Below are 57,671 nucleotides of genomic sequence, written 5' to 3'. Positions count from 1 at the left end.
AAAGCGGCATTGACTGAAATCTCTGCCATTAAAGTGGTTGCACCGACGGTACTGCAAGAAGTGGTCGATATGGCGATTCAGATTCACGGCGGTATGGGCGTTTGTCAAGATACGATGTTGCCTGCTTTCTTTGCCCAAGCTCGCGCGCTACGTTTAGCCGATGGTCCTGATGAAGTCCATAAAACCATGATTGCTAAGTTAGAATTAAAGCGTCAAGGATTTAGCCGCTCGTCTAAACCTGCTAAATCTTAAAAAGCCGGCTAAATCGTAATTTAGATTGGTTAAACATTTTAACTTAATAAAAAATTAGCTTAATCAAACCAAAACTAAAAATTCACTATTGATTATTTGATAGTGAATTTTTAAATCTTAACCGTAATAAAAACAATGACCACACGATAAGGAATGTCTTATGGCAACTGAACATCATGCCAACAGCAGCGCTACTGATAATCAAACACCAAATAAAGTTTTGGACAAAGGCGGCGAGGTGCGCGAGGGCGAAGAGCTTGATGCCCAAGCGGTCAGCGACTGGCTACGCGAGGAAGGCGTTGATATAAAAGGCGAACCAACGGTGACGCAATTTTCCGGTGGCGCTTCAAACTGGACCTATCGTTTGCAATATAACGGCGAGGGCACAGAGCAAGATTTGATTTTACGCCGTCCGCCAAAGGGTACCAAAGCCAAATCGGCACATGACATGGTTCGCGAGTATACCGTACAAGAAGCCTTAAAAGATGCTTACCCGTACGTGCCAAAAATGGTTGCGCTGTGTACTGACGAAGACGTTATCGGAGCCGACTTTTATGTCATGGAGCGTATGGAAGGCATCATTCCGCGGGCTAATTTGCCAAAAGGCGTCGATTTAAACAAAGCGCAAACACGCGAGTTATGTACCAATGTCATCGACGCCTTGATTGAATTGCATGAAGTGGATTATACCAAATATCCTGATTTGGTGAATTTAGGTCGCGGCGAGGGCTACTGCGAGCGCCAAGTGACGGGCTGGGATAAGCGTTATGTCAAAGCCAAAACGCCCAATGTGCCTAGCTTTGCCTTAGTAAGACAATGGCTTGGTAAACACACTCCTGCCGATAGTAAAACCTGCCTTATTCATAATGATTGGCGTTTTGATAATGTGATTTTAGATGCAGCCGATCCAACCAAAGTCATTGGGGTTCTCGATTGGGAAATGGCCACCTTAGGTGATCCTTTGATGGATTTAGGCAGCGCTTTAGCGTACTGGATTGAAAAAGATGACAACATTATCATGCAGCAATCACGCCGTCAGCCAACCCATCTAAAAGGTATGATGACTCGCGATGAAGTAGTGGCCTATTACCTTGAAAAGACGGGCCTTAAGATAGACAACTGGACCTTTTATGAAGTGTTTGGTCTGTTTCGCCTAGCCGGTATCGTGCAGCAGATTTATTATCGCTATTATAATAAACAAACCACCAATCCAGCCTTTAAAAATTTTTGGATTATTGTCCATGTCTTGCATGCTAAATGTCTAAAACTGATTGCTCAATATGAAGGCGAAGCGTTATTCACGAGCCACGTGCAACCGCACCTGCAAGACATGGGTGTCGATGCTGCCATGATTGAGCAACTGCCAAGCCCGATTCAGACGGTTATTAAAGGCATTTTGCCAAAGAGCTATTTTGGAAAAAATACCTCTAAAGCTGAAGAATAAATGTTCTAAATGCATAAGTTATTAAGTTTAAAAAATTAGAAAAATACGATTAATAAGGCAATGTTTTATGACAACCATACTTTTAGCCCGTCATGGCCAAGCGTCATTTGGGCAAGAGAATTATGATCAGCTCTCAGAGCTAGGCAGTATTCAAGCGCAAATGCTGGGTCAGCACTATGCCACGACCCAACGCCGAATCGATGCGATTTTTACCGGTAGTTTAGTCAGGCAGCAAGACTCTGCACGGCATTTTTGGAAAAGTTATCAGTCATCTGTTGGCACCGATAGCGATAAGGCGAGCGTGACTGCTATCAATCTAAATGACCCTGATAGCTATGTACTGCCACAATTTGATGAGTTTAATCATAAAGATGTTCTCATAAAATCGAACCCTGCTTTTGGTAGCCGTGTGGGAATTGCCGCTGAGATTGCTAAAGCAGAAGTGCCAGTAGTGCGTTTGGCAGAATTGTTCGACACTGCAATGCAGCGCTGGCATGCGGGTGAAAATGACAGCGACTATATCGAGAGCTGGCTGCAATTTAATGAACGAGCAAAACAAGCGCTTGAGCAAGTACGTCTACAGATTTCTAAGTTACAGTTGGGCCGTGAGAGTACGGTGCTTGTTTTCACCTCAGGGGGTATCATCGCTGCTATTACCGCTCAGTTATTACAACAAGGCAGCTCTACTGCCTATCAAATTAATAAAAGCTTGGTTAATACAGGCGTTACGTCCCTGACGCTTAAAAATGAACGTAGTCGCCTGTTGTCTTTAAACGAATACAGTCATTTATTTGCTGATGGCAAACGCTTTGTGACATGGCGATAAAAGAGTCGCTAGCAAAATATTAAAGCTGTAATTAAGACGACGATTAAAATTATGACAAAGCGGTTACTGTAAACAGGTAACCGCTTTTTATGGCTTTAAAATCAGCAATCATCATCGTTAAGAGCTTTAATACTATGGCGCTTTAAATGGATTGAGTGTTTAGTTTACGGTATAACTGCTAAACTCACTCTATAGATTTGCGATATGATAGACAATCGACGTTATCTCATACTATTACTAAACATGGATACCAACAGGAAGGTTTATGAAAAATGCATTGATAGGTTTAGTCACCAACAGCGCTAAACAACGTAAAAATCAGCTAGTTAGCGCCATTCAGCCAGCGCGTTATCTCAAAGGTTTGGATAAGCAGCAGGTGGGTCGTGGTAAAACCATTTTAATCACTGGAGCCAGCTCAGGATTGGGCGAGGGCATGGCACGATTGTTTGCAAAACTTGGCTATAACTTGGCTATTTGTGCCCGCCGAGCCGAACGCTTAGAGGCCCTACAAGCAGAGCTGGCAGCACAGTATCCTGATATCCGCATTGAATACCGCGTCTTAGATGTCAGCGATTATGATGCGATATTTGAAGTATTTGATGCCTTCGTGGCGGATTTTGGCCATATTGATCGCGTGGTGGTTAATGCAGGTATTGGTGATAGTCGCCGTATCGGTAAAGGGCGCTTTGATACGAATCGAAAAACGGTTGAGATTAATTTTATCTCAGCGCTCGCTCAATGTGAAGCGGCGATGACTATCTTCCGTGCACAAAATGATGGTCATCTGGTCGTGATATCAAGTATGTCAGCGATGCGCGGTTTACCTAAGCATTTGACCGCTTACGGCGCAAGTAAGGCGGGCTTGGCGCACTTAGCAGAGGGCATTCGTGCGGATATGCTATTAACCAAACTGCCAATTCAGGTATCTACTATTTATCCAGGTTATGTGCGTACTGAAATCAATGAAAATGCTAAACCTTTACCGTTCGAGGTAGATGCCGAAACAGGTACAAAGGCCATTGTAGCGGCAATTGAGGCAGGGGTAGACGAAGCTTGTGTACCAAGCCTGCCTTGGTCAATTGTTGGGCAAGCAATGAAGCATTTGCCATTACAAGTGGTGAATAGAGTCAGCTGATATCAGTTGTTTTGCTGTTTATGTCAGAAATAGTAAAAGCAACATAACAAAAAGCCCGCTACATTTTACATAGCGGGCTTTTATCACTTTTTGAGCTTTAAAGTTATAGAAGCTATAACGTTTGTGGATTGTCTGACATATGTTTTTCACGCAATTTTTGGCGTAGAATTTTACCAACATTGGTTTTTGGTAGCTCGCTTACGAACTCAATATGACGTGGGCATTTATAGCCGGTCAAATTGTCGATAGCAAAGTCTTTGATGTCTTCTTTAGTGACATTATTGTCGGCAGGGACGATATAAATCTTCACCGCTTCACCTTGACGGTCGTCAGGAATACCGATCACCGCACACTCAACGATCCCTTTATAATCAAGCATGACTGACTCGATTTCATTCGGGAAGACATTAAACCCTGAGACCAAAATCATATCTTTTTTACGGTCCAATAATCTAAAGTAGCCTTTTTCATCCATGCTGACGATATCGCCGGTACGGAAATAACCATCTTCGGTAAAGTCACTGTTACTGTCTTTATTAAAATATCCCGTCATGACGTTCGGACCTTTAATACACATCTCGCCTGCCTGATTAACGCCTACCTCTTTACCATCTTCATCGACCACGATGATATCGACGCTTGGACCAGGAGTGCCAATCGTACCATTAAATTTGCGATCAGTGACGATATTATTGGTACCGACTGCTACACATTCGGTCATACCCCAACCTTCAACCATCGGACAGCCAGTCACTTCTAACCAGCGCGCTGCCGTCTGTTCGGTAGCTGCCATACCGCCAGCTTGCGAAAGACGTAAAGAGCTAAAGTCTAAGTCTTTAAAATTTGGCTGATCAAGCAAGCCTTTAAATAAAGTGTTGACTGCTGGGAAAATATGGAACGGTTGCTTAGATAAGGTTTTGATAAATCCAGGCATATCACGCGGGTTTGGTACCAAAATAAAAGTGTAACCAGAACGCATGCCAAGTAGGGTTAGCATAAAGGCAAAAATATGATATAGCGGCAGTGCCATGACCATATTGATATATACCTCATTAATTTCTGAGGTAACAGGGCGAAACCACGCTTCTGACTGCATGGCAGCCGCGACGACATTACGCTGAGTTAATACCGAACCTTTAGATAGGCCAGTGGTACCACCCGTGTATTGTAGAATAGCGGTTTGTTGCAATGACGTTTTTAGTGCTTGGAAAGGTAAGCTTTTACCTTTTTTGAGCACATCTGGAAATTTAGTAACATGATATTTAGGATCATTTAGATTGTACTTAGGTACTAAGCGTTTGACCTGACGGATAACGGTATTGACCAAAATACCTTTTAGACCCATCATATCGCCCATTTTTGAGAGGACAATACGTTTGATGTCTGTCTCTTCGATTACTTGCTCGAGCGCTTGGGCAAAATTATCAACCACAAAGATAACCTGAGCACCTGAATCATTTAACTGATGGCGCAGCTCGCGACCAGTATAAAGAGGATTGATAGGAGTACAAACGTAGCCTGCACGTAAAATACCAATCATCGTCGGCAAATATTGCGGTACGTTTGGCATCATAAGCGCAACCACGCTACCTTTAGGAATGCCCTGAGCTTGTAACCATGCTGCCACAGCAAGAGAGGCTTTATCCACATCGCCATAAGTATGAGTCACGCCCATACAAATAGTCATAGGATGCATACGGAAGCGATCGAAGCACTCTTCATAGAGGTCTATGAGGTTCTCATACTGATCAGGATTGATGGTTTTAGGTACGTTTGCTGGGTATTGAGCAAGCCAAGGTTTATCAGTGGTCATACTTAGCGTCCTTAAATTTGCGATAAGTTAAGGTTCTATAAAAAAGTAGTCACATCCTTGTCAACAATACACCATCGCCCTATAAGCGACAAGTTGTCGAGTGTTATCCTATCCATTCACAGACTGCTAAAATACGGTGGCCTTTATCTAAATGTGTATAGTTACAAGATTATTTGGCTAAAAAATATTTAACTACCAAAAATACATCTCTTAGTAGATTAAACGACTAGCTATCGAGAGGACTATCGATACCGCCTAACGATATAAAATAATAAACAATAGCGTAACAAATTCTGGCAGTACATTAACATAAGAGCAATTGAACGCGTTATTCTAATACAAGAACTTGTCAGTTTATAGATAAATTTGCTAAAAAGAAAAAATCATGTTGCAAGTTAAATCCGATAAGTGGTTGAAGATATAAGATAAAAGGTTTTTTGCGGTAAAAGTAGTTAATAATACAAGTAAGTACAGCTAATATAAGTAATTATACTAATCTGAATCCCATTGAAAAGAAGTGGGCACAGGCAAAATTTCTACGCCAAGGTTGGATAGAGAATAATCTACCTAAACTGTTCCATGATATGAGCTGTTCCAGTTTTATTGTGGATTGACTGTATACAGTTTTATGAATTTTTCTTAAAAATAATTATATAAATAATACCGCTGTCATTAAAAGGTGAAATTTACCAAAATCAAACTATGAGCTGTTAAAAAAGCGCTCTACTATTTATGCAGAGCGCTTTTTGCGGGTAGATATTTACGCTGGTTATAGTTGTGAGTTGATCATAGCTGTGGATTGTCTGCGATATGTTTTTCACGCAGTTTTTGGCGCAGAACTTTACCCACGTTACTTTTTGGTAGCTCAGTGACAAACTCGATATGACGTGGACATTTATAGCCGGTTAAATTGTCTAGAGCAAATTCTTTGATTGAGTTTTTGGTGACGTTATTATCAGCAGGAATGACATAGATTTTAACCGCTTCACCTTGACGTTCATCAGGAATACCGATTACAGCACAATCAATAATCCCTTCGCAATCAAGCATGACTGACTCTATCTCATTCGGGAAGACATTAAAGCCTGAGACCAAAATCATGTCTTTTTTACGATCCAACAGTCTAAAGTAGCCTTTTTCATCCATGCTGACGATATCGCCAGTGCGAAAGTAGCCATCTTCAGTAAAGTCGTCGCTACTGTCTCTATTAAGATAGCCTGAGGTCACATTAGGACCTTTAACGCACATTTCACCCGCTTCATTGACACCGACGCGATTGCCGTCTTCATCTATGATGATGACATCAACGCTAGGGACTGGAACGCCAATCGTGCCGTTAAACTTACGGTCGGTAACAACGTTGGCAGTGCCGACAGCCACGCCTTCTGTCATACCCCAACCTTCAATCATCGCGCAACCAGTGGTTTCAAGCCAGCGAGCTGCCGTTTGTTCGGTTGCCGCCATACCGCCTGCTTGTGAGATACGCAGTGAGCTGAAATCTAGATTCTTAAATTCTGGATTATCGAGCAATCCTTTAAATAGGGTATTCACCGCTGGGAAAATATGAAACGGCTGCTTTGATAAGGTTTTGATAAATCCTGGGATATCACGTGGATTGGGTATCAAGATAAAGGTATAGCCTGAGCGCATACCGAGTGAGCTTAGCATAAAGGCAAAAATATGATACAGCGGTAGGGCCATGACCATATTGATATAAACTTCATTAATCTCTGACGTAATAGGGCGCGTCCAAGCTTCTGATTGCATGGCTCCTGCGACGATATTACGCTGAGATAAAATCGCGCCTTTAGACAGTCCTGTCGTACCACCCGTGTATTGCAAAAACGCCTTTTGATCCAAGGACATTTTTGGCTTTTGGAAGGGGAGGCTCCTGCCTTTTTTAAGCACATCTGGAAACTTCGTGACTTCGTGCTTCGGGTCATTAAGCTTGTATTTGGGCACCAAGCGTTTGACTTGACGGATAATGGTATTTACTAAAATACCTTTTAGACCCATCATGTCACCCATCTTTGATAAAACGATACGTTTGATATCTGTCTCATCAATGACCTGCTCAAGCGCTTGAGCAAAATTATCAACCACAAAGATAACCTTGGCACCCGAGTCATTTAGCTGATGACGTAGCTCGCGGCCAGTATAGAGAGGATTGACTGGCGTGCAGACGTAACCTGCCCGCAAAATACCAATCATCGTTGGCAGATATTGCGGCACGTTTGGCATCATGAGCGCAACCACGCTGCCTTGAGGCAATCCTTGCGCTTGCAGCCAAGCGGCGACAGCAAGAGAGGCTTTATCAATGTCATCGTAAGTATGAGTCACGCCCATACAGATACTCATTGGATGCAGACGAAAGCGATCAAAACTCTCTTCGTACATTTCCATGATGCTGCCATATCTATCAGGATTGATGGTTTTAGGCACACCGTTGGGATAATTTGCAAGCCAAGGTTTATTCGGCATCATAGTCAGCGTCCTTAAAATTTCATATAGGTTAAATTTCTGTTATTAAGCAGCCATATCCGTGTCAATAAAAAAATCAGCGCTGACGTAAAACAATTGCCGCTGAGTTCGATAACGTCCTTATCTATTGACGGACTGCTAAATAGTGTTGCTTTAGTTTAGTGTTGGTGAATGATAAAAGCGTCAGAATTGAATGCATACTTTACTGCAATATTAAAAAGTGTCGCTCGAATGTAAGGGTTTTTGACCATTTTACTGCAACTAAAAAATAATGTATTAACAATATAATGATACATTTAAGCAATACATTAGCATGAATCCAAGTAAAGGCAATATTAGCATGCGCGTACTGACCAGTACATATAAAACGCTGCTAAATAAAGTTATCTATAAGAAAAAAAAGAGTATCAATCATAGTAAGGTAGGATGAACTGCTGTTTGTGGTTAAAAAAACGACGATGAATGAGTAGGGCGCTTATCGTACACCCAAGGGTGCTGCTTACACAGATGAGAAACATGGTGACAATTTGATAGTGTACGGCTTTGGTAGGGTCAGCGCCAGCAAGTATTTGCCCCGTCATCATTCCTGGTAAGCTGACGATGCCGACCACCAGCATAGAGTTGAGCGTGGGTGTCATACCATTGATAATAGCAGCACGTATCTGTTCATGGACAGCTTCAAATGGTCTGGCAGATAGGCTCAACATCATCTCGATTTGTCCTTGCTGCGCATGAAAGCTTTCAATCAGCTGATTGCTGGTCAATGAGATGGCGGTTAAAGAGTTACCGAGTATTAAACCTAATATAGGAATGATGAATTGCGGCGTATACCAAGGTTGTACTTGTAAAATAAGACTGATGGCGATGATGGTAACTAGCACCGCTGAGGTACCGACAGCGATCAGCGTATCAACCAATAAGCCTTTATAGGTACGCTTGACGCGATTTTTGGCAGCACTACCCGCAATCAAGGTCATGATGGTCAAAATAACAAGAACTTCGTACCATTGTTCGCGAGCGAAAATCCATGCCAAGATGAGACCAATGAAACTTAGCTGTACGACGGTACGAATAGACGCGATGATAAGGGTTTTGGTCAGTTTTAAACGCAAATACCATGATACGATTAGCACAATAACAATCAAACTACTGGCAAGCGCAATATCACTATAAGTGAGTATGATTTGCATATTTTCTGTACTCATTACGTTAGCTCGTTATAAAGGCAAAGTTAATCTACTTTGATTAAGACGCCAGCTTGCATATGCCAATGTTTATCCGCTAACGGCATAATGTCTTTTGTGTCGTGAGTCACCCATAATACTGTCCGCTTTGACTCACAACGTAACCAATTAATCAGCAACTGCACAAGCTTCGTTGAGGTATCGACATCTAAGGCTGCGGTCGGTTCATCCAACAATAAGACTTGGGGGTTCAATTGTAATAAACGCAGTGTATTGACCAGTTGTCTTTCGCCGCCCGAGAGAGTATGAGCGTCTTGTTGTAAAAAGCCAGATGAGCGCTCTAAATACTCAAGCTGCTCAATATGCCAATTAATATCAAACTGCTTTTGCTGATGGGCGGCCAAACGATAAGGCTGTTGCAAGTTATCAAGAACACTGCCTTCTAATAATTGTGGCTGCTGAGCGAGCAAGGCAACCTGCGAGCGCCAGTGCGTGGATGGTATGTGATGAATGCTAGAGCAAGCATGACTATTTTGCTCACTGCTTTGTAGCCAAATATTGCCTGTAGTGATGGGCGATAGCCCTGCTAATGCGCGCAATAAAACGGACTTTCCGCTACCAGAAGCCCCTGTCAAAACCGTGACTTGCCCAGCCCGTAGTTCACCACTGATACCACTTATCAAGGCGCGTTTATTAATAGGTAAAGCATCATCGGCCGCTGAGTATTTCTGTATTTTTGTGCGCTGTTTTCGGTACGTAGGAAACCGAGTAGAGATTCGATATAAAAGACTTTCACGATTAGGATTTGCTAGCGTAGCGTGCTTGCTATGTAGCCAAATATCTTCAAATGCGAGCATAACAGTCTTCTTATGGCCTTATCACCATTTTTAAAATAAGGACCTGGCCTAGTCGAACGATAGTCAACCAATCATTTTATTCATCAGCGTGTTGTGTTATCGCTCTCTGGATGGTGTCACGTAACTTTTGCGGTACACGAATAGGACGCATGGGCGCATTGCGATTAACAGTCGCATCAGAGTCCTCAGCAGGTGTAGGCTCCGGCTTGATCTGATTTTGCACACAAGCGATGACAATTTTAGTGCTGCTTAATAAAGTACTGTTTAAAGGAGCAGAACTCGCCTTAGGGTTGTCATTATTATCTGAATTTGGCGTGCTACGATGGATACTTTGATAAAATACAATGCTGGCAGGTTTTAGCTCAACCTTATCGATACGTACGTTGATCACTTCATCTAAAAGAATGGCTTTTTTGTATTGCAGGTCTGCTTGACTGACAACAAAATGCTGAATCTCACCGTCATCGGTTTGTAAAAAATACCCATTTAAATCAAGTTTTGTAAACCAGTCACGGCGGCAGTTTTCAAAGAAGACTAAATGATTGGCATGATAAACTATACCACCTGCGTCAGTATGGTTGATATACACGTTATAATTGGTGGCAAATAGCGGTGAAGTGGCGCCACTGGATTTGATATCAGTATTGTTATTCATCGTTGTTGTCACTTTTTTCGTAGTTATTGTCATAAGTTTGCTTCATCGATAGCGTTTAAAAGTTAATATATAAAAAATAGAAAGTAATAATGCATAGGTTATCGCTCATAACCGCTACTCTATCGTAAGAAATAAGGGCGCGCAACAGATAGCCTTGTCGATGTCTGTTATCATCGTCCTTTATACAACGCCGATTTTTGTATTTTTATTTAGCAGCGCTTTGCTTTTATTCATCAGTATAGGATAATTTATGACCCGTTTTGTCAGTTTTAATATCAATGGTATCCGCGCTCGCCAACATCAGTTAGAAGCGGTGCGAGAGGTAATCGATCCTGATGTGATCGGATTGCAAGAAACTAAGGTGCATGATGAACAGTTTCCCCTCGAAAATGTGGAAAGCTTGGGCTATCACGTCGAATACTTTGGTCAAAAAGCGCATTACGGTGTCGCTTTATTATCTAAAGTCGCGCCTATTTTTGTGCAAAAAGGCTTTCCGGGTGAAGATGAAGAGTCACAAAAGCGCTTTATTCATGCGCGCTATGTGTTTGATGGAAGGGAAGTGGATGTGCTTAACGGCTATTTTCCACAAGGAGAGAGCCAAGAGCACCCAATCAAATTTCCTATGAAGCGTGCCTATTATGCGGATTTGATAGCGTATATCGATACTTTAAAAGCAGAAGGGCGCTCGCTGGTTATTATGGGTGATATGAATATTGCGCCAGAAGATATCGATATTGGTATCGGTGAGGCCAATGCGAAGCGCTGGCTCAAAAATGGAAAAACCTCGTTTTTACCTGAAGAGCGTGAATGGTATAGCGATTTGATGGCGCGTGAGCTAACCGATACCTATCGTCTGCATTATCCAGACAGCACCGAATTATATAGCTGGTTTGATTATCGCAGTCGGGGCTTTAACGATGATCCTAAGCGCGGGCTGCGTATTGATCACATTTTATGCACTACAGACTTGATAGATCATTGCGTCGATGCAGGCATTAGTTATGAACTGCGCGGCATGGAAAAACCGTCTGACCATGCTCCAATCTGGGCCGCGTTTGATTTGAACAAAGTATCATAGTTTGCTTTAAACAATAGACCTTTAACAGCAGTTTTTCTGCCCCAGTTTTTAATAAGCTTTTAACAACCAAAAATGAATAACACAGTTTCTGTAAAGACAATGATTTTATCAAGACAATTTATAACCAATAAATAATGCATCAGCATTGATGAATAAGGATTGAATGATGGCCGTCGGCAACATTGCAGTACCTAAGACGATTTATCCAATTGATGGAATTAAGCTAAGCGCTACCGCTGCAGGCGTACGTTATAAAGACCGCGATGACTTGGTGGTGATAGAAATTGCTGATCGCGCAACGACTGCGGTTGTGACCACAAAAAATACTTTTTGTGCCGCGCCTGTACGAGTCTTGCGGGAACACTTTGCTAAAGCCCGTCCGCGTTATTTAATCACCAATACAGGTAACGCCAATGCCGGAACAGGCGTCGATGGTAAACGCCGCGCGGTTGATATCTGTGCCGCCTTAGCCGCCAAAGCTGGTGTGGACACCAATGCTGTCTTGCCATTTTCGACGGGCGTGATAGGTGAGCCGTTAAACAGTGATGCTGTCATTGCAGGTTTAGACAAAGCGCTAGCCAATTTAGCCGCTGATAATTGGCTGGCAGCAGCAAACGGAATTCGTACGACTGATACGATTCCAAAGCTTGCTAGTGAAAAGATCGATGTCGATGCTGGCAGCTATCACATTACTGGTATGTCAAAAGGCTCGGGCATGATACGTCCTAATATGGCGACCATGCTTGGCTATGTAGCAACCGACGCCAATATCGCTGCTGATTTATTACAAGAAATGCTAAGTAGAATTAATGAGCAATCCTTTAACCGCATTACCGTTGATGGAGATACCTCAACCAACGATTGCTGCGTACTGATTGCCACGGGAACGGCGAGCCCAGAGGTTATTGATAGCCCAGAGCATCCGCATTATCAGCCGATATTTGAGGCTTTGACAGCGGTATTTGTACGTTTGGCGCAGTTGATCGTGCGAGATGGGGAAGGCGCCACCAAGTTTATGACGATCAAAGTCACAGGCGGCAAAAACACGCAAGAATGCTGTGATGTGGCGTATGCTGTTGCGCATTCGCCCTTGGTCAAAACCGCTTTTTTTGCTAGTGATGCCAACTGGGGTCGTATCTTAGCAGCGGTTGGTTACGCTGGTATCGATGACCTTGATACCGAGCAAGTCGATGTCTACTTAGATGAGGTGATGATTTGCCAAAGTGGCGGCGTGGCTCCGAGTTATACGGAAGCGGCAGGTAAAGAAGTCATGAGCCGTCCTGAGATTACCATTCATATCGATCTGGCACGCGGTGATGCTCAAGATACCGTTTATACCTGCGACTTATCTTACGATTACGTCAAGATAAATGCAGATTATCGCAGCTAAAAATTGTTAATCGTTTTTATAAAGACGCTCAAAGCTAGCATTGTTATGTATAGTTTTGAGTGTTTTTTTATTCTCAAAACGGCTTTATTCAATATGGTCGAATTTAAACCGTTTATTAACATCGTTTGCAAAAGCTGACGTTACTTTACAAAGCAGTTATAGAGGCTAGGCAGCCGTGCAAACTATACTGATTGCAGTAAACAATAGACGGTACTATTTATATTTCAGCGATTTTATTTAAATCTTATTTTTATTCGTTTCGATTTTATAATTGGCTTGAAGTTAACAGTATCTTCATAACTGCTTGCTACCTTTTGAATAGTGATAATTGATTAAAATGAGTTTAAAGGGTAATGACTAATACTAATAAACTGAGGATTTAATAATGAAAAAATTAGCAATTGCTGCATTGATGACCACTTTTGTTCTATCAGGTTGCTCTACCATGGGAATGAACGACGAGCGCACCATGGTCGTTGAAGGCGAACCTATGAATGTGAAAGTGGTTAATATTCCAAGTTTCAAAATTGAAATAGCACCTCTCAAAGCAGTCTGTGAATTGCCAACCGCTAGTGGCAATATGGTTGAGTCAGAGTGCCTTCAGTACCGTCAGACTTATCAGAAAAACTACACGCCTTTAAACGGCAATATCCAAGGTTTTACTTATGAGCCAAATTATCGTTATGTTCTAGATGTGCGCCAAGAAGCAGTTATGAACGAAGCGACAAAAGTGGTTAAACCCGTTTGGATTCTAAACGAAGTAATCTCAAAAACTGCTGAATAATTTTAGATACTGTTAGCAGCTATGATGGTTAGCAGCTATGAATAGCATTTAACGAGAATTTTATTATAAAAAAGCCTCTAGTCATTAGAGGCTTTTTTTAGTTTTGAAAAAAGAGAAATGTGTTTTATATTAACATTGACTGTAATTCACACTAACGCCGCGGGTAGCAGTAGGAATTCGGTTATCAGCATAAATAGCAAGACCACCGCGCGCAGTTTCTTTATATTTATCAGACATATCGGCGCCCGTTTGTTTCATGGTTTCAATCGCTTTATCGAGTGAAACAAAATGCTGACCATTGCCGCGACAAGCAAGACGAGCGGCGTTAATGGCTTTTACCGCGCCCATCGCGTTGCGTTCAATACAAGGGACTTGCACCAAACCGCCAATAGGGTCACAAGTCAGACCTAAATTGTGCTCAATACCAATCTCCGCTGCATTTAAACATTGGGCGGGCGAGCCGCTCATAATTTCTGCCAATGCCGAACCTGCCATGGCACAGGCTGAACCTACTTCACCTTGGCAGCCAACTTCCGCTCCAGAGATAGAGGCATTTTGTTTAATTAAGCTACCGATGGCAGTGGCATTTAATAAAAACTTACGAACGCCGTCTTGGTTATAATTGGGCAAGAAATCACGATAATAATGCAGAACGGCAGGAATAATGCCCGCGGCACCATTGGTCGGCGCCGTAACCACTTTACCGCCATTGGCATTTTCTTCGTTAACGGCAAGCGCATACAAATCGACCCAGTCCATGGCTGCCAATTTATCGGTTTTGGTAATAGACGTATCTTTTTCAGCGCGTAGTTGCATATGTAGGTCTTGAGCGCGGCGTTTGACATCAAGCCCGCCTGGCAAAATACCGCTGTTTTTGCAGCCCTGAATGACACAGTCTTGCATCACTTCCCAAATAGTATCTAAGTAGCTAAAGACATCTGCTTGGTTGCGGTAATGGCATTCGTTAGCAAGGACCAACTCGCTAATACTCAATCCATGCTTATCACACTGCTCAAGCAATTCTGCAGCGCTATTGAAGGGGTAGGGAACGATGTCGATCGTTGGGCTGGCGTGATCCTCATCAGGATTATTGGCGTCGTCTTCATTAATAACAAAACCACCACCGACTGAATAATAAGTTTGTTGGAATTTACTGTCATCAGTCAAAATCGCACGGATGGTTAAGGCGTTAGGATGATAAGGCAGTACCGTATCATCGTACCAATACATATCGCGCTCGGTGTCAAATTCGATCACGTGTTTGCCAGATAGGTTAAGCTGCTTATCAGCAAAAATAGGCGCTAGATATTCGTTAGTTAAGCGTGTGTCAATGGTGCTTGGTGTATGTCCAAGCAAGCCTAAATATATTGCAGTATCGGTTGCGTGCCCTTTACCTGTGGCCGCTAAAGAGCCATAAAGCTCTATTTCAATACTCTTAATCGACGTTAATGCAGTTTGTTTAAGCAATGACGTCAAAAATAAGTTGGCCGCCACCATAGGTCCAACGGTGTGAGAGCTTGATGGTCCAATACCAATTTTAAATAAGTCGAAAACACTAATCATAATCAATTACCAAGAAATCGTCAGTGCATCAGCCTCTGTTATAGATAGGCTTTAGTACTAATATTAAAGATATAATAGATAGCTGCCCTAAATAAGCACTCATAACTGCTGCGCAATCACTCTTTAAATACTCGCTTTCACGTTTATCGCGCTTTCACGTTTGTATAGATAAACGGGGTCGGCGCTTAAATAAAGAATCTCGGACATTATCTATAAATGCCTCTCAGTATAGGCGTACAGGAGGCGGCTGAATAATAACTTTTATTTATTAGAAAACTCCGTTATCATGCTCGCAACCAATACCTGTGTAACATCCTGTAAGTTAGTCATTATTTTAGCGTAAGTAATGGCGAAGGCAGTCGTCTGTCGTTTTTAATACGGCTTATCTGATGACCTATATTTGGTCGAAGAAAATATTTTTTTCTGCTGCCATCTATGTTCTCCTCTATTGTTTTTAATGGTTAGTAGTATTTATCTGTTATCGTTTTGACTCAATGCATAGTTGTATTTCTCACAATTTTTAGCTGGCTAGTACTCTCTTAGCTTAAATAGGACAGCGCATGACATCTCCTGAATCTCACTCTTCAAAATCTCATTCTTCAAAACCGGAAAATAATCATACAGCTCCTCATAATGCACTAGAAGCAGCTGGTATTGATTCGGCTGCGATCAGCTATCCGCACAATCCAGACTTTGATAATGGTCGTTGGTTTCCAACGTGGCGTCCGTATAGCGGAAATTTGGATCGTGATCCGGTGGGGATTAACGAATACGTACCGCCTGCTAAGAGTGTTTTATTAGGTGTTCAGCATACTTTTGCCATGTTTGGGTCGACAGTGCTTGCGCCATTATTAATGGGATTCGACCCCAATTTAGCTATTTTAATGTCCGGTATTTGTACGGTCATGTTTTTTATCATTACTGGCGGGCGCATGCCCAGTTATTTGGGTTCGAGTTTTGCCTTTATCGGTCCTGTCATTGCGGTTACTGCTTATGCTGGCGTTGGGTTTAATGATAATTTGAATGTCGCTTTAGGCGGTATCATGGCATGCGGTATCATTTATGCTTTGGTAGGCTTGTTGGTGATGAAGACAGGCACAGGTTGGATTGAGCGCTTAATACCACCCATCGTCACCGGGGCGATTGTGATGATTATTGGTCTTAATTTAGCGCCAGTCACCATTCGAGGGGTATCCGCCAACCAGTTTGACGCATGGATGGCTACATTAACGGTACTGCTTATCAGTGGTGTAGCGGTATTTACCCGCGGTATGCTACGCCGACTGTTATTGCTTGTTGGTTTGATTTTGTCTTATATCGCTTATTTTGTCATGACCAATCTAATGGGTTATGGTGTTCCGATTGATTTTAGTAATGTGTCGGCGGCCTCATGGTTTGGACTGCCAAGTATTCATACGCCGCATTTCGAGATGAGTGCGATTATATTAATTGTGCCTGTCGCCTTTATTTTAATTGCCGAAAACTTAGGACATTTTAAAGCAGTGGAAGGTATGACAAAATCTCGCGTGACGCCTTATATGGGACGAGCCTTTTTTGCTGATGGTTTGGCAACGACTTTCTCAGCAGGATTTGGCGGCACAGGCGTTACCACTTATGCAGAAAACATCGGTGTCATGGCAGTGACCAAGGTTTATAGCACGACGATTTTTGTAATAGCAGGTTTTGTGGCTATCTTGCTGGGATTGTCACCAAAATTTGGGGCTATTATTCAGACGATACCACCTGCTTTATTAGGCGGCGCATCCATTGTCGTGTTCGGTTTGATTGCGATTGCTGGCGCTAAGATTTGGATTGACAGTCATATCGATTTTAGTAAAAACAGCAATTTAATCATTGCGGCGGTCACAGTGATTATGGGGACGGGTAATTTTAGCTTACACCTGGGCGGCTTTGATTTGGGCGGAATTGGCACGGCTACTTTAACTGCGATTGTGCTTAATGCCTTATTTAATCGCCAAAAAGATTGATTTTTTAATCATACAATTAAAGAACTTAATACAGCGATAAGCAAAAGCCACAATAATTATCGTGGCTTTTGTTTATTATGGGTTTATTTATAGTGTCGTTTATAAAACCTAGCAAAAAAACGATAACGGCGTAGTGCGCGTGGTTTGGGTTTTAGTGAACCCAAATAAATGGCAAACATGGTCAGCAGAGCGCCGCTCCATTGCAGAGTATTAATTGGTTTGTCAAGCCAGCTATAGTCAATGACTAAGGCTGCAATAGGCTCGGTTAATAGTAACAGTCCAGTCAATGCCAAAGACAGCTTCGGAATAGAGTAGGCGATAAGACCCCATGCCAAGCATTGCATCACTGTACCGTAAATCAATATCCAACCGATCTCAGACCACGTATTGGGCAAAATATTACCCATATCAAGCACCAACATCGGGAGAACCATCGCTATTACGCCGCCGATGCTCACCAATTGCATGAGTACAAATATCGGTGTCGGCTCAGTATCATGGGTTTTACGAATAAAGGTCATCGACGCAGCAAGCATAGCACCTGAGACGATGCCAGTAACAAACCCCCAAGTCGCAGCAGTATTTTGCGCAAACTCAGGACTGCCTATCATCGCCACACCTAACATGGCTAAAAATAAACTGATCAGCTGCAAGATAGATTGACGCTCATTAAAATATAAAAAACCAATGGCCGCTAAAAAGAAAATCTGCAAGCTGTTGAGTAAGGTTGAAATACCAGGACCAACTGCATAAATACTCTCATGCCACAGTGCCAAATCTAATCCTAAAAATGCACCTGATAATAAACCATAAAAAATAGCACGCTTTGAGTGCGGCAGTCGTTGTCCTGTGACTTTAGCCAATATCGCAAACACCCCGCCTGAAATAGCCAGCCGCCAAAAGGACATCGCCCAGCCACCGATATCGACATGAGCGACAATCAAACTGCCCAGACCAAAAATAACACAACCAATGACTAAGCCAGTAGCGGCGGAGCGTGAAGAGGCAGTAGCCATGCAAGATCCTTATCTTATTACTATGATACTTTTTTAATGTGTTGCATCGTTGTTTGCTAGGGCGTTTCCTCAATTCAACCGATAGTCATCTAAATGGGTTAAAAATGGCTAAATCTTGCCAAACGGTGCCAGATAGCTCGATATTATCTGCGCTATTTTCCTGGTTTGACGGCAATTTATCTCATTTTTATCACCATTTTTAAAACGAAGACACGCCCTAAAGAAATCACTTAAACAAATCATATTGTCAGTGTTTTGTGCTTAAATTGGAATGGTTTGGCATTATTTATTTTATAATGACCTATTGCGCACTATGACTGAATAAACCAGTCAGCTTCTTACAAGAATGCCATTGGCGCGAACGTGGTCATTTGTTACTCTTCATTCATAGTTATCTCGAATTGCTGAAACTTTTAAAATGGCAATTTTTTCAAATACTTAAATAGCTTGTATGACTTTTTATTCTAGGTTTACTTATGCTGCAATGTTTTTTATCAAAACAACAGGTATATTCATTATTGGTATTGTCGCCACAACGGTCGCGCGGCAGTTTCGTTGTAGGCGTTTTAACGGTTGGTTTGCTTTTGATACCAAGCGCACAAGCAGCCAGCTGTAAAATCCCCAAAAGTTATTATAAAAATGTATCGTGTACGGCAAGTAGTGGCTATTTTTTAGCGATAAAAGATTTTGGCGCCCCAGTTGCTTTGATTAATAAACAAGGTAAAAGCGTGGTTGATTTATCACGCTATCAAAAAGTAGATGCGGATAAAATATCGGGCGGTCTGCTGCCCGTACTACGCAATGGACGTGTCGGTTATGTCAATATGCAGGGTCGCGAAGTGATTCCTGCGATGTACGATATGCTAAAGGAGAGCCAAGGTTGGGCGCGTCCCATCTCTGAGGGTCGTATCGTGGTCAAACAAAACGGTCATTATGGCGTTATCGATACTGCCAACAAGACAGTCGTACCATTTGCCGCCGCCATTAATGATATTGATGATTTCCGTGGCGGCATGGCTCGAGTGCGTAAAAATAAGGCTGTAAGCTGGGTAGATAAAAACGGCAAACCTACGTCTGATTCAAATAATAATACTGATAGTCAAAATTCGAAAATTACATCAGTTAGCAGCCCTAAAGATGCGCAGAAGCAAGCACAGTCTCGTGGCTTTACTACCTTGCAGCCGCGGCAACAAGACGGCAGATGGGGTTTTGTTGACGATAATAACGTCTCTATGATTACCTATTCATTCGATGAGGTACGTCCATTCTCAGAAGGGCTGGCGGGCGTGCGCATCGATAGCGAATGGGGATTTGTCAATTTAGGTGGCGAGCTGGTGATTCCTTTTCGATTTGAAAATGACAGTGTGAATGCTAACGATAATTATAAAAACCAACCTGCATTTGTATTTACAGATGGCAAAGCGTGGATTGGTAATTTAAAAAATGGTGATAAAATGTGTATTGATAAAGAGGCTAGCAGTGTTGGTTGTGATTAACATTTATTATTTGCTAGTAGAGTAGGCTAAAGCCGGAACGGATACGGTGCGACTGGGATGAATTTTTCGTAGCCTCTGTGATAACAGCAAGCAAGAAAAATTTATACCAGTCACACCTATCTATTAACGTAGCGATTTTAATTTGAACAGGCTTTATGTTTAAATTTGCAGTAAAAAAAGAGTGGCAGAACGATGATAATTGATCGCTCTGTCACTCTTTTTTATTGTTCAATGATTAACAATACTGAGCCGAAACACTTATTTTTCTAACAAATGATTGCTAATCAGATCGACTATATAGGGCTGGTAATATTCGGGAATATCGTGCGCCATGCCTTCGATTAAATGGAAGCTTGCATTAGGAATGGTCTTAGCAACCACCCGTCCTTGTGAGGGAGGTAATAGTCCATCGGCGCTACCGTGTAGCACAATGGTTGGCGCTTTAACTTGCTTGCTGTATTTGCTAATAGAGCCAGAAGCTAAAATAGCATTGAGCTGCTGTACGGTGCCGAGGGGATGAAAATTGCGCTGATAACGTATCTTGGCGATGTCACGCACCATACGTACATTGACGTGCCCTGGTGTACCAACGGTTTTCATAAACCAGACGCTATGACGCACGATATCGCGCTCAGAGTGGCTCTCAGGACGATTGATAAGGGTATATAACTGCTTAGGTTTCGGCGGTTTTAAAAAAGCACGATTGGTGGTGGTAAACATTAACGCCATACGCTGCACCAAACTTGGATAACGCGCGGCGACGATTTGAGCAATCATACCGCCCATCGAAGCACCAAGCAGATGCGTTTTGCCAAGTTTTAAGGCTTTGATTAAACGCGCTGTATCCTCTGCCATGTCGGTCAAATTATATGCGACCGGCGCGCCTTTATTCGACAGCCCCGTTTGCAGACGCATCATCATTTTTAATTGGCTGATACGCGGCAAACCATCAATCTGTACTTTTGAGGACAAGCCGATATCACGATTGTCAAATCGTATTACAAAAAAACCAGCATCGATAAAGCGCTTAATAAAACTGTTTGGCCAAAACACCATTTGTGAGCCAAGCCCCATTACCATTAACAATGGCGGGTTATTAGGATTACCGCCAGCCTCAACGCACAGCTCGATACCATCACCGATATCTATCATCGCTTGATAAAGATGCTCGCTCAAGTCAGATGGATACCAAGCATGATCGCCAAATTTTTGCCATTCAGGCGTTGGGTAATTGATTAGGGGAGCGTCAAGCTTTGAAGCGCTAAGTGCTGCATCATTAAGCATTTCGGCATCAAGCGTTGACGTATTACCAGTTTCTTCTGAAGTTTCAGTCGCTTTTGAGATTTTAGACACAGTATTAATGGGGGTTGATTCTGTCATGAAGTATCCTATTTAGATGGTCGTTGGCTTAAAATTCGAGCATCTCAAAATCAAGCTTGCCAACGCCGCATTCTGGACAAGTCCAATCGTCAGGGATGTCTTCCCATTTGGTACCAGGCGCAATGCCTTCTTCAGGACAGCCGAGCTCTTCGTCATATATCCAACCGCAGACAATACATTCATAACGTTTCATAAATAGTCCTATCGATTATTCTTAGTATTACGATTACTAGTGTTTCTATTACCAGTTCTACTAACTACGTTAATAAGTGTTTTAAGGTATTTATTAACCACTCTAGCTAACATTTAATGCATAAAAACGCCCGTAGTTTAGCATATAGCGGTTATTTTCATAGTTAAGTTTACACTTGTATATTGAGATTCACCAGCTTTTATCAAGTCATGGCACGTCACTTTTATCGCTTTAGGCGTGCTGTGTTTGCCAATCTTGCCGCCACTATAAAGCCGATTATGCTATAATTCTCGCCGCTATTTTTACCGATTGATACCTCATTTATCACGGTTGTATCATTATTTAAGTTCTACAAGCTAAGGGTTATTATGAGCGCGAATGCCGCCGTTACATCAGCTAAAGTCAATTTTACAACCGATTCAATCAATACGCTCAATACTGATCATCCATTTTGGCAAATCATTCGCACAGTACCAGACTTCCCGAAAGTTGGCATTGATTTTTATGATATTACCCCGTTACTACGCAGTCATGTTAATGCGGTGATTGACGAGATGTTGGCAGCATTGCCGATGGGCTTGCTCGATAAAATAGACTGTTTAGGTGCAGTTGAAGCGCGCGGGTTTATTTTTGCCAGTTTGCTGGCGGGTCGATTGGGTAAAGGCATGATCTTGCTGCGTAAACCCGGTAAATTGCCGCCACCGGTTGCCAATAAAGCCTATGCTTTAGAGTATGGTAAAGACACGCTTGAGATGCAAAATAACTTGCCGCCAGAGCGGGTTTTATTGGTTGATGATATCTTGGCGACCGGAGGTACACTCATGACTGCTTATGAGCTCTGCAGGTCTGCCGAGCATACGGTCGTCGGCGCATTGGTATTATTAGATCTTGTTGATCTGCATGGCGAATTTCCTGTTCCTATCTATACGGTTTTGAAGGCTTAGATAATTGATTATTTCGTATAAAAAAGCGCGCTGAGCGAGTTCAGCGCGCTTTTTTTAATGGCATTTATTTGTTCGTCTTAACTTATTTTACTTATCTTGCTGATAATTTTTACAGGCTTGTTCTATTAACAGGCGACTAATCGTTTTTGGCTTAGTAATTTTAAAGTCTTTGGTTGTCAGTATCGGCTTATCTGATTGCCAAGATTTCAACACTTTATCATCAGATGCGTAGTTAACGTATGCGCGCCGATAGTAACTAGAGTCCTTGCAAGCGATAAGCCATTGCTGATCGCTATGATGAATGCTGGTTTCTTTCATCGTTTTGTTAGCTGCTGTATCTGTACTTTCCTTATCTTTTATTTCTTTTTCCTTACTGTCTTTGGCCATATCTTTTGGTGCAGGGTAGGTTCTACGAATAGAGACGGTAATATTTTCGACCGCTTTTTCGTCAATAATATGAATGTCTGAGCGTTCGATAGAATCTAAATCTAAGCTAAAAACAGAGCCAGTTTGACTTTTTGATATCTCTAACCAGTTTACCGCATGGGCACTCATTGCAAGCGTACTACCTGCTAATATCACTGCTAGCCGTTTCATAATCGAGCCTTGCTTTTTGTTATATAAAGTTGCTTATCATAGCCAACTTAATATAGGCAGGCAAATTTCTTTTATGACAAGAGGTTCACACTGAGACAATCTCAGACCTTGTGATTAGCAAGCAAACGCATAAAAGGTAAAAATATGGCAGTTAATTTCGCATGGCTGCTAGCATTTGCGCAAGCTCATCACGCGCACCGATAAAGCCATCGATTCCTTTGGGTAATAAGTCTTGCGTAACAGTGTCTTGCTGATAGGCCGCACTAAATTCGTCATGTGTTAAGCTGACTTTCGCCATGTCGGCCAATTCCATGGACATGCTTGGCGACAATTGACGCGTCACTTCGACATCCATTGCCGCTAGCTCATCAATCAGATTGGGCGCAATGGTTAATAAATCACAGCCTGCTAATGCTAATATTTGCTCGGTCGAGCGAAAACTTGCGCCCATTACTTGCGTTTTATAGCCATGTTGCTTGTAATATTGGTAAATGAGCTTGACCGATTGGACGCCCATATCATCTGAGGCTGGGACGTTTTGGCGGTTTTGTTGGCGTTTTTGCCAATCTAAAATACGTCCAACAAATGGCGAAATTAAAGTAACGCCAGCATCGGCACAAGCAATCGCTTGATGCTGACCAAACAGTAAAGTCAGATTACAGTGGATGCCCTGCGTTTCAAGATAACGTGCCGCTTCAATCCCTTGCCACGTTGCAGCCATTTTAATTAAGACACGCTCTGAATCAATACCAGCTTTTTGATAGGCTTCCATAAAGCGTAAGGCTTTATCAATGGTCGCTTGGGTGTCATAAGACAAGCGTGCATCGACTTCGGTCGAAACGCGACCTTCAATCAACGCCAGAATATTGCAGCCAATTTGAACGGTTAATTCATCAATTACCGCATCAACGTCGCCGCGATGGCGACTCATAGTTTCTGACATCATCGCTTCATTATCAGGATGAATGAGGGCTTTGGTAATCAGGCTAGGATTGGTCGTGGCATCGATGGGTTTTAGACGCGCAATGGCGGCAAGGTCGCCCGTATCAGCGACAATAGTGGTCATGGTGCGAAGCTGTTGTAATGCGCTCATCAGATATCCTTGGTGTGGTCAATTAACGTGGTAATGTTCTTCTTAAAGTTTGTTATTTCATTTTATTGTTCATGATGTTTTTTCAAAAAGCTGTTTATCATGGTAGTGTTTCTAGAGGTTTTTTAAAATCCAAACCTACTAAGCGTCAATGTTATTAAAAATATGCCATGTTAAAGCTTAAGGGTGGTTAAAACTAGCTACCTTTAATAAGAGCCTTTAAACTGTATCATAGATTTGAGCGGTTGTAGCCTTTATAGTTTTACAAGGCTTGTCCGCTGTAGAGTATAACTGTGCTAATATTTACGGCAAATTGCGCATTTCCGCGTATTTACGCACATTTACGAATGGGCACTGTCGATAGTTTTTGCTATAGTAGAGCCGATCAGCGGTTTGGCTTGCGCGAAACATAAGAAAGACATCAGCATTTATGATTAAAATAATTCTATCGAACAAACAGTCATCTCTAGCAGTTATAAGTTATAAAACAACAGTTGTAAAACTCAGAAACAATTTTAGCAACAACATTAGAAAAGGATGGGCGGTAATGAGTGAGCAGTCACCAGAGCAAAATGTAAATAACCTAAACCAAACCTCTGCAAGCGTTGATGGGACTGCAACTGATAAAGCGCTTTTAAATACGTTGCGCCAAAGTATCGATGCGGTAGACTGCGAAATTCAGACGCTGATTAACAACCGTGCCAAACTGGCTCAGCAAGTGGCGACGGCAAAAAAAGACCATGTTGCCAATAGTCCTGAAGCAGAAAAAACCAACCCTATTTTTTATCGTCCTGAGCGTGAAGCGCAAGTGTTAAAAGCGGTAATGGAACGAAATACTGGACCAATCGCTGATGAAAAAATGGCACGATTGTTCCGTGAGATTATGTCAGTCTGCTTGGATTTAGAAGCACCTCAACGCATTGCGTTCTTAGGTCCTATTGGTACCTTTACTCATGCTGCAGCGCTTAAGCACTTCGGGAAAGCTGCCGATACTGTACCGCTAAACACCATCACTGATGTCTTCCGCGAAGTCGAAGCGGGTACGGCGATGTATGGCGTGGTGCCAGTCGAAAACTCATCCGAGGGCGTGGTGAACCATACGTTAGATGGCTTCCTATCTTCCACCTTAAAAATAATTGGTGAAGTTGAGTTGCCTATTCATCAAAACTTCTTGGTCGCTGAACATACTAAGCTTGATGGCTTAAGCCGTATCTACTCACATCAGCAGTCATTGGCACAGTGTCGTCATTGGCTCGATGTCAATTATCCCAATGTCGAGCGCGTGGCAGTATCAAGCAATGGTGAGGCTGCTCGCCGATTAAAAAATGAATGGCATTCAGCAGCGATTGCCGGTGATGTGGCGGCGGCAGAGTACGATTTACATAAGCTGTATTCGAACATCGAAGACAATCCTAGCAATACCACACGTTTCCTGATCATTGGTCACGAGGCGATTGCGCCATCTGGTCAAGATAAAACCTCAATCATGGTTTCAGCGCATGATAAAGCAGGCGCTTTGATCGAAATTTTAAAGCCATTGTCCTATCATGGCGTGTCGATGACCAGTATCGAAACGCGTCCTGAACGCCCGAATAAATGGGCTTATGTATTTTTTATTGACATGGATGGGCACATTGAAGATGCAAATGTGAGCGCTGCGATCGCTGATATTCGTCCATTGGTCAAAGATTTACGCATTCTAGGCTCTTACCCAAAAGCCGTCCTATAAATTGGCTTAACCAAGTTGTTTGTCAAATCGATAGCAAAAATTAGGATGCGTCTTCATCTAGATGTCTATTGATTGTAGATATCTATTGATTGCCCTAAGGACACGCTCTTACTAATAGCAGATACGTTATCACTCTTAAGGATAAATCATGCAGTCATCTCAGTCGACAAAGTCAAATTTATCACCGCTTGTACCTGCCTATGACAGTATTTTAGAGCTGGTACCTTATCAGACGGGGAAGCCAGTTGAAGAGTTGACGCGCGAGTTTGGCGTCTCAGATGTGGTCAAACTTGCCAGTAATGAAAATCCAAGAGGCTGCTCACCACACGTTACGCTTGCGATTACCGAGCAGTTGGGTCAGCTGGCACGTTATCCTGATGGCAATGGTTATTATCTAAAACAAGCGCTTGCTGACTTTAATGACGTTAGTGTTGAGCAAATCACTTTAGGTAATGGCTCAGATGATTTGCTTGATATCTTAGCGCGTAGTTTTGCTGGCGCTGATGATGCCATCGTTTATAGTCAATATGCTTTTATCGTTTATCCGATGCTGGCTAAAATGCAAGGCGCAAAAGGCGTGGAAGTGCCTGCCAATCGTTTTGGTCATAATTTAAAAGCGATGAGTCAGGCGGTAAATGACAACTTAAATACTAAGATAGTGTTCATCGCTAATCCAAACAATCCAACTGGTACCCAGCTTACGCAGCAAGAGTTACATGAGTTTGTCGCTAGTGTGCCAAGCTCGGTGTTGGTCGTGTTAGATGAAGCTTACATCGAATATAGTCCTGAGAGTAATAATCGGGTACTCTTGGATGAATTTAATAATATGGTTATTGTACGTACCTTTTCAAAAGCTTATGGATTGGCAGGTTTACGTGTCGGTTATGCGTTAAGCTCAGTAGCCATTGCGGATTTACTCAATCGTATTCGTCAACCATTTAACGTCAGTAGAGTCGCTTTAGCGGCGGCGGCAGCGGCGCTTGCTGATCAAGAATTTATTGAAAGAACGCGGCTCACTAACCAAGAGCAAATGCGCTGGCTAGAAAAGCAGTTTGACGCATTAGGGTTGGGATTTATTAAGTCGCATGCCAATTTTATTATGGTAGAAATAGAAGTTGAAATGGAAGACATAAACGCGGCCTCTATTCATCAAGCATTGCTCGAGCAAGGCGTTATTGTGCGTCCATTAAACAGCTATGGCTTGCCTAATTGGCTGCGCATTACCGTAGGGGTTGCAGAAGACAATATGCGCCTCATTGATACTTTGCGCTCTATCTTGACTGATGATTAATGGAACACCCTATAAGTGATATGATAATTAAAATAATATGCAAAAAGTAAACCATCGCATCTATACGCCCACGGTAAATATAGCAACCTCATTCTCTACGCAGCCGCTATTTAAGCAAGTTTGTGTCATTGGTCTAGGGCTGATTGGTGCAAGCCTTGCCCAAGCCATTAAAGACAATGGCTTAAGTGAGCGCTTAGTGGCGGTTGATAGACATGCGCCAAGCATCGACGAAGCCATGCAACATGGCTTACTAGATGCGGGTAGTGGTATTTTAAGTGAAGCAGTATCGGGTAGTGACCTGATTGTTATCGCTGTGCCAGTACAAGCGGTAGAGGCTGTATTTGTCGATATTAAAGCTGCCATGGGTAAGGGTCAGCTTGCGGCTGATTGTCTCATTACCGATGTTTGTAGTACCAAGGTTAATATCATTGAGGCGGCAGAAGCGGTATTTAACCCGCTACCGACTGGCTTTGTTCCCGCGCATCCGATTGCTGGTGCTGAAAATTCAGGGTATCATGCCAGGCGCGCCAATTTATTTGTCAATCATAGCGTCATTATCTGCGAGCTGCCAACGACTTGTGATAATGCCATTGCTAAGCTGCGGCAGTTATGGGAAGCGGTGGGCGCAACCGTCATGCCGATGGCCGCTGATCGTCATGATGCTATCTTGGCGCATACCAGTCATCTGCCACATCTGCTGGCGTTTAATCTGGTCGAGCAGTTGGCAAGCCACGATGACAATTTAGATATGTTTCGCTATGCGGCAGGCGGTTTTCGCGACTTTAGCCGCATCGCTGCCAGTGATCCTAAAATGTGGCACGATATATTTTTTGCCAACCAAAGCGCGATTGTAAGCGCCCTTGATGAGTACAGCGTTTATTTACAGACCATGCGTCAGCTTATCATTGATAAAGATTCAACCGCCCTAATGGGACTTTTGGGCCGCGCGCAAGCCGCACGGCGACATTTTGGCCATATGTTAGCCAGCACCCCTTATACGGATACCTCTGCCATGTCAGTTTCTTACCTTATTTCTCCAAGCAATACCGTCTCTGGCACCATTACCATTCCTGGTGATAAGTCTATCTCGCATCGCAGTATTATGCTCGGCAGCCTTGCAACAGGCGTGACTAATGTCACAGGATTTTTGGAAGGGGAAGATGCGCTTGCTACCTTGCAAGCGTTTCGTGATATGGGCGTGAGTATTGAAGGACCTGATAATGGTAAATTAACCATCCATGGCGTTGGTATGAATGGTCTTAAGCCAAGCAAAACACCACTATATATGGGCAACTCGGGTACCAGTATGCGCCTGTTAGCTGGTATATTAGCCGCGCAATCTTTTGACAGTGTGTTGACGGGTGATACCAGTCTTAATAAAAGGCCGATGGAGCGTGTCGCCGCGCCATTACGTGAGATGGGTGCCATCATTCAAAGTACTGGTCATCATGGTACGGCGCCGCTTAGTATTACGGGTCGCGACACTGTCGGTGAGCCGCTGCAAGGTATCGATTATGAGATGCCGGTCGCTTCTGCGCAGATTAAATCTTGCTTATTATTAGCGGGACTTTGGGCAGAAGGTACCACGACCGTTATTCAACCTGAAGTCAGCCGTGACCATACCGAGCGTATGCTGTCAGCATTTGGTTATCCAGTAAAAGTTGACGGCAATCGCATCAGCGTGAAAGGAGGTGGTACGCTCACTGGCGGTGATATCGCTGTTCCTGCCGATATTTCATCTGCTGCGTTTTTTATGGTCGCTGCTGCTATTAGCCAAGATAGCGAGCTGACGCTAACGCAAGTTGGCATCAATCCGACACGTACTGGTATTATTGATATTCTTAAATTGATGAATGCTGATATTAGCCTAAGTAATGAAACCCATGTCGGCGGCGAGCCTGTGGCTGATATCACGATACGCAGCTCAAACCTACAAGGTATCGATATTCCAGAATATCTGGTACCACTTGCGATTGATGAATTTCCAGTGTTGTTTATTGCGGCCAGCTGCGCACAAGGCCGTACGGTGCTAACTGGTGCAAAAGAATTACGTGTGAAAGAATCTGATCGTATTGCAGTGATGGCAGAAGGGCTACAAACTCTCGGTGTTGATTGTACCGTCACTGAGGATGGTTTGATTATTCAAGGTAAAGGTATTGAAGGTAAGGGCATTGAAAGCAAAGGCGGTGAAGGTCAAAATGACGCTGTAAATAATAGCCAACCTGTCTTTGGCGGCGGATATATCACCTCGCATCATGATCACCGCATTGCCATGAGCTTTGCGGTTGCCAGCTTACGCGCATCGAAGCAGATTACCATTGAAGGCGTTGAAACCGTCAATACCAGCTTCCCAGGATTTGCAGAGCTTGCCAATCAAATTGGCATGTCCATTCAAGTTAATGATAGTGCGGCGTAATACGGAAGTTAGTATTAACCTGATAAGAAACATTCTTAACTTTTAAAGTTTTATTTTCTGAAGTTCAAAAGCGTATTTTTTAATTTGTTGTAAAATTTATTTTAAAATAGCAGTTGTCGTGAGCAATGTGTTGGTGCCGTATTGGCATTAACCCATTGCTTTTTACCTTTTATCCTATCTGTAGTAACCCTGCGTCCTTACTTTTATGACTTTATGATGGTTTAAAAGTAAGTGAGGGCGCGCTTTGCTCTAAAAAGTTGTATTGTCTTATGACTACTCAAAACGTCGTCAAAAAAACCGTTGCTCCTATTCAAACATCCAGACGCGGTATTGCTACCGCGCTGACAGCGTTCTTTATTTGGGGGGCTTTTCCGTTATACTTTAAGCAGCTCGCCGCTTATGATGCCACCGAGATTATCGGTCACCGCATAATATGGACGTTTGCTTGCCTGCTTATCGTGTTGGTGGTGACCAAGCGCTGGCAGTGGATTGATACACTAAAGAAAAACCCGAGATGGATAGCATTCTCCTTTATATCGGGACTGATTATTGCCACCAACTGGCTAACTTATGTTTGGGCGGTCAACCACGACCACATTCTTGAGGCCAGTTTGGGATACTTTATCGGACCCCTGGTCGGCGTCGCGCTATCAATGATTTTATTTAAAGAACGCTTGCGTCCTTTACAGTGGGTTGCTATTGGTTTTGCCTTATTATCGGTGTTGATCCAAGTGGTTATGATTGGAAGCTTGCCATGGATATCGCTGATTTTAGCCTTTAGTTTTAGTACTTATGGCACTATCCAGCGCCAAACACCGCTTACGGCTGTTGACGCTATGTTTGTAGAAACTACCATGCTAGTGCCGATTTGTTTATGGTGGTTTTGGCAAGCCGATGTGGTAAGTAGTCAGTTAAGTTTTTGGTTTACCTCAAACATCTGGCTTTTGATGCTGGCAGGCCCGATTACGCTGATACCATTATTGTTATTTAATAAATCGACTAAGATGGTCGCCTTTAGTATTCTAAGTTTTATGAATTATCTGACGCCGACCTTTATTTTCTTCTTGGCGGTATTTTATTATAACGAGCCTTTTGACTTGCATCGCCTCGCGGTATTTGGCTTGATTTGGTTCGGGCTGTTATTATTTAGTATTGACTTGTGGCGCCATCGTCCGAGTAAAGCATTAAAAGCCGAACGCCTGCGCGAAGAGGCGTTATCGTAAAGTTGTCTTAAAATAAAACTATAATAAATAAGGATAAGCGCATGTTTCATACCGAATTTGATGTGGTATTTGTCAAAGGCTTAACCGTAGAAGCGGTCATTGGTGTTTATGCGTGGGAACGCGCCATCACGCAACCTTTGCTGATTGATATTGCGCTTGAAACCGACATCAGCCGTGCGGCCATCTCAGATGATGTTAATGATGCGCTGAACTATAAAGCAGTCTGTGATGATGTCAGCGCATGGTGCCAAGCCATTCAAGCGCAGCTGCTTGAGCATTTGGCTGGTCAAATTGCAGATAAGTTACTGGAAAAATACAACTGTCATAAAATAACGTTAAGCGTTGCCAAGCCAACAGCTATTCAACAAGCGGATGCGGTTGGGGTGCAAATCACCCGTTATCCCAAAGGCTTAATAGCCGAATCCAATATAAACCAAGATAGTTAATCTGATGACACATAAAGCATTGGCTGATTTGGGTCTTGAAGAGTTAAAACAGTACGCGCCTGAACAGCTGCAAACGCATTCTGTATCGGCAGTACTGCTCGCCTTAGGGAGTAATTATCAAGCCGAAAAATACTTACCGTACGCCCGTGAACAGCTTGCGGCTTTAGGTGAAATACAGCTCTCAACGGCATTTCAAAATCCTGATTTTACCTCTACGCCTGAGCTACCAAAACCCGATTATACCAATCAGTGTGTTTATCTTGTACTCGATACACCCATCAGTTTACAACAGTTACAGCAGATATTTAAACAAATTGAAAGTGACTGTCATAGACAACGTCTAACGGAAGCACAAACACCAATAAAAGAAGTCACCATGGATATCGATATTCTACTGATACAAACTGTATTTGATAAAAATAGCCTAAGCAATAAACGAATATCTAAAAAAATCGCTAAAAGCTCTAACAAATGGATAATCATGGCAGATCGTTATCCATTCAAAGCTCATGAAACAGCAGGGATTGAAGAGTTAGCAAAGGAAGGCAGTTTGAAAGGCTGAATTGAATAGCTAAGAAGGCTATTCGAGCAATATACCAATGTCGATACGATAGAAGCGAGCTCAAGTATAAAGTGATTATCGTTTTTTAAAGCGGCCTGACTCGTCATTTTTATAAATATTGTCTATTGAATAGCTAGTCAATAAAGCGCTATTTCTTCATTGGTTAAAGTGAAAAAGAGGCTACCTGGCCTCTTTTTTTACTCACTACAAATACTACTGAGCTTTAAATTAACAATAATCCTATTAGCTAGCAATTATTTCTGCTCAGTGCCCGCTGCATCCATATCAGTACGGCCAATAACATCTAAATCTTCTAAGCACAGTTTATCGTATTCCTTTTTACAAAAGTTTGGGTCTATCTTGCACATCGCCGCCTGCAATTGATCAAGACGGTTTTCTGATTGTTGAATATGTTCGAGCATTTTAGCAAAGGCTTCAGCAACTGGATCTTGCGAAGAAGGGTCAATCCCATAAGCCTGAAACGCCGTTGCTCGTGCAGTGTTAGAAGTAGCGTCTTTTTCCTGCTGGTCAGCAGTTGTACCTGCTTGCGCGACTTTTTCTTGCTGTTTGGCGTCTTGTACCTTGGTAACAATAGGATTGCCTTTTTCATCATGATGGTCTGAAATCATACGAGCGGCACTACCAACCATCGTTGCACCCGCAGGAACGGGTTTGACGACCACGGCATTTGAGCCAATCTTGGCATTTTTACCTACGGTAAATGGCCCTAACACTTTAGCGCCAGCACCGACGATGACACCGTCCTCTAAGGTTGGGTGGCGTTTGCCATTATTCCATGAGACGCCGCCAAGCGTCACGCCATGATAAAGGGTAACGTCATTGCCAATCTCAGCCGTCTCACCAATGACTACACCAACGCCATGGTCAATAAAAAAACGCTTGCCGATTTTGGCCGCAGGATGGATCTCAATGCCAGTGATGATACGCGAGCCGTAAGAGATGGCACGCGCTGCCAGTTTTTGCTCATTTTGCCAAAGGCAATGCGCGCCGCGATGCAAAATCAGGGCGTGGATGCCAGGGTAGGTCAAAAGGACTTCTAGGCTGTTACGCGCCGCAGGGTCGCGATTGAACACCGCTTCGATATCTTCTTTTAAGTCTTTTTTGATACGGGTAAGTGACTTGAACAAGGAGGTTGGCAATGACATAAAGCGTCCTATCTATTGTCAGGAAAATACTGTCAGGAAAACATTGTCAAAAAAATCACAATGACATCTCTTAAGGTTATAACAGCTTTGGGTCGTAAAATACAGCGTTGACTGATAAGCGATACGCAAACTCATATCCATCTATTTCAGCGTATAAGCGTATTTCAGTATATAAGTATCGACGACACTACCTTTAGCTTTTTGCAAGCTTGGCAATCACCGCACTTAATAGCTGGTATTCTTTTTGATCTAACTGAACGCGTGAACCGAGGCGCGACAGCCGCACTGGTAATGATTTTAAATGTTCGCTGTCTGCAAGTCCGCGTTGGACCATCAAATCAGTGGTGCGCTGAACAAGCTGTTGCAGCTGCTGTTGGGTAATGGCAGGCTCATCCCACTGTTGACGCAAATGCACATTTAACATCGGTTGAGCGTTTGTACTTGAAATATTATCGCTGCTTGTCGTTTGAGTATGCGTCTGCGCATAAGCAAAGATAAAGCTGGCAATCACTTGTACAGCTGACGCAACGTTAAGCACGGGATAAGCAGGATTGGCATCGATTTGAATATGATAATCGGCGAACGCCAGCTCTTCATTGGTCAAGCCGCGATCTTCACGGCCAAATAAAATGGCGATATGAGGCTTACTGATAGATTGCGTACTTCCACTGTCATTGGCTAAATTAAGAGCAGTTTGCTTATCGATAAAGTCAAACATGATTTTGGCAGCTTGCGTTGGAGTCACTACCGGGCGCGGCATATGACGATTACGGCTGCTAGCAGCAAACACGAGCTGACAGTCCGCTATTGCTGATTCGAGCGTCGGAGTTATGGTCGCTAAAGAAAGCAATTCACTACCGCCTGCTGCGTGCGAAATGCTGGTTTCATCAATGGGCAGCTTTGGATCGACAACCGTCAGACGCGATAACCCCATCGTATGCATGGCGCGAGCGGCTGAGCCAATATTGGCAGGTAAGGTGGTATTGACCATGACAATTTGTAAGCAAGTTAGGTAATCGCTTACCGTATGACTAACGGTTGAAGTTGAAGGCACTAAGGTTGAGGCAGAATCGTTATGCATTATAGCCCCAGTCTTTGTTTGATTTCTTGTTCAGCCCGGTGCAAGGCCGCTGAGACTTCTTCAATCAGTTCAGCTTGTTCGCCAATGAGGCGCTCACGGCAAGCTTCTTGTAATTGGCTACTAAGACGGGTCAATTGAGTCGCGCCTAAATTGGCACTGGCACCCTTTAGCGCATGAGCTATCTCATAGCCATTGGCGTTATCCTCATCTTGTTGTGTGTGTCTTAGTTTGGCAATGCGCTCGTGGCTGTCGGTAAAATAAACTTGAATCAAATCAACAAAATCTTCTTCTAGTAAATCGCGCATATCTTCAAACTGCTCGGTATCGATAATTTCATCGTCAATGTTGGCAGGGGTATTATTCGAATTTTCAGCCATAGTAAAGTGTCCAATATATGAAAAGTTAAAGCAGTTGAGTCAAAAATAATAAGATTTTTAATACAACTAAAGGGGTTAACGGTAAAATAAGTTTATTAACCTGTAACGACTATTCTAGTAACGATCGTGCTAACTATAATGAAAATGCAAATTGTCTTCACTCACCATACTCTTTAATTGCTGTAAATTATCATCGTTAGGGTAGACGCGCCAATGCTCAGATAGCCCGACATTGGCAATGCCGTATTCTTCATAAATGCTTAGCCCAAGTGGTAAGCAGTTATCGTTAATAGAGTCGTCTGTATTACTAAAGGCATTATTAGCGTAGCTGTCATTTTGACGAAACGCATCTTGATGCATATCATTTTCTAGCGCCAATAAATCATTGCCGTTTTCGTCATATAAGCTGCCGCCCATAGATGGGTCGTAAGCGCCGCTACCACTTCCATTGTTACCCTGTTCGTCCTGCTCATCGTGGTAAGACAAGCGCGGTGCAGGAATGATATCTGCTTGGGCAGATTTGAGTAGTGGCTGCATTCGTGTGAGTAGGTTAATGTCGCTGCCATGGACTTTGATACTAATTTTCTTCAACCAACGTAGACGCGCATCAACCATGCTTATGGCATTATCAAGACGGGCAAATAAGCGTCCATCACGTTCACGAATACTGCCTTTAATAACGACAACTTCGTCAATTTTTAAGTGCTCTTTCACTCGATTAAAGCGCTCAGCATAACAGCTAACCTCCAATCTTGAGGTGCCATCGTCCAAGGTAATGACGTTACGCGTTCCAAAATTGGCGATATCGATAATCAAGCCTGCAAAGTAACAGCTACCGTTATAACCAGTGTCCGTCAGCTTATCGAGACGAGCGCCTGAGGTATAACGTTTGAGCTCTTCACGATATTCATCGATAGGGTGCCCGGTTAAGTATAACCCTAAGGTGTTTTTTTCCGCTTTTAGACGATGTTTATCACCCCAAATCAGCTCTGGCGTCATGACGAGTGGCGGCGCAGCAACTACACCGTCCATTTCACCAAATAAATCCATCATACCGATTTCACGGTTTTGGCGGTCTTGCTCGGCCGCTTGAACGGCGCTTGGCAACTGGCTCATTAGCGCACCGCGAATCTCGTACGCTTCATCGGCTGGCAAGTCAGGTCGTAAAGTTGCAGCAAAATCATCAAAACAGCCCGCACTGACCAAGGCTTCAAGGGTACGTTTATTGACCTTTTTAATATCAACGCGGCGGCAAAAATCGTATAAATCTTTAAATGGCCCATCCGTGCGGCGCGCCTCAACGATAGACTCAACCGCACCTTCACCTACGCCTTTAATTGCACCCAAGCCATAAATGATATTGGTCGGCGTATCAGCAACAAAATGCCATTCACTGCGATTGACTGACGGATTAACAACGGTTAAACTGAAGTTTTCACGGCAATCATTGATAAAGAACACCACGTTATCAGTGTTGTTCATATCAGACGTTAATACCGCTGCCATAAATTCGGCAGGGTAGTATTGCTTTAGATAAGCGGTCTGATAAGCAAGCACGCCATAAGCGGCAGAATGCGAGCGGTTAAAACCATAGCCAGCAAATTTTTCCATTAAGTCAAAGACGCCGCCCGATGTCGTTTCATCAATACCTTGCGAGGTGGCACCCGTGACGAAAATATCGCGCTGTTTGGCCATTTCTTCAGGTTTTTTCTTCCCCATCGCTCGACGTAGCATGTCCGCACCACCCAAGCTATAACCAGCCATAACCTGTGAAATCTGCATCACTTGTTCTTGATAAACAATAACGCCGTTGGTGTTTTCTAAAATTGGCTCAAGGTTTGGATGGTCATAGATAACTTCCTCGCGGCCATGCTTTCGGTCGATATACATCTCGACCATGCCCGCATCGAGCGGACCGGGACGATAGAGCGCACACATGGCGATGACGTCTTCGATATTTGTCGGTTGTAATTTCGCCAAATACTTTTTCATTCCCATACTTTCTAACTGAAAGACGGCCGTGGTTTTGGCTTCTTGCAACAGCTTATAGGCTTTTTTGTCATCTAGCGGTAAGTCTTCTAATATTAACGCCTCTTTGCCTTCTTTAGCTCGGCGCAGGTTGATATTTTCCACCGCGGCGTTAATGACCGTTAGGTTACGCAGACCTAAAAAGTCAAATTTTACCAAACCAACGGCTTCGACGTCGTCTTTATCAAATTGACTGACGCGGTGACCTTCGTCATCACAGTAAATGGCACTGAAATCGGTGATTTTATGCGGCGCAATCAGCACGCCACCAGCATGTTTTCCGACGTTTCGACAGACACCTTCCAGCTTAATCGCCATCTCCCAAATCTCAATGGCATCTTCATAATCCATGTTGTCAGGATTGGAGATTAAGTCTTTAAGCTGTGGCTCTTGCTCAAGTGCTTGGCTAAGCGTAATCCCCGGCGTTTTTGGAATCAGTTTGGATATTTTATTGGCTAAAAAGTATGATTTGCTTTGTACCCGCGCCACGTCTCGTACCACCGCTTTTGCTGCCATGGTACCAAAGGTGATGATTTGCGAGACTGCTTCACGGCCATAAGTTTGCGCGACATAATCAATCACGCGGTCACGACCTTCAATACAAAAGTCAATATCGAAATCGGGCATTGAAACACGTTCAGGATTTAAGAAGCGCTCAAATAACAAGTCGTAATGAATTGGGTCGAGGTCAGTAATATTTAGCGCATAAGCAACGAGCGAGCCTGCACCTGAACCACGACCGGGTCCAACGGGTACGCCATTAGCTTTTGCCCAGCGGATAAAGTCCATGACGATTAAGAAATAACCGGGGAAGCCCATAGATAAGATAACTTCAAGCTCATACTCTAGGCGCTCATCGTACTTTTGGCGAAACTCATGCCAATTATCTGAGCGTTCGGCAACAGGAAACAGTCTGTCAAGCCGCCTATCAAGGCCGTGCTTTGATTCTGCACGGAAAAACGATTCAATCGTTTCGCCTTCGGGCACGGGAAATTCAGGAAGTACATTAATACCAAGGGTCAAAGTCACATTACAGCGAGTGGCTAAACGTAAGGTATTGTCAATTACCTGCGGAATATCAGCAAACAGCGCCTCCATTTCCTGTTGTGTTTTTAGATACTGTTCATCTGAATACAGCCGTGGACGATTAGGGTCGGCAAGGACGTAAGAGCCTGCGATACAAACGCGCGCTTCGTGAGCGTCAAAATCGTCTTGCTCTAAAAAGCGCACATCGTTGTGAGCAACAATAGGAATGCGATGCTTGGCACCGGCATGAATAGCCGCTTTAATAAAAGCATCTTCGCCTGAGCGATTGGTGCGTTTGATAGCAAAATACAAGCGATCATCGAACTGGGATTTCCATTCAGTCAGCAACTCTTCGGCTTTTTCTGGCATAGAACTAACGAGTGCCTGACCAACATCGGATTTTTCAGTAAATAATACAATGACACCTGCCGCATGCTCCAGAACATGGCGACGCTGAACCACTGGCACCCCATGATTAGCAGCATCGGCGCGCCCTTCGGTAAATCCAAGCGACACGATTCGGGTGATATTTTGATAGCCTTCATTGTCCATCGCCAGCAGCACCAATCGCGTGTCCTCATTATCCATAATAATTTCACTACCGATAATAGGCTTGATGCCCGCACCCAAGCAAGCACGGTAAAACTTCACCGTCGCATACAGGTTAGATAAATCGGTCAATGCCAGCGCGCTTTGATTGTCTGCCGCTGCCGCTTTGATCAGCGGTTTAATACGCACGATAGAATCGGTAATGGAATATTCGCTGTGTATACCAAGATGTACAAATGCCATAGAAGACTCTTACTGGTGCAATCAAAAGGGAATAAGTTGTATGATGATAAAATTTTTATTATCAATATGTTATGTTTCTTGAGAAGGAGTAGGACGCAAAAATTGATGTTTTGAGCCTTTAAAGTTGGTCGTCAATAATAGCATTATTTGCGTATTTCAGCCATAGTTTAAGAGCGTCAAACCTATAATGACATTCATAAGATAATAATAAACTTGTGTTTTATAGATTAATATTTTTAAACTTACAATTAAAAATTGTTCAAACACAAGTATGTTTTGAGGAGAAGAATATGGTACGGGTTTGTAAAGCGAAACAAAAAGATTATATAGACATTGCTAACATTCATTTTTCTAGCTCGAACTTTGCTTATTCAACACTGTTACCTAAATCTTATATTGCTGATAAAAACATCTTATCTCATAAAAAGGAAATGTGGAAAGAAGTGATCGCCCATCCTAATGTCAGTGTTTGGATAGCTTACGATTGTAGAGAAGGAAATAATCATATAGCTTTAGGCTTCATCGGATGCTTTAATGAAGGTAATAGCTATGAAATCACTACTTTATATATTTTGCCTGAATATCAAAGATTAGGGATTGGTAGTCAACTAATGAATGTAGCATTAAACCATATTCGGGAGAGTCACCTTGATTTTAGTTTAAGTTTATGGGTGCTAAAGAATAATATATCTGCTATTAAATTTTATAGTCAGCATGGATTTATACAGAGTAAGGAAATTCGTGAAGAATGGTTTGAAGATACCAAAATAGTGGATATTAAAATGATAGAAAGCGCTCTACATTAAAAACGTGGAGCGCTTTTTATAATAATTGTTTGAAAAATAAGAATTTATATCAATATCCCACCACCGCCGCATCAACAATACGCGGATCAGAAGAGCCATAAACGCCATTTGGCGTCATCATAATCGACTGCGTTGAACCCATTGCTTCCTGCGGGCTGACTTTATGTCCCATAGACTCCAATTTTTTAATCGTATCGACATTTAGTGCTTTCTCGATACGAATCTCATCGGGAAGCCATTGGTCATGAATACGCGGTGCATGGGTAGCCTCAGCGATATTCATATCGTGGTCAATGACGTTTGAGATGACTTGCGTGACAGTCGTGATAATGCGGCTGCCCCCCGGGCTTCCAGTAACGATATAAGGCTTGCTGTCTTTAAATACAAAAGTTGGACTCATTGAAGATAACGGTCGCTTATTAGCTTCGACCGCATTCGCATCGCCGCCGATTAAGCCATAAGCATTAGCAACTCCAGGTTTCGCAGAAAAATCATCCATTTCATTGTTTAATAAAATCCCCGTACCTTCAGCGACAAGCCCAGTTCCATAAGAGAAGTTCAGCGTATAGGTATTGGCCACCGCATTGCCGTCTTTATCAACAATAGAAAAGTGCGTGGTTTGATCACTCTCATACGGTAATGGATTGTTGGCCTTGACGGTAGAAGCAGGTGTGGCTTTGTTTGGATTAATTAAACTGCGCAGTTTATCGGCATAAGCTTGTGAGGTTAATCCGCTGGCAGGAACATCAATAAAGTCAGAATCCCCTAAATACTCGGCGCGATCGGCGTAAGCAAGCTGCATGGCCTCTGCCATTAAATGAATGGTCTGCGCGCTATTTTGACCATAGTCTTTTAACGGATAACCTTCCAAGATATTTAAGATTTGCACGATATGAATACCGCCTGAAGATGGGGGCGGCATCGAGACAATCTCATAACCGCGATACTCGCCTCTGACTGGCTTACGAGCGATAGCCTCATAATTGACTAAGTCTTGCAAGCTCATATTGCCGCCAGCCTCATTGACGGCTTTAACCAATTTACGTGCTGTTTCTCCTTTATAAAAACCGTCAGACCCTTTTGCGGCAATCAATTTAAGGGATTTTGCCAGATCCGGCTGACGTAGTAGTTCACCTGGCTGATAGGCACTGCCGTCTGGCTTAAAAAATATCTTTTTGGTACTTGGCCATTTTTGCAAACGATCACTCAAGGCTTCTAGCGATTCGGACAAGCCAGCGGTAACTTCAATACCATTTTCAGCTAACGCAATCGCTGGCGCCATGACTTGCCCGCGGTTCATGGTGCCGTGATCGTCTAACGCTTTGAGTAATCCTGCTACCGTCCCCGGAACGCCAACGGCTAGGCCATGATAACGGGATAAATCACTAACCGCATTGCCGTCTTTATCAAGATACATATCACGAGAAGCGCTACTTGGAGCTTTTTCGCGATAATCAAGCGCCACCGTTTTACCTTGCTTGGCATCATAAATCATCATAAAACCACCACCGCCGATATTACCTGCACGCGGTAACGTGACGGCTAACGCAAAGCCAACAGCAACGGCAGCATCAACAGCGTTGCCACCATCTTTTAAAATCTTTAAGCCAACATCAGAGGCGATGGCTTCTTGGCTTGCAACCATACCGTTTTTTGCCCAAACAGGGTGATGAATGGCGTCAGCTGAGTAAATAGCTTGATCGGTTTTGGCGGCATTGGTTGTTGGCTTAACCGTATTGTTTTTTGCTATTGTCACACGCTGCGTTTCAGACAATACGATCGGATTGTCGGTCATAATCGCTAGATTAATGGCACTGGTGTTAATCGAGGTTGGATTAATGGTGTTTTTTGCTTTAGTAGGATTGGTTTCTGCGGCATAAGTAGAAACAGAAATTAACAGGGCGCTGCTGATAATCACCGCGGCAGATTTTATTTTATGGGTTGGAGATTGGCTCGGGTGGGAAGAAGAAAACAAAGTTAACATCGCAAAGTCCTTTTTACGAGGGTGGGTAAGGTTAAGGAAAAAATAGCCAATACGGTTAACAAATAAGCATAAATATAGTATACCGGCTACTTTTTTAATTAGAAATACTATAACAGTATTTCACTACACTTAAAGGTTAAATTCTATCTTTGAACAAAAAAAACGCACCGGCTAACCGATGCATTTTTTAGGATATATTTTTTAAATATAACATTTCTCGTTAAAGCATGGCAGTCAATGACAAACCTTATTGTGGGTTTTTGCCGCGCATTGGGCGGTGTTTTGAACCATGATGACCTTTTGCTTTTCTTTCTGACTTTAATTGTGCCATTTTTTGACGCTGTTCAGGGGTTAGGACTTGCGCGATCGCATGCTCGGTTTGCACGCGTTCAATAAAGCGCTGCTTGGTTTTTGCCGCTTGTTGATCGGCTAGGCGGTTGACAGCCGCACTGTCTAAAGCTTTTGCATTGGTCAACGCCTGCATTTGTTGTTGCATTTGTGCGCGTTCTGCTTGATATTTGCTACGATCGTTTTTGTGACCACTGTATTTTTCTTGCATAATGGCTTTAATTTGCGCTTGCTGCGTCGCTGTTAAATCTAGCTGTGCCATTGGGCCTCTCATACCACCTTTACGCATGCCGTCTTTCATTCCAGATTTATGCTGCTTTTGCATGCTGGTCGTTGTTGGCGTTGCTGACGTCGTATCAGTCGTGGCGTTGACACTGGTACAACCCGTCACGGTTAGAACGCTAGAAAGTGCAAGTACTGAGCCTATGATTAATTTTTTCATCATTATTACCTTAATAGTTACCTTAAGTTATGGTGCAAACGTTATTTATTAAGAACAGAGGTTTTTTTGTATGGCAAGTAGTGATTAATAGTGTCCCGGATAGCTACTATTAATCACTACTTGCCAGCAGTGTTTTTTGCTGATAGCCGCTATCATACGACAGCTAGAAGTTACGAACATTTATGAAATATTAAGAAAGGTAACGTTTGTGGCGCCTTGGTGGGCGCTTGCATGATAATGTACGCCACACTATGGCATGCTTGGGTAAGCATTTGACTGAGTGGCAAGAACGTAGAGAGGGTAGGGAGAATAACGATGGCAAATATTTTATTGGGTGACGATGATGAAGAGTTGACCCAACTGTTGCAAGAGTATTTGCATAATCACGGTATTCGCTGTGACTGTGTGCATGATGGCGAAGCGGTTATCGAACGTTTAAAAGTAGCGATGCATGATGGCACACCTTATGACCTACTAGTGCTAGATATTATGATGCCCAAAACAGATGGGCTCAGCGTCCTGCGCCAGCTGCCTGCTATCAGTGATATTCCTGTAATTATGTTGACGGCAAAAGGTGAGGAGATTGATCGTATTGTTGGGCTTGAGCTTGGTGCCGATGATTATATTACCAAACCTTGTAACCCGCGTGAGCTGCTGGCACGTATTAACGCAGTCATTAAACGTAGCCGTATAACAGCCTCTGGTGCTGCCGCCTCAGAGCACTTGCCACTGCCAGAGAGCCGGTTGCATTTGGATCAAAATCAACGACTTTGCCAAATAGATGGCGTCGAGTTACAAGTCACAGGAACAGAGTTTGACTTGTTGGTGGCGTTACTTAAACAAAAAGGCGAAGTGGTGAGTAAAGCGTGGCTATCACAACATGTCTTACAGCGTGAACTGCAGCCGTTTGATCGCAGCCTTGATGTGCACGTGTCGCGCTTACGTAAAAAACTTCAGCCTTTTCATAATGAACCCATTAAGGCGGTTCGTGGTAAAGGCTATCAGCTGGTATTGTAATGGCGGACTCATTGATAAATACTTCTACATTTAAGCCACGAATCACCTTATTTTGGCGGTTATTTCTAAGCCTATTATTGACTGTTCTAGTTACCTCTATTGTCTCAATTATGGTAGAGCGCTGGCTTAATAACAGAGAGCTAAGTGCGCGGATGGACACGCAAATTGAGCGTCTTTTACTCAAGCGTCAAGAAGTGGTTGAAACATTACAAACTGGAAATTTCCCCGCTGTTAGGCAGTTGTATCGTCAAGACCGCCGGCTGATGAGCCAAATCAGAATCTATGACGAGCAGGGCGCTATTATTTTTCCGCGCTATCGTTATATGGAAGAGCGACAACAAAATAGGCAAGAAAAAAACAATTCCGTATCCTCGTACTCTATGTCTGACCGTCGTAGCACTTATCATAATACAGATGACCACACTGATGAAAAACCTTTTATTCTCAGTGAGATTTTTCAACCAGCGTTGCCTAATAGAGAAGCATTTTCTACGCCTGATGACCGTCCAGAATTGGCAGATTTAACCGTAGAGCTGCCTGACGGAAAAACGGCTATTGTACAATTGCGTCCGCATCTGCGTTTTACTGATGTTTTGGAGTTGCAACGGGGTAATTTCACCGTGCGTTTGCTTCTCATTATTCTGTTTAGCGTGCTGGTCTGCTTTTGGCTCAGCCGTACGTTAGCTCGACGCATCGGTCGAGTTCAAGATACCGTCCATCGTATGATTGATGGAGACTATGAGGCAAATCCGCAGTTATCAGAATTAGGCTCTGATGAGCTGGGGTTATTGGCAAAAGACGTTTCCCAGTTATCGACGCGATTGGCTGAGAGTGAGCTTGCTCGCAAGCAAATGCTCAGCGATATCTCGCATGAGCTGCGCTCACCACTCGCGCGTCTTGATGTCGCGACTGAATTGACGCGTGATTTTGCGCCCAATGCCAGTCGTTATCTCGATCGTATCGATAAAGAATCGGCACGCATGAATGAGCTGATTGAGCAAATCATTCATATTCAATCTTTGCAAATGCAGCAATATACTATCGATAATTTGGAAAATGATGCCGTAGATATTGTTGATATTATCACTGAAATTGGTAAAGACGTCTGTTTTGAGTTTCAGCATAAAAATGTGCGTTGGCAATGGACGCCGCCTGATGATTTATTATCTGCACCTGTAACCGTACTTGGCAACCAAGAACAGTTACATAGCGCCCTTGAAAACATCATTCGAAATGCTTTTATGCATACATCGTCTGGCTCAACCGTCACTGCTGAAGCAACAAAAACAAAGTTAGCTAACAAAAGAGATGCCATTCAAATTAGCATCACAGATGAAGGTGGCGGGGTAGCAGAAAAAGACGTAGAGCGTATTTTCCAACCCTTTGTACGCCTTGATAGCGCACGTCATCGGGAAACAGGCGGCTATGGATTGGGATTGGCAATCGTCCACGCGGTTGTCGTCGCTCATAAAAGTCAAATTAGTATTCACAACCGCCAAGATGGTATTCAAGGCTTGGTGGTGCAGATTGTGTTACCTGTTCAATAACAACGATTAGGATATGTCCTCATGTTAAAAACGAGGATGAATATGAGACAAATCGCAGTCGAATAAGGGAAGTAGTACAGATAATCTCGAGATATTATCTAGCCATTTTTAACCTATGTAGATGATTATTTTTTGGATGGAGGATAAGCTTTAATAAGAAAAAACCAGTAAAAGAAATTTACTCACTAGATTATATTCATGTTTATGAATATATCCGATGAACGGTAGTAAATCTCCGACGAACGGCATTGTTACTCTCTGTATATTCATTAATAATCATATACAGAGAGTTATAATGATTTTACAAAACGAGACGTACTATTTCTTAAGTATCGCTCTGAGTAACATTTCTAAATGTATCGTGCGTTCCTATTAATTTATAACCCGTTTTATCTTGTCGTATTAACTCTCTAAACATGGATTTTAACTTTGATTTTCAAATCTGATGAGTCGGTAAGGGAGTACATGCTATGAACCGGAATTATAAAGTGATATGGAATGTGTCTTTAAACTGTTTTATGGCAGTTTCTGAGTACGCCAAAGCGCGCGGTAAGTCATCACAATCTAGCGTAAGCTCAAACGCTACCATCAATACCACATCCAATCTTTCATCTACAAATGCTTTTCGACTCACTGCTATAGGGCTGGGGTTAATGGCGGCTGGATTTAGTATGCAGGCGACAGCTAGTCCCTGCAATGGAAGCGCAGAAGTAGAGTGTGGAACTAATACCACGGTAAGCGCTCTTCATGGTATTGCTATAGGCAAGAATGCGACAGTCTTAGGAAGTCAGGGCATAGCCATTGGTGGCGGTTCAAGTGGTCAGAATACCACCGCAAGTGGTGAACAGTCTATTGCCATTGGCGCAAACGTTGTCTCATCAGGAGCATCTTCTATTGCTATAGGTGGTGATGATTTAGATGCAGCCTCTAAAACCGACTACGATGGCAGCATATCTACAGGTGCCTTAAATAGTGGTCAGGTCAATACGACGTTTCATGAATATGCTGGGCGAGATTTGTTAGAGTCATGGGATGCATATGGTAAACATACTGAATCTAGTGGAGCGGCCTCTATTGCTATGGGCGCCAAAGCGCGATCAGCTGGTAATCTAGCAACTGCCATAGGTATTCATTCGAGCGCTTCCGGTATGGCTTCATCAGCGTTTGGCGTAGCATCAGCAGCCACTGGACAAGGCGCACTAGCAGTGGGTGTAGGAGCAAATTCTTCGACCCAAGATGGGGTAGCACTAGGCTCAAGGTCAGTGGCCAACGTTGCTAGCGGCGCATTAGGTTTTGCACCAACAAGTGCAAGCGCAGCCGACCAAACTGCTATCAAGGCGACCAACAGCACTAACCTTGGTGCAGTTTCTATTGGCAATGCTAAAGACGGCACTCGTCAGATTGTCAACCTAGCGGCTGGTACCAATGACAGTGATGCTGTGAACGTAAGTCAGTTAAAATCATTAGCTAACGTTGTAAGTAAAGGCCAAACTCGTTACTACAGCGTGAATGATAATGGAGTAGCTAAAGCCAATTATAATAACGATGGTGCTATAGGTGGAAACTCAATGGCAGCCGGCATTGCAGCTACAGCAGATGGTACTTTTGCTACTGCTATAGGCACTGAAGCAAATGCTCAAGGATATGCTTCAACGGCCTTAGGGAATGAAGCTGATGCCACTAAGACTAATTCACTAGCGTTAGGGCGACAGTCTAAAGCTACTGGGGTTAACAGTACCGCTTTAGGATGGGAAGCTTCTGCCTCTGCTGAAAACAGCATGGCTATGGGCCGAGAAGCAAAAGCAGAAGGAGCTAATAATATAGCTTTAGGCAGAGCAGCTAATACATTTGGTAGGAATAGTACGGCATTAGGATTTCAAGCATCAGCCTCTGCTAATAATAGTATGGCTTTAGGTACAGAAGCAAAAGCTTCAACTGCTAAAAGCATCGCGTTAGGAGAAGGAGCTACTGCTACTCACGAAGGCTCGGTTGCTTTAGGCTCAGGCTCTTTGGCTGACGGCTTAACTCTTGGCGTATTTGCATACCAGCCTTTAGATAAAAATGGTAATCCAATTGGGGTCGTTGCGCCAACAGCTAGCAGCGAATTATCAGTAGGCGCTGTTAGTAACGAGCGCCGCATCACTAACGTGGCGGCAGGTGCGACCGATACCGATGCCGTTAACGTGAGTCAACTTAAGAGCGTCGTAGCGTATACGGATGATACAGTCGAAGCTAATAAAACACGTTTTTATAATGTCAATAGCACAGACTCAACCCGTGGCAACTATAATAATGACGGTGCAATCGGCGTAGACGCGATAGCAGTTGGGGTTGATGCTCAAGCAGCTGGTGATCGCGCTGTTGCTATGGGTAAAAGAGCTCAAGCTGCAATGGACGGTGCGACGGCTCTTGGTAGTAATGCTTATGCTAAAGGTATCGACGCAACTGCAGTAGGTAATAGAGCACAAGCAGGTCGTAACAGTATTGCTTTAGGTATGGATGCCAATGCTTTAAATAGTGGAACCGTAGCATTAGGCACTCAAAGCTTTGCAGGCCAAGGTGCAACAGTTGTTGGTACTAATGCAAAAGCTAATGGTAAAGATAGTACGGCATTAGGTCGTTTTGCTAAAGCCAATGATACCGATTCAGTTGCCTTAGGTTCTTTCTCTGAAACAGCCACAGCTGTTGGGACTTCTAACGTTGTATTAGTTAATCGAACATATAACTTTGCTGGTGCTGTTCCAAAAGGCACGGTAAGTGTAGGTTCCGTAGGTAACGAACGTACAATTACGAATGTAGCTGCTGGACGCATTAGCGATACAAGTACGGATGCAATCAATGGTAGTCAATTATATGCTACTAACAGCGCCGTTAATAAAAACAGCAGTGATATTGATCTGGGGCTCAATTTTACAGGTGACAATAGTGTGACAACCGTCAACCGTAAGCTTGGTGACAAGCTCACGGTGAAAGGTGGTGCAACTACAGCTTTATCAGATAAAAATATCGGTGTGGTTGCTGATAGCACAAACAACAGCTTAACGGTCAAGCTTGCTAAAAATATTGACTTAGGCGCTAGTGGCAGCGTGAAAATGGGTACAAGAAGTCCCTGGGGCTTAGGATCTGTAACGACCATTGACGATTCAGGAATGAGAACTGGTAGCTTACTGGCCAATACCGATGTTAATGGTCTAGGTGTGTTTGTCAATGGTCCATTAGGTATTCCTAGTACTACTTTGACTGTAGATGGACTTAATATCATCGGTGGTCCAAGCGTCACAAGAAGTGGCGGCATAGATGCTGGTAATAAGAGAATCACACGAGTCTCCAACGGCATTGACCCAACGGATGCAGTGAACCTCAGTCAGCTCACCGGTGCCGCTGCCGGGTCTAGAACAGAAGTAAAAGCCGGCACCAACATTGTTGACGTTGGGAAAACGGTGGGTGATAAAGGCCAAGATGTCTATACCGTTAACGCCAAAGGCACAACAGCAACAGCAGGTTCATCAGCGGTAACGGTTAATGGCAATGAAGTAGACAGCAACATCACTGACTACACCGTTGACTTAAGCCAAGATTCCAAAGACAGCTTAGCTAAAGCGGATAGTGCCTTACAAACCGTGGTGACTCAGATTGATGGTCAGACAGTAAAAACCATTAAACAAGACAACAATACGGCTAACTTTATGAAAGGCAGTAATATCGTCTTAACGGCAGAAGATGGGGGTATTAAAGTTGCGCTTGCCAAAGACTTAACCGATCTTAGCAGTGCCAACATTGGTGGTGTCACTATCTCAAGTACAGGCATCAATGCCAACAACACTCAGATCAAAGGGGTTAAAGCGGGTAGTGCTGGTACAGATGCTGTGAACGTTGATCAGTTAGGCACCGCCATCTCAAGCAACAAAACCAAGTACTACAGTGTCAACTCAACGGATGGCACCAATGATCTAAACGAAGGTGCCACTGGACAAAACGCCATGGCCATGGGACGCAACGCTGTGGCGTCTGGCAGCCAGGCCATCTCAATTGGTAGCAGCGCAGGTGGACAAAAAACCACCGCGAGTGGTCATCAGTCTATCGCCATTGGAGCCAACTCTGTGTCTACAGGGGCATCTTCTATCGCCATTGGTGGTGATGACTTAGATGTTGCCTCAAAAACTAATATCGATGGTAGTTTGGCATCTGCTATTAATAAAGGTGACGTCAACGACAAATTTAAAGCTTATACCGGTCATGACCTTGTCGAATCACCTCCGTATAAAATAAATACAGAATCAGGTGGTGCCGCCTCCATCGCCATGGGAGCCAAAGCCTTGTCTAGCGGCGCATTGTCTACCGCCATTGGTGTACAGTCCGCCTCAGCTGGTGTCGCATCCTCAGCCTTTGGTGTCGGATCGTCAGCAAGCCTAGAAGGTTCTGTTGCACTTGGCGCAGGATCAACAACCGCCTCGAACGCAACCAAAGAGCTGACCATGTCAGTGGGAGGAAGCAGATACAACGTTGCTGGCGCAGCGCAAGCAGCTGGAGATCAAGTCTCTGTTGGTTCAAAAGGGATGGAGCGTCAGATCAAAAATGTTGCGAGTGGCGCAGTAAACGCAAGCAGTACCGATGCGATTAATGGCAGCCAGCTTCATGCAACCAATGATAGAGTAAACATCAATACAGGCAACATTCAAACCAACAAAGAGACCATTGCAAAAGGCGTGGCATTCAAGCTAAACGGCACAACGAAGAGCTATGCTTTAGGTGAGCCCATCCAAGTGGATACTGACGCCAACATTACCGTAGTAGGCGCTGGTAATGGAGCCAAGTTCGGCATTAATAAGAACTTAACCGGTCTTAACAGTGCCACCTTTGGTGGAGTCGTCATATCACAGTCTGGTCTTAACAACGGTAGCAAACAAATCACGAATGTGGCGAGTGGTGTCGGTAACGACTCTAACGCGGCCAACATTGGGGATGTCCAAACCATTGCTGGGGGACTGAAAACGATAGTTGCTAAAGGTACCAATATCAAAGACGTTACTAAGTCTACTGTTAATGGTCAAGATACTTACACCGTCAATGCAGATGGTGCGAGTGTCTCAGGGGGGTCAGCGGCGGTAAGTGTTAGTGCTGGCGCCAAAGGTGCCAACAACGTCACAGACTACAAGGTTGACTTAAGCCAAGGGGCCAAAGACAGCCTTGTGAAAGCGGATAGTGCCTTACAAAATGTTGTGACTCAGATTGATGGTCAGACAGTGAAAACCATTGACCAAGACAACAATACGGCCAACTTTATGAAAGGTGACAACATACTGTTGACTGAAGAAAATGGTGGTATCAAAGTTGCGACTGCTCAAGATATGGTACTAAATAGTGTGAAAATGGGTAATACCACAATCAGCAAAGACGGTATGACCATAGTCGCCCCAACTCTAGCTCGGACAGTCGTTCTTAACAGCACTGGACTTAACAATGGCGGTAATAAGATCACGAATGTTAAAGCTGGTGAGATGGGTACAGACGCTGTGAACGTTGATCAGTTAAATCTGGCCAACACTATCATTGATAAAGGCTTGAGCTTCGGTGGTGACAGTGGGGAAGATGTCAATCGTAAACTTGGTGACACCCTCACGGTTAAAGGTGGCGACACTGTTGACTCTGATCCAGCAACGAAAAATATCAGTGTTACTGCCAATGGGAAAGATACTTTAACCGTTAGATTGGCTAAGGATATCAATCTTGGGAATACGGGCAGTGTGACTACTGGAAATACTCAGGTTAATAATGCTGGTATTACTTTATACAATGGTGATAACGATCAAGTAGTTCTGTCAAACAATGGCCTTAACAACGGTAACAATAAAATTATCAACGTTGTTGATGGAATGTTGAGCCCTAATAGTAAGGATGCTGTTAATGGCAGTCAGCTATTTAAGACTAATGAAAACATTGCCAAAGGTATTAAGTTCGACCTGAACGGTAATACAAAAACCTACGCGTTAGGTGAAGCCATTCAAGTGGCGACTGATGCCAATATAACCACTACTGCTTTTGGTAATGGTGCAAAATTTGGTCTAGCTGACACCATAAAAATCGGTGGCACTAGTCCAAATGCTGTATCGATAGATGGTATGGCAGGCACTGTTAAAGGATTATCAAACACGACTTTCGATGCCAATGCAACTTATAGTGGAGGGCAAGCCGCAACTCAAGAGCAGTTATCTGGTCTTCAAAGTGGTATAAATAGTACTTTTGATAAAGGTATTTCGTTCGGTGGTGATAGTGGTACTGATGTCAAGCGTAAGCTTGGTGACAAGATTACTGTCAAAGGCGGAGTGAGTGATTCTGCGAAACTAACGGACAGTAACATTGGTGTTATTGCTGACAAGGATACTAATACGCTAACAGTCAAATTAGCCAAAGACCTCACTGGACTAAACAGTGCAAGCTTCGGTAGTAACGTTAACGTTTCATCTACTGGCTTCAGAGCAGGAGATACATTAGTCAATCAGAATGGCTTTACCTTCGTCGGTGAAGGTGGCCAAACCAGAACTGTCATGCTAAGTAACAGTGGCCTAAACAACGGTGGTAATAAAATTACCAATGTCGCTCGAGGGGAAGCAACTACAGATGCGGTTAACGTTGAACAGTTAAATGAAGTTAAACAAAGTGCAGCGGATGCTAACAAAGGCTGGAATGTCAGTGCCCAAGGAGCAAATACCAGCACAGTGAAACCAGGCAATACAGTCGACTTAAATAACACTGATAACAATATTACGGTTTCTAAAACAGCAGAGAGTAACAATGTTAGCTTTAATCTAAGTAAAGACATTGCCGTAGATAGTGTGACAACTGGTGATGCTACATTGAGCAGTAGTGGACTAAACATCGCAGGCGGACCAAGTGTTACCAAAAATGGTATTGATGCAGGTGGAAATAAGATCACCAATGTTGCTAAAGGTGACATTGAGATTGATAGTAAGGATGCTATTAACGGTAGCCAACTATTTGAGTTTGTAAGTCTTGTCAACACACAGACAACTGCAATAGCTGAGATGGGTGCTGGACTTAACTTCGACGCAGATAGCGGTCCTGTTATCAATAAAAAAGCAGGTTCTGACCCCTTAAAATTTAAAGGAGGGAACAACATCACTACAACCTCGGAAGATGGTAGCATCAAGTTTGACTTGAATGGCAACATCAATGTCGACAGCGTGACGACTGGCAACACGACGGTTAATAATAGTGGTGTGACTATTAAAAATGGCCCAAGTATGACCGCCGCTGGTATCTATGCAGGTAATGCCGAGAATGCACCTAGCATGACTGCCGCTGGTATCAATGCCGCTGGTACCAAGGTGACAAATGTGGCGGATGGCATGGCGCCTAGAGATGCTGTGAACTACGGACAATTAGAGGCCGTTACTAGAGGTTTAGGCGGCAGTATTAATGAGCTAGGCTATAGAATTGGCGAAGTCGAAGATGACGCCAATGCAGGTATTTCAGCCGCTATGGCCATGTCTTCATTGCCTCAAGCGTACATTATCGGTAAACCAATGATAGGCGGTGGTATCGCAACCTATAATGGTGAAAGTGCCGTTGCCATTGGTTTCTCTAAAATGTCTAACGATGGACGTTGGGTGATGAAGTTAAATGGCACCGCGGATACTCAAGGGAATGTGGGCGGTGCAATCGGCGCAGGCTTCCACTTTGACTAGTTAGATAGCCAGAAAGTTAAGTGGAATTAAGCTAAATAGTCATTGAATCACTAAAGTTAAGTAAAAAAAAGCAAGGTACCAAATGCCTTGCTTTTTTTGTGGACAAAGGTTACCTGATAAAGAGGTATAGAGTTCTAACTAAAACAATAAAAGTAAAGTAGCGAATTTAAAATTTACAATATGAAAACTGTCATTTCAACTATTTAGCGTACTAAAATAACAGGCGATAAGGTACTGGCAATAATCTCTGCAGTCGTACTGCCCAGAAATAAGTGCTGGAGCTTAGAGCGCCCATAAGCGCCGATTACGATGATATCGATATCGTTTTCAAGTTGAAAACTAAGTAAACCGTCGACCGCATCAAGTTCCGAGAGCTGATGAGCATCGACATTAAACCCTGCTGTCTTCAGTTGCGAAGCAGCATTGTCGAGGCTTGTCTTAGACGCTTCATTATCATGGCCGACCATCACGAGATGGCCTTGCAAACTTTTTAAAAGGTTGCTTTTTGCGAGCATCTGTATGGCATTTATCGCCGTTTTACTACCGTCAAATGCCACCATATACGACTGCGGCTCTTTAAACTTCTCTGAACAAATCAACACGGGTATGTTTGAGGCGCGGGCAACCGTTTCGATTTGACTACCGATATTGATGCGGCTGTTTTTGTGGTCTTCACCGCGGCGTCCCATAACGATGGCGCGATTTTTTTCTTGAAAATGTTCAATTGCTGGCAGCAGCTTACCGTGGCGCTGATAAATGCAAACATTCATACCTTTAAAGCCGCTTTGAATATGACTTTTTGCATCTTGTACTAGCGCATTGCTGTAGCTGTTCACGACTTTCGCCCTTTGCTCATCGAGTTCAGATAACTCATCGAGTAAAAACTGTCGGCTGTTAATGCCAATGGCGCCAGATAAATCGCGTCTGATCGAAGCTGCCACATCACTGACGTGTAACAATGCCACCGAAATGTCCAGCTTCTCTGCGTACCACGCAGCATAATCACATACCGACCCAGTTACCGCCGAGCCATCGATACAAGCCAAAACATGCTCTTCCGTTATCATAATCTGTCCTTAGTTTTGCCCTTAACCTTTGATAAGCCTATTTTTATGGAAACTTTGTTTTCGGTAAAAATACTACAAGAATCTACTTCTTAATCAAATCTAAAACAACCCATCGTTGGCTATCATCTTACCTCAAATATAGTCATTGCAACATTAAAGCGTTAGGCTTTACCGAGCTCTTTGCAAAGATAGTTTATATTTTTAATATGCAATCACCTGAAAAAAAATATGGCTGACGATTTTGTCATCATTTACATAGATGAAAGTGACTTTAAGAGTGAAACTATAAGCCCTTAAGGCTATGCTCGATTGGCACATTCTGTATCGATAGCTACAACGGGTAAGCTCCACCAAAATCCACACTTTTTTGTAATGCGGCTGCTATAGAGCTAAAAATATAGCCGATGATTCCATTAAAAACACCGCTTGTCTGTTATCAGATAAGCGGTGTTTTCTTGCCTTTGTGATACTCAAAAAGAGATTTAAAATTGAATGAAAATTAACACTGTGGCTTTGACTATCTTATTTGAGAGGAATGTATTTTAAGCGTAATACATTTTAAGCGTAATACATTTTAAGCGTTAGCTGTGAGTGTTTAAATACTCAATCAAAGGCTGAATACCAGAGTCTGCGACACCAACGCCTTGTGCGACCAAGCGACCGTCTTTATCTAGTACAGAAATCAAGTTAGAGTGGTTAATATCACCATTATCAGCAAATTGATATTTGATATTTAAGGTGTTAGCAAGCACACGGGTACTGGCTTCATTGCTACGAATCAAGCGCCAATTATCACCAAGCTCATTGTGCTCAGCAAAGTTTTTCATAACATCAACGGTATCGCGCTCAGTATCCAATGTCGCCAATAAAAACTCCGTTTGGCTGCGCGCTTCTGGTGTCATCTCTTTATACATCTGTTTCATAGATTGCACTAAAACAGGGCAAGTATGCTGACAGCTGGTATAAGCCATGACTACCACCTGATTTTTACCTTGAAGTTTATCAAGCTCGAAAGTATTGCTATTTTGGTCTGTCCAGTCACCACCTACTTGATAGATAGAATAATCTTGCCCGAGCGCTTCTGCTGGTTCTTGCGCATTCATATCTGTATGATTCATCTGTTGATGATCCATGCCCTTCATATCATGATGGGCATCTGCCGCGACTTTAGATTCAGAAGTAGCATTGGCCTGATTGCCTTGCGTCGCTGCTGAGTTAAGTGCGTCAGGATTGCTACAGGCGAGTAAGCCGATACATAGCCCAACAGTCAAAGTCAATTTGATAGTATGAATACATGGATGAGTTGTCATATTTCGCACTGTTGTATTTTGAATGGTTTTTATTGTTTTCATAAGTCAATCCTTAAAGGCTATGCACATCAATTGAGAATAAAAAGTAGGGCGCTGCATCGAGAAAAATTAATTACTAGCACAGCGAAAACCAAGGCTGCTGACCGTGTATTTTGCTTCTAAGCTTGAGCGAAAGCCATAACGCATAAAGGCTGCATAATCGCTTGGGTCAACTGCCCCTGCTGCCCCCGAGCCGCAAAACATCTGCTGGTTTAGGCTGCTGTCAGCTCGTGATTCGCCAGTGACTAAGCTATTGTTAAAATTCTCTGTCCACTCCCAAATCAAGCCGTGCATGTCTTTGACGCCCCAATAGTTGGCTGGGGTCTGTCCAATATCCGCAAGTTGGTCTTTACTACCAGCAGATTTACCATACCAGTCTAGTATGCGCTGATTGTAGCCAGCCTCTAAGCTGCCATTTTTATTGCTGGTAGAGGCTTGCGCCACATATTCCCACTGCTCAACCGTTGGTAAGCGCTTGTTTTGAGAGCGACAATACTGATTAGCGGCATACCATGACATATTGACCACAGGCTTACGAAAATCAGCCTTTCTAGGCACAGAGATATCTTTGGTATTGATCCAGTGCTTTAGATAACCAGAATCGGCAAAAATAGGTGCAATGGCACGTTGGCGAAATTTCGGGTTTTCTTTTAAAAACTGATAAAACTGTATATTCGTGACTGGTAGCTCATCAATTTTAAATGTATCGACTGCCACCAATGGTGAATTTTTGCTCAAATATAACGGACGATAAGTACCGGACTGAATGGTCAGCTCTTTTGCTTGCGCTTGCGCGCTTATAAACGCAAAGACGGTTGTTACGCTAAGAGCACTAATGACCAATAACAGTGTGAGCGGGCGAGCAGTCGTATCCACAATCTTCCGAGTGTTAATTTTTAACGTTTTGTTTTTGTGAATGCTGCGAGTGTTGCTTTTGCGAGTGTTAGTGATGTAAGTCCATAACATAACTAATCTCCTAGTAAACCAAAAAGAGGACGGTGCCAAACGCTTATTGAGTCAGACACCGTTCTAACGTAACGATATTTGGTTATTTGACGAAAGTGTCTATTGTGAAAAGACTGTCCGATAACCCTGTTTTTTAACAGTATCTTTATCGGACAGTCAGTAGTATCTGTCTAAAATCCTATTATTTACGAGCGGCTTTGACCTCTTCTGGCGTCACTTCACCACCTTTGTTGCCCCAACTGTTGATGATATAGGTGACGACGTTGGCGATTTTTTCGTCATCTAAGGCAACGGCTGGCATGACACTGTCGTAATCTTCGCCATTGACGGTAATCTTACCAGTCAAGCCATGCAAGATAGCATTGACGGCGCGTTTGGGGTCTTCGTTGAGGTAGTCAGACTTGGCCAATGGTGGGAAGGCTTTTGGTATACCAGCACCATTTAATTGGTGACAAGCCGCGCAGTTGCTAGCGTAAATAGACTCACCCATTTTAATTCTTTCTTGCTTGTTAGCAGCAGTCACGACCGGCGCAGGCGCATTGGTTTTACCAAGACTTTGTGCCGCTGAGCCTTCAGGTAAATAGACATCTTCGCGTACTTTTCCTGAATATATTTTCTTGTCTTCTGCCCCTTTGACATCGATGATACCAAGCGCACCTTTGTTAAATGCCCGGAAAATAGAGTGGTCAACCATCACAAGTTCGCCTGGGACATCCACCTTAAACTCAGTAATGGCTGCACCACCGGCAGGGATAAGGGTGGTTTGAACATTATGGTTTTCAGCAGTGCCACCTTCCATATTGACCTTATCAAAAATCTCACCAATCACGTGGAATGATGACACCAAATTAGGGCCACCGTTTCCAACAAATAGACGAACCGTTTCACCAACTTTCGCTTTTAGCGAATTTTCACCAGTGAGCGCGCCTACTGAACCGTTAAATAACACGTAGTCTGGCTGCTCTTTCACCGCTTTTTCCATGTCAAAAGGTTGCAGCCCTTTATCGCCGTAATTGCCTTTGGTGTAAAAATCGCCCTGCATGACATAAAATTCACGGTCAACCTTTGGTAAGCCTTCTTCTGGCTCAACCAAAATCAGACCATACATACCGTTGGCGATATGCATTCCAACGGGCGCTACCGCACAGTGATAGACGTATAAACCTGGTTTTAAGGCTTTAAAGTTAAATTCTGACGTATAACCAGGAGAGGTAAACGAAGAAGCGGCACCCCCTCCTGGGCCTGTCACCGCATGCAAGTCGATATTGTGCGGCATTTTAGAGTCAGGATGGTTTGACAAATGAAACTCAATTTCATCGCCCTGACGAACGCGAATAAACTGCCCTGGAACCTGACCGCCAAATGTCCAAAAGTTATATTCAACGCCATCCGCTAAACGCATGGTTTTTTCTACCGTTTCCATTTTTACGATGACCTTTGCCGCATAGTCACGATCGATAGGCGGTGGCACCTCAGGCGCGTGGGTGAGAACAGCGTCAATCACTGGTAGCTCGCCATTTTTGGTCGTTGGCGCTTTGCTGTCTTTTGTCGTTTGAGTGGTTTCTGCTGTCGCCTTGTCAGGGGCTGACTTATCACAACCGGCCATTCCTACCATACCAAGGGCAAGAAGACAAGCTATGGCAAGCTTAGAATAGGCAAGAGCGTGAGGTTGAGAGGTTGTAGAGTTAAAAAGACGCATAAGGCTCTCCAAAAATTGAAAATAAGTGGCTCATTTAACAAAGCTCGATTTTTATGATTCTTTGTCATCTACTTTCGATAATGCTGGAAAGTAAAAATCAGCATTTAGATAAATAATAGAAGAGTGAAAATGTAAAAAGAGTGAGCTTTTAAATTGGCTTCCATAAGATATATATTAAATGAATGTTTAAAAATAAGCGAATTATTTACGCAAGATTTGTTCACACTTTTTATACTGATGAGTTATAAATTTAGCTAGGTATTTTTATGATTAGATGCGCAAGAAAGAAAGGTATTGAGGAGTTTAAGCTTTAAAAATTTTGAGTATGCGTGATTATCAGTAACCATTGGCTTGGAAGTAGGGAAGGGGTTATAGTTAATGCTCACTGTTATTTTTACTGTTATCAGTATCTTTTTGACTAGGGCGTGTCTTCAATT

Annotated in this window: 41 protein-coding genes (1 of these 41 running past the window's edge); 20 read left to right on the top strand and 21 right to left on the bottom strand. The window is 43.3% G+C overall.

The annotated features are described in order from the left end of the window. From B4K26_RS04465 to B4K26_RS04450, 4 genes are all read left to right on the top strand, one after another. A protein-coding gene (locus B4K26_RS04465; RefSeq protein ID WP_296243880.1) for an acyl-CoA dehydrogenase family protein crosses the window boundary here: on the top strand, positions 1-252 show its 3' portion. The gene continues 999 nt to the left of window position 1, outside the view; only the last 252 of its 1,251 coding nucleotides appear in the window; its start codon lies off the left edge, out of view; its stop codon occupies positions 250-252. 160 nt (positions 253-412) lie between these two features. Next, complete coding sequence (locus tag B4K26_RS04460) at positions 413-1,696, top strand: phosphotransferase family protein (RefSeq protein ID WP_296243810.1); 1,284 nt, start codon at positions 413-415, stop codon at positions 1,694-1,696. Positions 1,697-1,763: 67 nt separating this feature from the next. Then, positions 1,764-2,522 (top strand): histidine phosphatase family protein, encoded by a 759-nt coding sequence (locus B4K26_RS04455; protein WP_296243809.1) that lies wholly within the window; start codon positions 1,764-1,766, stop codon positions 2,520-2,522. A 265-nt stretch (positions 2,523-2,787) separates the two neighbouring features. After that, positions 2,788-3,657 carry an SDR family oxidoreductase gene (locus B4K26_RS04450; RefSeq protein WP_296243808.1) on the top strand — a complete coding sequence of 290 codons (870 nt, stop codon included), beginning with the start codon at positions 2,788-2,790 and terminating at the stop codon, positions 3,655-3,657. Positions 3,658-3,769: 112 nt separating this feature from the next. Here B4K26_RS04450 and B4K26_RS04445 read toward each other — a convergent pair whose 3' ends face one another. The 5 genes from B4K26_RS04445 to B4K26_RS04425 form a co-directional block, all read right to left on the bottom strand. Continuing rightward, positions 3,770-5,470 carry an AMP-binding protein gene (locus tag B4K26_RS04445; protein ID WP_296243807.1) on the bottom strand — a complete coding sequence of 567 codons (1,701 nt, stop codon included), beginning with the start codon at positions 5,468-5,470 and terminating at the stop codon, positions 3,770-3,772. 786 nt (positions 5,471-6,256) lie between these two features. Further along, positions 6,257-7,954: an AMP-binding protein gene (locus B4K26_RS04440; RefSeq protein ID WP_296243806.1), complete on the bottom strand. Its 1,698-nt coding sequence runs from the start codon at positions 7,952-7,954 to the stop codon at positions 6,257-6,259. A 404-nt stretch (positions 7,955-8,358) separates the two neighbouring features. Continuing rightward, a complete protein-coding gene (locus B4K26_RS04435; protein WP_296243805.1) occupies positions 8,359-9,156 on the bottom strand; it encodes an ABC transporter permease in 798 nt (265 codons plus the stop codon). A 26-nt stretch (positions 9,157-9,182) separates the two neighbouring features. After that, positions 9,183-9,992, bottom strand: coding sequence for an ABC transporter ATP-binding protein (locus B4K26_RS04430; protein ID WP_296243804.1), 810 nt, complete (start codon positions 9,990-9,992; stop codon positions 9,183-9,185). Positions 9,993-10,068: 76 nt separating this feature from the next. Then, a complete protein-coding gene (locus tag B4K26_RS04425; protein ID WP_296243803.1) occupies positions 10,069-10,647 on the bottom strand; it encodes a hotdog domain-containing protein in 579 nt (192 codons plus the stop codon). A 250-nt stretch (positions 10,648-10,897) separates the two neighbouring features. Between B4K26_RS04425 and xthA the strand changes: the two genes are divergently transcribed. From xthA to B4K26_RS04410, 3 genes are all read left to right on the top strand, one after another. Continuing rightward, positions 10,898-11,725, top strand: a complete 828-nt coding sequence (gene xthA, locus B4K26_RS04420) for an exodeoxyribonuclease III (RefSeq protein WP_296243802.1) — start codon at positions 10,898-10,900, stop codon at positions 11,723-11,725. Between the two features lie 166 nt (positions 11,726-11,891). Continuing rightward, on the top strand, positions 11,892-13,115 hold the full coding sequence (gene argJ, locus B4K26_RS04415) for a bifunctional glutamate N-acetyltransferase/amino-acid acetyltransferase ArgJ (RefSeq protein WP_296243801.1): 1,224 nt from the start codon (positions 11,892-11,894) through the stop codon (positions 13,113-13,115). Positions 13,116-13,500: 385 nt separating this feature from the next. Further along, positions 13,501-13,899, top strand: a complete 399-nt coding sequence (locus tag B4K26_RS04410; protein WP_296243800.1) for a DUF4377 domain-containing protein — start codon at positions 13,501-13,503, stop codon at positions 13,897-13,899. A gap of 129 nt (positions 13,900-14,028) precedes the next feature. Here the strand turns inward: B4K26_RS04410 and B4K26_RS04405 are convergent, their stop codons facing one another. After that, positions 14,029-15,462, bottom strand: coding sequence for an L-serine ammonia-lyase (locus B4K26_RS04405; RefSeq protein WP_296243799.1), 1,434 nt, complete (start codon positions 15,460-15,462; stop codon positions 14,029-14,031). Positions 15,463-16,022: 560 nt separating this feature from the next. Here B4K26_RS04405 and B4K26_RS04400 point away from each other — a divergent pair. Continuing rightward, positions 16,023-17,450, top strand: a complete 1,428-nt coding sequence (locus B4K26_RS04400) for a solute carrier family 23 protein (protein WP_296243798.1) — start codon at positions 16,023-16,025, stop codon at positions 17,448-17,450. An 83-nt stretch (positions 17,451-17,533) separates the two neighbouring features. Here the strand turns inward: B4K26_RS04400 and B4K26_RS04395 are convergent, their stop codons facing one another. Next, the gene (locus B4K26_RS04395; RefSeq protein WP_296243797.1) at positions 17,534-18,466 is read right to left on the bottom strand and encodes a DMT family transporter; all 933 of its coding nucleotides are present in this window, start codon (positions 18,464-18,466) and stop codon (positions 17,534-17,536) included. Positions 18,467-18,942: 476 nt separating this feature from the next. Here B4K26_RS04395 and B4K26_RS04390 point away from each other — a divergent pair, with 476 nt between their 5' ends. Beyond that, entirely contained in the window at positions 18,943-19,962 is a 1,020-nt protein-coding gene (locus B4K26_RS04390) for a WG repeat-containing protein (RefSeq protein WP_296243796.1), read from the top strand. Between the two features lie 258 nt (positions 19,963-20,220). On the opposite strand, the gene B4K26_RS04385 is transcribed toward B4K26_RS04390, so the two are convergent. Continuing rightward, the gene (locus tag B4K26_RS04385) at positions 20,221-21,246 is read right to left on the bottom strand and encodes an alpha/beta fold hydrolase (protein WP_296243879.1); all 1,026 of its coding nucleotides are present in this window, start codon (positions 21,244-21,246) and stop codon (positions 20,221-20,223) included. Positions 21,247-21,370: 124 nt separating this feature from the next. Further along, positions 21,371-21,535: a rubredoxin gene (locus tag B4K26_RS04380; protein WP_068406924.1), complete on the bottom strand. Its 165-nt coding sequence runs from the start codon at positions 21,533-21,535 to the stop codon at positions 21,371-21,373. A gap of 368 nt (positions 21,536-21,903) precedes the next feature. Between B4K26_RS04380 and B4K26_RS04375 the strand changes: the two genes are divergently transcribed. Then, the gene (locus B4K26_RS04375) at positions 21,904-22,479 is read left to right on the top strand and encodes an adenine phosphoribosyltransferase (protein WP_296243795.1); all 576 of its coding nucleotides are present in this window, start codon (positions 21,904-21,906) and stop codon (positions 22,477-22,479) included. Positions 22,480-22,566: 87 nt separating this feature from the next. Here the strand turns inward: B4K26_RS04375 and B4K26_RS04370 are convergent, their stop codons facing one another. Then, on the bottom strand, positions 22,567-23,076 hold the full coding sequence (locus B4K26_RS04370) for a hypothetical protein (protein WP_296243794.1): 510 nt from the start codon (positions 23,074-23,076) through the stop codon (positions 22,567-22,569). Between the two features lie 151 nt (positions 23,077-23,227). Then, entirely contained in the window at positions 23,228-24,169 is a 942-nt protein-coding gene (locus B4K26_RS04365) for a transaldolase (RefSeq protein WP_296243793.1), read from the bottom strand. A gap of 544 nt (positions 24,170-24,713) precedes the next feature. Here B4K26_RS04365 and pheA point away from each other — a divergent pair. The 6 genes from pheA to B4K26_RS04335 all read left to right on the top strand — a co-directional run bounded on the left by pheA (position 24,714) and on the right by B4K26_RS04335 (position 31,833). Further along, positions 24,714-25,895 carry a prephenate dehydratase gene (gene pheA / locus B4K26_RS04360; RefSeq protein WP_296243792.1) on the top strand — a complete coding sequence of 394 codons (1,182 nt, stop codon included), beginning with the start codon at positions 24,714-24,716 and terminating at the stop codon, positions 25,893-25,895. A 148-nt stretch (positions 25,896-26,043) separates the two neighbouring features. Further along, positions 26,044-27,186 carry a histidinol-phosphate transaminase gene (hisC, locus tag B4K26_RS04355; RefSeq protein ID WP_296243791.1) on the top strand — a complete coding sequence of 381 codons (1,143 nt, stop codon included), beginning with the start codon at positions 26,044-26,046 and terminating at the stop codon, positions 27,184-27,186. 37 nt (positions 27,187-27,223) lie between these two features. After that, positions 27,224-29,602 carry a bifunctional prephenate dehydrogenase/3-phosphoshikimate 1-carboxyvinyltransferase gene (locus B4K26_RS04350; protein WP_296243790.1) on the top strand — a complete coding sequence of 793 codons (2,379 nt, stop codon included), beginning with the start codon at positions 27,224-27,226 and terminating at the stop codon, positions 29,600-29,602. Positions 29,603-29,871: 269 nt separating this feature from the next. After that, the gene (gene rarD / locus B4K26_RS04345) at positions 29,872-30,825 is read left to right on the top strand and encodes an EamA family transporter RarD (RefSeq protein ID WP_296243788.1); all 954 of its coding nucleotides are present in this window, start codon (positions 29,872-29,874) and stop codon (positions 30,823-30,825) included. 41 nt (positions 30,826-30,866) lie between these two features. After that, positions 30,867-31,271 carry a dihydroneopterin aldolase gene (folB, locus tag B4K26_RS04340; RefSeq protein ID WP_296243787.1) on the top strand — a complete coding sequence of 135 codons (405 nt, stop codon included), beginning with the start codon at positions 30,867-30,869 and terminating at the stop codon, positions 31,269-31,271. Positions 31,272-31,275: 4 nt separating this feature from the next. Continuing rightward, a complete protein-coding gene (locus tag B4K26_RS04335) occupies positions 31,276-31,833 on the top strand; it encodes a 2-amino-4-hydroxy-6-hydroxymethyldihydropteridine diphosphokinase (RefSeq protein WP_296243786.1) in 558 nt (185 codons plus the stop codon). Between the two features lie 254 nt (positions 31,834-32,087). On the opposite strand, the gene cysE is transcribed toward B4K26_RS04335, so the two are convergent. The 4 genes from cysE to dnaE form a co-directional block, all read right to left on the bottom strand. Continuing rightward, positions 32,088-32,999 (bottom strand): serine O-acetyltransferase, encoded by a 912-nt coding sequence (cysE, locus tag B4K26_RS04330; RefSeq protein WP_296243785.1) that lies wholly within the window; start codon positions 32,997-32,999, stop codon positions 32,088-32,090. Positions 33,000-33,192: 193 nt separating this feature from the next. Beyond that, positions 33,193-34,080 carry an RNA methyltransferase gene (locus B4K26_RS04325; RefSeq protein ID WP_296243784.1) on the bottom strand — a complete coding sequence of 296 codons (888 nt, stop codon included), beginning with the start codon at positions 34,078-34,080 and terminating at the stop codon, positions 33,193-33,195. Beyond that, positions 34,080-34,457 (bottom strand): Hpt domain-containing protein, encoded by a 378-nt coding sequence (locus tag B4K26_RS04320; protein ID WP_296243783.1) that lies wholly within the window; start codon positions 34,455-34,457, stop codon positions 34,080-34,082. Before B4K26_RS04320 ends, B4K26_RS04325 begins: the two co-directional genes overlap by 1 nt. Positions 34,458-34,586: 129 nt before the next feature. Beyond that, complete coding sequence (dnaE, locus tag B4K26_RS04315; RefSeq protein WP_296243782.1) at positions 34,587-38,303, bottom strand: DNA polymerase III subunit alpha; 3,717 nt, start codon at positions 38,301-38,303, stop codon at positions 34,587-34,589. Positions 38,304-38,593: 290 nt separating this feature from the next. On the opposite strand from dnaE, the gene B4K26_RS04310 reads away from it, so the two are divergent. Further along, complete coding sequence (locus tag B4K26_RS04310; protein ID WP_296243781.1) at positions 38,594-39,109, top strand: GNAT family N-acetyltransferase; 516 nt, start codon at positions 38,594-38,596, stop codon at positions 39,107-39,109. A gap of 49 nt (positions 39,110-39,158) precedes the next feature. Here the strand turns inward: B4K26_RS04310 and ggt are convergent, their stop codons facing one another. Together ggt and B4K26_RS04300 are read right to left on the bottom strand one after the other, a co-directional pair. Next, the gene (gene ggt, locus B4K26_RS04305; protein WP_296243779.1) at positions 39,159-41,093 is read right to left on the bottom strand and encodes a gamma-glutamyltransferase; all 1,935 of its coding nucleotides are present in this window, start codon (positions 41,091-41,093) and stop codon (positions 39,159-39,161) included. Between the two features lie 247 nt (positions 41,094-41,340). After that, entirely contained in the window at positions 41,341-41,883 is a 543-nt protein-coding gene (locus B4K26_RS04300; protein WP_296243778.1) for a Spy/CpxP family protein refolding chaperone, read from the bottom strand. A gap of 315 nt (positions 41,884-42,198) precedes the next feature. Here B4K26_RS04300 and B4K26_RS04295 point away from each other — a divergent pair, with 315 nt between their 5' ends. From B4K26_RS04295 to B4K26_RS04285, 3 genes are all read left to right on the top strand, one after another. Continuing rightward, complete coding sequence (locus B4K26_RS04295) at positions 42,199-42,900, top strand: response regulator transcription factor (RefSeq protein WP_296243777.1); 702 nt, start codon at positions 42,199-42,201, stop codon at positions 42,898-42,900. Positions 42,901-43,010: 110 nt separating this feature from the next. Next, a complete protein-coding gene (locus B4K26_RS04290; protein WP_296243776.1) occupies positions 43,011-44,447 on the top strand; it encodes a sensor histidine kinase in 1,437 nt (478 codons plus the stop codon). A 470-nt stretch (positions 44,448-44,917) separates the two neighbouring features. Beyond that, positions 44,918-52,153 carry a YadA-like family protein gene (locus B4K26_RS04285; protein WP_296243775.1) on the top strand — a complete coding sequence of 2,412 codons (7,236 nt, stop codon included), beginning with the start codon at positions 44,918-44,920 and terminating at the stop codon, positions 52,151-52,153. Between the two features lie 203 nt (positions 52,154-52,356). Here B4K26_RS04285 and B4K26_RS04280 read toward each other — a convergent pair whose 3' ends face one another. The 4 genes from B4K26_RS04280 to nirK all read right to left on the bottom strand — a co-directional run bounded on the left by B4K26_RS04280 (position 52,357) and on the right by nirK (position 57,234). Then, positions 52,357-53,220 carry a universal stress protein gene (locus B4K26_RS04280; RefSeq protein WP_296243774.1) on the bottom strand — a complete coding sequence of 288 codons (864 nt, stop codon included), beginning with the start codon at positions 53,218-53,220 and terminating at the stop codon, positions 52,357-52,359. A 581-nt stretch (positions 53,221-53,801) separates the two neighbouring features. Beyond that, complete coding sequence (locus B4K26_RS04275) at positions 53,802-54,572, bottom strand: SCO family protein (RefSeq protein ID WP_296243773.1); 771 nt, start codon at positions 54,570-54,572, stop codon at positions 53,802-53,804. A 66-nt stretch (positions 54,573-54,638) separates the two neighbouring features. Then, positions 54,639-55,535, bottom strand: coding sequence for a formylglycine-generating enzyme family protein (locus B4K26_RS04270; RefSeq protein ID WP_296243772.1), 897 nt, complete (start codon positions 55,533-55,535; stop codon positions 54,639-54,641). A gap of 181 nt (positions 55,536-55,716) precedes the next feature. Then, the gene (gene nirK, locus B4K26_RS04265; protein WP_296243771.1) at positions 55,717-57,234 is read right to left on the bottom strand and encodes a copper-containing nitrite reductase; all 1,518 of its coding nucleotides are present in this window, start codon (positions 57,232-57,234) and stop codon (positions 55,717-55,719) included. Positions 57,235-57,671 lie beyond the last annotated feature (437 nt).

This window comes from Psychrobacter sp. UBA6766 (assembly GCF_002453355.1).
In the GTDB taxonomy this organism is placed as follows: domain Bacteria; phylum Pseudomonadota; class Gammaproteobacteria; order Pseudomonadales; family Moraxellaceae; genus Psychrobacter.
The sequence above is the reverse complement of the archived record's forward strand: the minus strand, read 5'-3'. Positions and strand labels throughout refer to the sequence as shown.

Excerpts from the sequence above, each read along its gene's own strand:
- B4K26_RS04460 (WP_296243810.1), top strand. The coding sequence starts at position 413 with ATGGCAACTGAACATCATGCCAACAGCAGCGCTACTGATAATCAAACA.
- B4K26_RS04455 (WP_296243809.1), top strand. The coding sequence starts at position 1,764 with ATGACAACCATACTTTTAGCCCGTCATGGCCAAGCGTCATTTGGGCAA.
- B4K26_RS04450 (WP_296243808.1), top strand. The coding sequence starts at position 2,788 with ATGAAAAATGCATTGATAGGTTTAGTCACCAACAGCGCTAAACAACGT.
- B4K26_RS04445 (WP_296243807.1), bottom strand. The coding sequence starts at position 5,470 with ATGACCACTGATAAACCTTGGCTTGCTCAATACCCAGCAAACGTACCT.
- B4K26_RS04440 (WP_296243806.1), bottom strand. The coding sequence starts at position 7,954 with ATGATGCCGAATAAACCTTGGCTTGCAAATTATCCCAACGGTGTGCCT.
- B4K26_RS04435 (WP_296243805.1), bottom strand. The coding sequence starts at position 9,156 with ATGAGTACAGAAAATATGCAAATCATACTCACTTATAGTGATATTGCG.
- B4K26_RS04430 (WP_296243804.1), bottom strand. The coding sequence starts at position 9,992 with ATGCTCGCATTTGAAGATATTTGGCTACATAGCAAGCACGCTACGCTA.
- B4K26_RS04425 (WP_296243803.1), bottom strand. The coding sequence starts at position 10,647 with ATGAATAACAATACTGATATCAAATCCAGTGGCGCCACTTCACCGCTA.
- xthA (WP_296243802.1), top strand. The coding sequence starts at position 10,898 with ATGACCCGTTTTGTCAGTTTTAATATCAATGGTATCCGCGCTCGCCAA.
- argJ (WP_296243801.1), top strand. The coding sequence starts at position 11,892 with ATGGCCGTCGGCAACATTGCAGTACCTAAGACGATTTATCCAATTGAT.
- B4K26_RS04410 (WP_296243800.1), top strand. The coding sequence starts at position 13,501 with ATGAAAAAATTAGCAATTGCTGCATTGATGACCACTTTTGTTCTATCA.
- B4K26_RS04405 (WP_296243799.1), bottom strand. The coding sequence starts at position 15,462 with ATGATTAGTGTTTTCGACTTATTTAAAATTGGTATTGGACCATCAAGC.
- B4K26_RS04400 (WP_296243798.1), top strand. The coding sequence starts at position 16,023 with ATGACATCTCCTGAATCTCACTCTTCAAAATCTCATTCTTCAAAACCG.
- B4K26_RS04395 (WP_296243797.1), bottom strand. The coding sequence starts at position 18,466 with ATGGCTACTGCCTCTTCACGCTCCGCCGCTACTGGCTTAGTCATTGGT.
- B4K26_RS04390 (WP_296243796.1), top strand. The coding sequence starts at position 18,943 with ATGCTGCAATGTTTTTTATCAAAACAACAGGTATATTCATTATTGGTA.
- B4K26_RS04385 (WP_296243879.1), bottom strand. The coding sequence starts at position 21,246 with ATGCTTAATGATGCAGCACTTAGCGCTTCAAAGCTTGACGCTCCCCTA.
- B4K26_RS04380 (WP_068406924.1), bottom strand. The coding sequence starts at position 21,535 with ATGAAACGTTATGAATGTATTGTCTGCGGTTGGATATATGACGAAGAG.
- B4K26_RS04375 (WP_296243795.1), top strand. The coding sequence starts at position 21,904 with ATGAGCGCGAATGCCGCCGTTACATCAGCTAAAGTCAATTTTACAACC.
- B4K26_RS04370 (WP_296243794.1), bottom strand. The coding sequence starts at position 23,076 with ATGAAACGGCTAGCAGTGATATTAGCAGGTAGTACGCTTGCAATGAGT.
- B4K26_RS04365 (WP_296243793.1), bottom strand. The coding sequence starts at position 24,169 with ATGAGCGCATTACAACAGCTTCGCACCATGACCACTATTGTCGCTGAT.
- pheA (WP_296243792.1), top strand. The coding sequence starts at position 24,714 with ATGAGTGAGCAGTCACCAGAGCAAAATGTAAATAACCTAAACCAAACC.
- hisC (WP_296243791.1), top strand. The coding sequence starts at position 26,044 with ATGCAGTCATCTCAGTCGACAAAGTCAAATTTATCACCGCTTGTACCT.
- B4K26_RS04350 (WP_296243790.1), top strand. The coding sequence starts at position 27,224 with ATGCAAAAAGTAAACCATCGCATCTATACGCCCACGGTAAATATAGCA.
- rarD (WP_296243788.1), top strand. The coding sequence starts at position 29,872 with ATGACTACTCAAAACGTCGTCAAAAAAACCGTTGCTCCTATTCAAACA.
- folB (WP_296243787.1), top strand. The coding sequence starts at position 30,867 with ATGTTTCATACCGAATTTGATGTGGTATTTGTCAAAGGCTTAACCGTA.
- B4K26_RS04335 (WP_296243786.1), top strand. The coding sequence starts at position 31,276 with ATGACACATAAAGCATTGGCTGATTTGGGTCTTGAAGAGTTAAAACAG.
- cysE (WP_296243785.1), bottom strand. The coding sequence starts at position 32,999 with ATGTCATTGCCAACCTCCTTGTTCAAGTCACTTACCCGTATCAAAAAA.
- B4K26_RS04325 (WP_296243784.1), bottom strand. The coding sequence starts at position 34,080 with ATGCATAACGATTCTGCCTCAACCTTAGTGCCTTCAACTTCAACCGTT.
- B4K26_RS04320 (WP_296243783.1), bottom strand. The coding sequence starts at position 34,457 with ATGGCTGAAAATTCGAATAATACCCCTGCCAACATTGACGATGAAATT.
- dnaE (WP_296243782.1), bottom strand. The coding sequence starts at position 38,303 with ATGGCATTTGTACATCTTGGTATACACAGCGAATATTCCATTACCGAT.
- B4K26_RS04310 (WP_296243781.1), top strand. The coding sequence starts at position 38,594 with ATGGTACGGGTTTGTAAAGCGAAACAAAAAGATTATATAGACATTGCT.
- ggt (WP_296243779.1), bottom strand. The coding sequence starts at position 41,093 with ATGTTAACTTTGTTTTCTTCTTCCCACCCGAGCCAATCTCCAACCCAT.
- B4K26_RS04300 (WP_296243778.1), bottom strand. The coding sequence starts at position 41,883 with ATGAAAAAATTAATCATAGGCTCAGTACTTGCACTTTCTAGCGTTCTA.
- B4K26_RS04295 (WP_296243777.1), top strand. The coding sequence starts at position 42,199 with ATGGCAAATATTTTATTGGGTGACGATGATGAAGAGTTGACCCAACTG.
- B4K26_RS04290 (WP_296243776.1), top strand. The coding sequence starts at position 43,011 with ATGGTAGAGCGCTGGCTTAATAACAGAGAGCTAAGTGCGCGGATGGAC.
- B4K26_RS04285 (WP_296243775.1), top strand. The coding sequence starts at position 44,918 with ATGAACCGGAATTATAAAGTGATATGGAATGTGTCTTTAAACTGTTTT.
- B4K26_RS04280 (WP_296243774.1), bottom strand. The coding sequence starts at position 53,220 with ATGATAACGGAAGAGCATGTTTTGGCTTGTATCGATGGCTCGGCGGTA.
- B4K26_RS04275 (WP_296243773.1), bottom strand. The coding sequence starts at position 54,572 with ATGAAAACAATAAAAACCATTCAAAATACAACAGTGCGAAATATGACA.
- B4K26_RS04270 (WP_296243772.1), bottom strand. The coding sequence starts at position 55,535 with ATGTTATGGACTTACATCACTAACACTCGCAAAAGCAACACTCGCAGC.
- nirK (WP_296243771.1), bottom strand. The coding sequence starts at position 57,234 with ATGCGTCTTTTTAACTCTACAACCTCTCAACCTCACGCTCTTGCCTAT.